Here is a 57671-nt window from a genome sequence, read left to right on the forward strand (position 1 = left end):
TTGCTAAAGCAAGCTGACATTAACTATTTATTCTCTTAAAAAACACCTGATCATCATAATGATTATTAGGCCATCTTTTGGCTAAAACAAAGAAGCTGTCTCAATTAATTATGAGACAGCTTCTTTTTTATGAATTCACTTTTACAGCTGGAGATAAAAACACCGAACCCGCCTGTGACAGCGGGTTCAAGTCAACTAAAACAAACTTTAGCCATTGGGCATCCGGCTATTAGCATACCCAAAAAGTTTCTCCGCAGGAGATAAACTGCGTGGTGGGCAAAGTACGTTCTTTGCTTTTCTCCTGTGGCGCTTTACTAAGGCTGGCAACGGTAATTTTTGTAAGCTTCAGCTTTGAAGTGATTTTCTTTTTCATATTGATACAGATTTAGGTTACTTCAATCTACGATAAGAATCTGTTACCATCAATCACGTAAAAAGGGGATTTATCACTGCTGTGCTCCTTTGCTGATCTTGTTATTAACGATACGGGCGTTGCCGTCGATATCCAGACTACCATTCACTGCTTCGGAAATCACTGCACCTGTATTGCGGGCGGGTGAATTGGGAGCAATGTGCAGGTCAGGTATTGTTGTACTGATAAGTAAAGGATCTGTACCATACACGGAGCTGGCATCGGTGCCGGAAGTGCTTTTCCAGGTATTGAAATCCGTAATGATATTTGTATTGGTACCATTCCAGATCCATTGCGGCGTACCGGTAGTGAAGTAAAGGTTGTTATCGATGACATTACCGGAGCCGGTACCGGTATATTTATGCACAAAGATATCTACCGGCCTCGCATATACGATATTATTACGGATCACGTTATCAAAGCATTGTTCCGTGAGACGGATCTCTCCTTCTATTTCGCCAAAAGCGCCCGGCTCGCGGTCGTTGAACAACAAGGTATTGTTTACCACGTAGCAATTGCGTGTACCGCCGGATGTATAACCGAGGTAGCCGCCGAGATAGATGCCGGTGCGCCAGCAGTTAGACACAAAATTATTCCTGACGATGCAATTGCTGGTGGGATATGCATCATTTTCACTGACGATACCGATGCCGCGGTCGGCTTCATGGATGCGGTTTCTTTCCACGGTAATATTCCGGGCGCCGTCTACATAAATAGCGATAGCGCCGTGACCATGCGTTCCGCCAACGGGGCCGCGTGTCATGTCAATGTTATACAATTCATTTTCGGTGATAAGGCCATTTCTTGCATAGTTCAATGCTGGGTTGGTATTGGCCGCGTAGCCACCGGCTGCATCGATACCAATGTTTTCGGTGTTGTAGATCGTGTTTCTCCTGATCGTAAATCCATCTACATAACCATTGATGGTGAGGTTTTCGCTGTACCCGGTTTTAGTGTCATGAATGATATTATCTTCCACGAGGATGTTCTTCATCACATCGGCGGTGTTGCCGATAATTTCGATGCCATGACCGCTCCTGCCCTGCGATGGTTCCACGTTATGTTCTATGTTATAAATTTTATTTTTCCGGATGATGATATTACTGGCACCTGCGTCTGCTGTAATCCCATTCACATTTGCCCATGCTGCAGTACTTTTCAAATTGCAGATATCAAATCCCTCCAGCACCACATAGCTTGTATTACTGATAGTAACCAGCGCTTCCCTCCCGGTAACGATCATGCCGGTGCCATCAATCACCGCCTTTTCACCGGGATAGGCTTTGAGTGTGATGAGTTTTTCCAGCCGGCCGGCGCGTGGAAAAACCACCCTTTCCCCGTAAGTACCGGCTCTCACCATCACGGTATCGCCGGGAAGCGCCTTTGCCAAAGCGATGTTGATGCTGCGTACCGGTTTGCTGATAGTTCCTGCAGCCGAGTTATCGCCATTAGCGGCAACGTAGTAAGTGTGGGTTTGTGCGGCATCAACGGTAGTAACAGCGGTAGATCCTTTACTACAGGCGCCGGCCAGCATAGCGAATAGAAAAAAATACATGTTCCTGTTTAACATCTTTTTAAAAATAAACGGCGGCAGTAAGTGACCGCCGCCGTGGGTTTGCATATAGTTTATTCTGAAATTATTTTCCTGACCCTGTTATTATTCTTATCCAACACATATACGATCCCATCTTTGTCCACTGCTACGCCCATTGGTGCATTAAACGAGGCGGCAGCGCCGATACCATCTTTAAAACCAGCGCTGTTGCTACCGGCATAGGTAGTCACGTTCCAGGTGTTAGCGGAAATAGCGCGGATACTTTCATCGGCATTAGCGCCGTAACTGCCATTACCAGCCACATATATATTGCCGGTAATGTCTACTGCCAGCCCCCATGGATTTGCGAATCGTGCAGCCGTACCCGTGCCGTTTTCATAACCTGCCACGCCGGTAGCGCCGGCAATAACAGTAGGCTGCCACGTACCCGCTTTAAACTGGATAATAGTATTGCCCGTGTTACTGGATATGTAAAGATTGCCGGCTTTGTCGAAGTCCATACCACCTGGCGCCGTAACGCCATTAATAATAGCCACACTGCTGCCATCCGGCTTCATTTCAAAAACGCCGCCGCCGCCGGTACTGCAATAATATATTTTGCCGGATGTTTTATCTACTGCAACATTCCAGGGTTCCTGTACTGTACCTCCCAGGGTAGTGGTAGTACCATCCGGTGTAATTTTGCGGATGCTCCAGGTGCCCGGATCCGCGGTATACACATTTCCCTGTGCATCCAGTGCCAGGCCGTATGGAATCTGGAAACGCGCCGCAGCACCTTTGCCATCATCGCTTCCGCTGTTACCGGGGCTGCCGGCCAATACAGTCGCATTTCCTTCGCTGTCTATTTTACGGATACAGGCGTTGCCCGGATCTGCCACATATACGTTCCCGTTATCATCCGCACCAATCCCCATCATCCGGTACCAGCTTTGCCCGTTAAAACTAAACAGTGCGTCAGCGCCTTTTCCGTTGGCAAATCCGGCGGTACCGTTGCCGGCAAGTGTGGTCACTGTTCTGGAAAACACATAGGTAAACGGCGTACCGCTCACCACACTGTCTTTTCCAACTTTCACCACGAGGTTGCCGGTGCCGCATTTCTTCGGCACTATTACCATAATCTGTTTCGTATTGGCGTTCACGATAGCACAACGTTTACCATTGATCGTAACAGTGATATCGGATGTATCAGCAGAGAAATTATCACCTGTAATCAGTACTTCCGTGGTACTGCCGCCGGTAGCGGGAATGAAGTCGGTAAGCAGCACCGGTTGCCCTTCCGCGTGTTTCAGATCGTCGTCTTTTGAACATCCCGCCAACAGGGCAGACATCAGTAAACAACCTTTCAGTATATATGAATTCAGTGGCCTGATCATAGCAGTTAGTTAAGATTTAAATAAAGAAAAAATTACCAGCCCGGGTTTTGCACTAATGCGCGGTCTCTTTCCAGGTCCTGTTGCTGGATAGGGAACATATACATCTTATTATCCCAGTATCTTTTCTGGAAAAGTGTGCGGGTATAAAAACCGGTGAAAGAAAATCCCTGGTCATTATCTTTCGCATTTATATTCATGCCGTAAATCGCCTGGTTTTCCGGTTTACTCATCAGCAACCGGCGGATGAGCGTGTAATAACGATCGCCTTCAAAGCAAAATTCTACTTGTCTTTCTCTCAAAATATATTTCCTCATTTCTTCCTGGTTACCTATGGCACCCGGATATACGGTTTCAATGCCCGGCAGGCCTGCGCGTGTTCTTACCTGGTTAAGGTATTTCACGATATCCGGATTAGCCGGATCATACTCATTTAATGCCTCTACATAGTCGAGTAAAATTTCTGAGTAACGGATAAGGATATACGGAGAACGGTAGGCGTCGGTAGACATGCTGCGGAGGTTATCGTTCGGGCTCAGTAATTTAGCGGGAAGGTAGCCGGTGATGATGTTGCTGCCCATTCCCTGCATGCCTGATTTACCACTGTAGTAAAACTCCTGGCGGCCGGTACCATCTTTATTTTTTTCAGAAGAGAAATAGTTTTTATCATCTACTGATACCGCTGCAATCACCGGGCGGCGGTTGTAAGCGATGTAAGCATAGAACCTTGGTTCACGCTTTGCGTACATGTTCCAGTCGCCTTCCTTATTTTCCCAGTAATGCTCACCATCCTGTGCAGCAAAGCCTGTTTCCACATAGTTGGAAGTAGGGTCCGTAATGGTTTTACCATTGTTCATATAAAAGGCATCCACCACGTTTTGTGTAGCGTTGTACAGGTTGTACCCTGCAGGGCCGGGAGAGGAACAGATGGTATATCCCCAGCGTTGCCAGTTCATGGAAGCAAGGATAATTTCATCATTCCAGGAAGTAAGGAATACATCCCTTACAGAAAGAAACGGATCGAAGGTAGTACCGCCGTTATCGAGGTTGGTAAACAGTTTATACTTGTTGGAATCGATGATCGCTTTTGCTGCCTGTGCGGCGATGCGCCATTTATTTACATCGTAGCCGGCGGGCGCCAGTGGTGTACCATCCTGGTTTTTGAACGCAGCAAGAGCGGGATTACCGTTCCACAAGGGGCTTGCCGCCCACTGTGCAACTTTTGCTTTTACAGCGAGACAGGCGCCACGGGTAGCACGGCCATTATTACCTGAGGAGCTCCATACGAAAGGAAGTCCGGCCGCCGCGCCGTCCATCATTTCATTGATGAACTTTACGCAGGTGTCGAAAGGCGCTCTCGGGTATTTGTTCATGTCTTCATCCTGGCTAACAGTACCGGTGAGCTTCACGAATGGTCCGTATTGTCTTAGCAGCATCCAATAAAAGTAACCACGCAGGAAAAGGTTTTCCGACTTGTATTGCGCTTTCAATTCGTTGCTCAACTGATCTCCAGGCACCTTATCAATATTTTGCTCGAAGATGAAAGATTTCCGGATGGCAGTATAGTAGCCGCCCCAGTTGTAGAAGTACCAATCGGACGCGCTCCAGTTGCCGCCCACCATGTACCTTACCGTGGTACCGGGAATGGAAACAGAGAGTTCATCCGCGGCGCCGATGCCGGCATAGTCGCCGCCAGCCTGGCGGGCGCTGTAGATATTACTCAGGTATGCTTCCGCGTTAGCCCTGGTTTGCCAGATCTGATCTTCAGTGAGAAGGTTATCCGGCTTTTTGTCCAGGTACTTGCTGCAGGATACCAGTGTAATGGCAATGATACCGATGAAAAAAAGTAACAGGTATTTATATCTGGTCATAACAATAATCTTTTTGATCTTGATTAAAACTGTGCTCTTACACCCAGGGTAACGGTTTTCGGATAAGGATACCTTGCCGCGAAATTGCCCAGTTCCGGATCCCATAATTTGAACTTCGTGAACGTGAGCATGTTGGTAGCAGTGGTATATACCTGCAGACTGCTGATGCCTTTGCGTTTCATATCCGGTGTGATAAAGGAGTAGCTGAAGGTGGCCTGTTTCAGGCGCATGAAACTACCGTCTTTAATCCACCAGCTGCTACTTAAATAGTTATTGTCGTTGGTATTAGCTACGGTAAGACGTGGATAGCGCACATTCTGACTGGGATTTTCCGGTGTCCACCTGTTCATCATATCTTCCAATACACTGGCGGAATATTGCCCCATGCCGGCGAAAGGAATAACACCTACGCCATCGGCCCCGGCGCCATTACCGGTCACCCCTGAGCCATTGGCCATAATGCCTACATCTGCCACGCCTGCAAAAACAGCAGAGAGTTCAAATTTCTTATAGCCAAAATTAAAGCCGTAACCGTATGACCAGGTAGGGAAACTGGATTTACCTAAATAGGTTTGGTCGTTACCATCGATCCTGCCATCGTTATTGAGATCCGCATACTTTATATCACCGGGATGCACTACCCTGAACTGTTGCGGGCTTTTCTCCACATCATCCTGACTGGTGAATAACCCGAGGCTCTGGTAGCCTTTGAATTCGCCAAACTTATGTCCTTCCTGTTGTGCATAGGCATACAGGGCTATGGGATTATCTGCGTAGATGATCTTGTTTTTGGCGTAGGTAATATTGCCGAATAAACGAATCGAAATATCTTTTCCGATATGACCGGTATACTCCATGCTGCCATCTATTCCTTTATTCACCATTTCACCGATGTTACCATAGATACTGCTGGAGCCGTATCCTGCAATGGGTGAAATGGATTTGCGGGCAACCAGGATCGCACTTCTTTTATCCTGGAATCCATCTATGATAATATTCAGTTTATTCCACAAACCCACTTCCAGGCCGATATCGGTTTTGGCAGATTTTTCCCAGGTGAGGTTTTCTGTACCGATTACATCTGCATTAACGCCCCCATTATAGGAAGGCGTACCGGAGCTGCCGAAAGACACTCCAGGCGCACCGCTATTATAATAAGTGAGATAACCAAAACGGTTCCCGTCGATCTGGTCGTTACCTGTCATCCCGTAAGACCCGCGGATCTTCAGGAGATTGATCACTTTGGTATAAGGCAGGAAAAAGTTTTCTTTGGAAATCACCCAGCCAACGGAACCCGCCGGGAAGTAACCCCATCTTTTTCCCTGTTCAAAGTTTTCAGATCCGGTGGCGCCCATATTCATTTCTGCCAGGTATTTATCCATATAGGAATAAGTGACCCTTGCTGCAGCGCTCTGGTTACGATAAGGAATGGCTCCCTTTACATCTCCGGCAGAACCCACCAGCCTGTTGCGGATGCTACCTACCAGTAATCCACCGAAATTATGTTTACCAAAGCTATGATCATAGGTGAGGTTACCTTCCAGGTACATCATGCGTTCGCCGGTGGAAGAGGCGCCATAGCCCAGGTAAGTACTGCCTATCCTGCTTTGATTATAAAAGAGACTACCATCTTCGTTTCTGCCGGGCGCATAAAACAGGTCATTTACACCGGTTCTGCTGTTATCAAATTCGCTGTAAGTATCAAAAGAAAACCGGGCATTGGCGCTCAGTCCTTCTGTAATTACATCCAGTTTCTGATTAAGGGATAACACGGATTGGATGGAAGGTCTGAATTCTGTGGAGTAGCCAGCGTTTTGCACCAGGTTAAACGGGTTGGCACCACCGTTGTTAACCGGGCCTGCCCATTTACCATCCGGGTAGGATACCGGGAAAGAGATGGGATTGGTAGCGTAAGTGGAATACCAGATAGAACCGGCGGAGTTACCCGGGTAGCGGGTGTTTACCAGCATGGAAGCCAGGTTGAGGGAAAGCAGTGTTGTTTTGGTGACGTTCAGGTCCACGTTACTCCTGAAATCATATCTTTTGAAATTGAGGTTGGGATTGTAGCCGATGTTATTCACTTTGTATTGTCCGTCCTGGTTGTAAAACGACATAGACACATAGTAGCGCATGGCTTCTCCGCCGCCGCTTACATTCACATTGGCGTTTGCCATAGTGGCCCAGTCCTTATAAATAGTTTTGATCCAGTTTACATTTGGATAGATATATGGATCGAGTCCGCTGGCTGTTTTACGGATCAATTCATCAGAGTATACCGGTTCATCGCCGGCATTGGTACGGGCTTCGTTATACAACTTCATATAATTCACGCCGTCCAGCATTTTCGGCATCTGGGTTAGCCCGCTGAAACCCGTTTCTGCTTTAGCGGATACCTTTGGTTTACCGGCCACCCCTCTGCGGGTGGTGATGATCAGTACGCCGTTGGCGCCTTTCGCGCCATACACTGCGGTAGCGGAAGCATCTTTCAGCAGCGAAATACTCTGGATATCTTCCGGATCAATGTTATTAAAAGCGCCGCCGTAGGTGCTGTTTACATCTTCCCTTTGCACGCCATCAACAATGATGAGCGGGGAAACGCTTCCCTGGAAAGTACCGATACCGCGGATGGTGAAGTTGGGATTGTCATAACCCGGTTCCCCTCCGGCGCTCTGCATGGATATTATGCCAGCTACCTTGCCCACCAATGCGTTAGTTAAGGAGCGCACCGGCGTTTGCATATCCGCCATATTTACAGTGGATACAGCGCCCGTTACCGTTACTTTTTTCTGGCTGCCAAAACCTACTACCACCACTTCGTTCAGCTTATCCACCTTTGCGGTTAAGCTTACCTTGAGTGTTTTCTGATTCACCACTTTTACTTCTTCGGGATTCATGCCCATCATCGCCACTTTGATGATGTCATCTTTGTTGGCCGCAATGGAAAATACGCCCATTACATCGGTAACAGTTCCTTTCTTACTGTCTTTTACCGTAATAGTGGCGCCAGGCAGGGGATTTCCATCTACATCCATTACCTGCCCGCGCACCAGCCACTCCGATTGTTTCTCTGCCGCCGCGGTGACCGTGGTTTCCGGCGCCGCTGCTTTCTTGTCGAGTACAATGCGGTTACGCTGCAATACGTAGCTGATATTTTTATCTTTAAAAATAAAAGCCAGTACTTCCTCCAGTTTTGCCTGCTGGAAGTTGAGCGACATTTTTTCCCCATCGTTCAGCAGTTGATTGCTGTACACCAGGGTAAGCCCTGTTTGTTTTTTGATGGCCCGGAAGATCTGCAGGAGGGTTACCTCATTACCGGTAACCGTGACGATTGACTGCAGTGAAGGCGGCGGTGTTTGCGCCTTCACGCTCGAAAAGGAAGTGCATATAAGGGCACAGAGCACCAACATGCGCACTACGTTTCGCATAGCCAGCTGGCAGTGGCGTATACTTTTTCTCATTCGGGAATGTTTACAAGTTAAAATGATGGTACAGCAAATCACCGTAGCAAATGCTTTCATCACAACTACATCGTTTTTCAGAAAACGGGTGACAAGGAGTAGTAAAAATATTTTTTGAGAGAAGAAAAATCTATCTCAGGGTAATTTCATTACCTGATAAATGGTATTCGATATGGGCAGTTGTTTTAAGATCGGATAAGAAATCCTCCAGCCGGTTACGGTCCATCAGGCCCGTTACCACCTGTCCGGCTTCTTTATTTTTGTCCAATACAAAGCGCATTCCATAGAAGCGGGAAGCGGCGGCGATAAGGGTTGTAAGCGGCATGCGGTGGTAATAGTAAACCCCGTTACGCCAGGATAACACTTCTTCTTCATCAAAGTGGCTGGTAACAAATCCCTGTCCGGCGTTGTAATCGGCCTGGATACCTGGTTGCAGGGTTTGGCGTTCGCCCGTTTTCCCTTTGGTGATGACGCTGCCCTGTACGAGGGCTGTTTTTACTGTTCCCGGCTGATAGGTGTTAATATTAAAAGCTGTTCCCAGTACTTGTACGCTGGTAAGTGCTGTGTGTACAATAAAAGGCTTTTCCGCATTGGCGGCCACCTTAAAATAGGCTTCCCCTTCTACATATATTTCTCTTGCCGCCCTGCCGAAATGAAAAGGAAAACGCAGCCTGGTGGCGGCATTCAGCCACACTTCCGTGCCGTCCGACAAGGTAAGTTTGTAGCTTTCGCCGGCAGGAACGTCGAGGGTATTTAATACGGTATCGGCAGAAGTATATTGCAGGGCGCCGTTGCTGGTGTTCAGCGTGGCGTTGCTAAGTGCGATGGTTTTGGCGCTGCTGTCTTTGCTCAGCTCTACTTTTTCGCCGTTACTCAGCAACAGGCGAACCGGTTGCTTCTGTTGCTGCATGGCTACCGATGGCGAAGTTACCGGTGCTGTGCGGGTAAAGAAATAGTACGTACCGCTGCCTGCCAAGAGCAGTATAGCGGCTGCGGCCAGCCCCTTTTTCAGGTGTATGACCGGGCGGCGTGTTGTTCTTTCTTCCTTAATGCGGTGCAGGGCCGCGTCAGAATCAATCTGCTGAAGATACCTGTCTGTATGAAGAGTCATGCTTTCCTGTTCCAGCTGATCCCACTGCGCTTTGAAGCCGGCATCATGCCGCAGCATTTCCTGGACATACTCCTCCTCTTCTGCGGAGAGTGTTCCCGACAAACGTTGTAGATATAATTCAAATATTTTTTCCTGTGCCTGCTCCATTGTTAACAAAACGCGGGCTAATACCCCTTATTAGTAATTGCATGACGTAATACTTTCAGCCCTCTTTTCAGGTGGGTTTTGAAAGAATTGATACTGATGCCCATTTCATCCGCTGCTTCCTGGTACCGTTTTCCCTGGATATACACCATTTGTATAGCCGATCTTTTTTGTACCGCCATATCGTTGATGGCCGTTAATACCTGTTTATAATAATCCGGTGAAACTTCAGTGTTTACCATACAGGTTTCATCCTGTAACTGGGTGAATGCCACTTTATTTTCCAGTTCCGCCTTTTGCTTTTTAAGATACGTGAGGCAACGGTTTTTGACGGCCTGATGCAGGTATCCCTTGATATCACCTGAAAAATGAAGGTATAATTTTTTGTCCCAAATGTCCAGGAAGAAAGTCTGTACAAGATCATTGGCTTCTGCCTCATTCCGCAGGAACCAATAGGCATTGAGGCAAAGCAGCTTGTGATACTTCATAAATAAAGCATCATATGCTGAAGCATCGCCTTCCTTTAACCGCTGCACCAATACTATGTCTGAAGAATGACTCATGTAACCGGAACCTTATTGGTAATTATTCATTACAGGTAGCTTAAACACATAACATATCTGTAACGCTGCCAAGTGGCAACCTTATTACAGTGACTTTGATTAAATGATCCGGAAGAAATTTATTTCTTCCATTGTTCACGTTGATACTAAAGATTTTGGCTAATTGACTATTAAACTGGAATCAAGGTAAATAATAAAATCGGAAAATTATACGGGCGCGGTAAAAAAATTAAAAGCCCCGGTAAAGGATACCGGAGCTTTGTTTTCATGGGGGTTTCAGTAGATAGCCTATAATTTAAAGAAGATCTTCTTTTTAAACAGCCAGTAGCACAGGCCCCATTCCAGCGCCAGTACTGCAAAGGCGGATAATATTTCCCGGATGCTTTCCGGGATTCCGGCCAGCGCGGTAAATCCTTTTACAAAGATGCCGGTGGTGGGATTTACCCATTGAGCGCCTACCGTTTCAAAGAAGAGGTAAATAAAAATGGCGTTCATACCCACTACGGTGGCTATCCAGGCGTAACGCACATTTTGTTTTACATCTATAATCCAATACAGCAGGGCCATTACCAGCATTACCCATCCCCCGGAAGCCAGTGTAAAAGAGGCAGTGGCAATCCGTTTGATGATCGGCGTGATGCCTGCCAGGTCCAGTCCGAAGCCGGTGACAAGCCCTATCAGCCCTGCGATCACCAGGATCTTTATTTTCTGCGCCCGCGGCCGGTCGCTGATCAGTAACTTCCCGGCCAGCGCGCCCCAGATGGTATGCGCGGCGGTGGGGATAAAGTTAATGGTCACCCATCCGTCAGGGTTGATCTTACCCATCAGCACAGTATCCATAAAAGCTCCGAAGTTATGACCTTGTATAAATGGCTCTTCGAAACCGGGCAATAAAACAAACCGGTACATTAAATCAGTTGCCAGCAACAGTAAAAGGCTTATGGCCAGCTGGAAACCAAAGGAACGGCGTATGATAAGGTAAGCGATCAGGGTGGTTACAGATAACTGCGTGAGCACATTCCATAACTCCCATACTAACCTTCCTGCATATACGCAATGGAGGGCAGTACCAAATATAAACAACTTTAAACAACGCAGGGCAATATGCCGGAAATTTTGTGACCAGGTAATACCCTTTTGCGTTTTATAATAGTAAGAGATGAACATCGCAGCACCGGCCATTGTCATAAAAGCAGGTTGCACCAGGTCCCAGGCCCGTAGCCCGTTCCAGGGGTGGTGAAAAAACTGCGTTATCAGACTGCCGGCTACCCCCGTGGGGTGTAAATGTGCTATCGACTCATAGATGCGAGCGCTTTCTCCGGCCAGGAGAATCATAATAAGGCCACGCATCACATCCAGGGAAATCAATCGTTGACTGACATTGGTTGTTTGGCTCATTGTCCTGTTTGTAGGCTTAAATTAATAATTTATTCCGGCATATTTAATAAAAAAGCGGCAGCGCCTTCATCGGGGATGGTGCCCAGCTGTGTGGACCAATCGCTGGAAGTGGCCACCATGCCCAGCCGTATAGCCGTTCCCGTAAAGCCCTTTATTTTTGAGCGGTCCAGTTTTCCTTCAAAACGGATGGTCCCCCCTTCTTCTTTAATGGTGCCCATCGTAAAGAAATCCGTTCCTGATTGTACATCGAAACTGAAGCTGGTTTGCGGTCCGTTATGATAATACATCGCCATCGGGATAGGCGCCGTGTTCTGATTGAGCAGCAGCTGCCCCTCCAGCAATACATCGTAAGCCGCGCCGGTAAACAGGGAAGTGATCAGGCCCGTGGCGTCACTGTTGTCGCTGTCGATATACACGTCGAAAATAGCGCCATCGGCCAGTTTACCGCTCATCTCTCCATAGAAATACATAAACTGTCCGTCGTAATCGAATTTCAGCTTTTTGAAAACGCCGCCTGCCGGACCGGCAGTGATCACATTCTGGCTGATGGTATCCCAGTCGGCCAGGCTGTTATCAGTGAGTTTCACCGGTGAGGTTTTGGAGATCCGGATCACGGTAGACCCTTCCGCGGTAACCCCTGCAGCGGAAGTGGCGTACAGGGTTGGCACATATTTACCCTTACCCTGGTAGGTATGCACCGGGCTTTGCTCGGTGGAATTAGTACCATCGCCGAAGTCCCATTTCCAGGAGGTAGCACCGGTAGTAGTGTTATTAAAAGATACCTGGTTCCCTTCTACTTCAATGGTATATACTACCAGCGGCGCCGGGTTGGTATCGTCTTTTTTACAGGCGGAAGCTGCGCACAGCAGCATAAATATATAGAGCAGTTGCTTTTGCATAATCAGGTGGTTTTAAGGATTCTGTACGCACAGTTTATTGGTTTCTATTTCATCGATGGGGATGTAATAGATGATCTTCGGATTATCAGGCTGCACTACCATGCCGGCATAACCGGAAGGATTTACCGCCAGGTTGATATCCGATTCTTTCAGGCCCGGTAAATGATACCCCCAGTAGGTTCTGTTCATGGGCTTCTTATTGCGGTACACATCATAGGCGCGGTGACCTTCAAAGGCGAGTTCCAGTCTCCTTTCCTTTAGCACCACATCCAGTGCGGTTTTCCCGGCAGGCAACTGTTGATGATACAATGCACCCGACAAGCCGCGGTTGGTGCGGATCATATCCAGGTCGTCGAGCGCCGCGGCTGTTTTGCCCGCTTTGGCTTCGGCTTCCGCCCTGTTCAGGTACATTTCCGCAAGGCGGAAAAGAATGGGTGAGCTCAGCGTAGGACTTCCCCCCTGACCAGAGAATTTGGAGATATAGTAGATATCGATGCCATTCTTTTGCTGCAATACGCCATTGTCATCTTTCAGGGGTATAATATATTTCCAGCGTACATCCTCCGGGTTAGCGGACATGGTATCCCTCAGCGACGCGGACGCAAATTCCTCTCCCCAGCCGGAGTTACCGTTGGAATAGATCATAGAGGCGATAGAACCAAACTTACCGTAGTCGTCCAGTTGCGTAAAGGCCACACAGAAAATGGTTTCAGTACCGGCGGCTGCGTTGGCAAACAGATCGGGATAAGTAGCGGAGGTAGCCAGTGAATAGCGGCCGGATGAAATTACCTGCGATGCGAAGTAAGTGGTGCTGTCGTTGTTCCCTTCATACAGGTATGCCCGGGAAAGCAGTGCCCATGCCGCTTCGCGGGAAGCGTACTGTGATCCCCTGCTTTGCGACATCAGTTCCGCTCCTTTCCTGGCGTCTGCAATGATCTGTGCATATACTTCTCCTACGCTGGCCCGTGCCTTTTGTGCAGGATCGCTGGTAGAAGTACGCAGGATTACACCGGGAGCGCCGGGGTTCTGTGCGTATGGCATGGCGAATAATTTCACCAGGTTAAAATGACTGAAAGCTCGCAGAAAGTAGCATTCACCCAACATCTGTTGCGTGGTAGCATCAGGATTGGCCTGCTTTTCCACCGCTTCAATAACGGTGTTGGCGTCGTTGATAATTTTATAGGAAATATACCAGAAATAGCGTGTATTCGTTTGCGTTGGCGAGTGGCCAAGTGAGAAACTATAAAACAGGGGATCTTCTGTTGTTTGTCCGCATACAATATCATCGCTGGCAAAATCCGACAACTGGAAATACTGCCGCAGGTACATATTGTTATCATCGGTGGTACCATTAAACGGCACGTGATCTTTCAGCAGTGAATATGCTCCGTTCACGGCATTTTTCAGCCCTTCGGGAGAACCTGTAATGGTTTCTGTGGTGAGGGCATCGCTTGGATTCACATCTTTCATACAACCTGTTTGCCATAACAACACAGGCAGTAGTATTAATATTATAATCGCTGATCTCATGACAGGCATTTTAGAATCTGAAATTAATGTTGAACAGGTACTGGCGGTTGTTGGGATACTTGAAATCCGAAACGCCCGGCATCACCTGTGATCCGGGTGTGATGGTAGTTTGCGGATCCTGTCCCAGGAAATTGGTGAACGTATGCACGTTATCGGCGGTGAAGCCAACGGTTACACCATCGAGGCGCCACCTGTTTACCAATGCTTTTGGCAGTTCGTAACTCAGACTGATGTTACGCAATGCCCAGAAACTGCCGTCTTTCAAAAAGCGTGTAGACGTTTGCGTGCTGTTGGCAGAATTCTGCGGACTGGGCTCCGTGGCATTGTCGCCGGGCTTTGCCCAGGTACTGCTGCCTTTGGGCAGGTTCACCTGGTTATAGTAAGGTTCGTTGCCATCATTTTCCACAAAGCGAAGGTTATTACTGTATACTTTGTTGCCGGAAAGGAAATAGATATTTGCGCTTAAAGAGATACCGCTATAGGTAAAGGTGTTGGTCATACCTCCCTGGAACTTCGGCAGCGCGGAGCCTACCTCCTGGTAGGTGGCGCTGGCATAATCCGAGGTTGATGACCTGCTGCCATCTTTATCCACCACTTCCCACAGAGGTGCGCCGGTTTGTTTATCTACCCCTAACCACTTGGGCATATAAAATTCATACAGGTTACCGCCATTGCGGTAGATCTGTGAAATACTCCAGGTAGATTGTGTGTTGATGATACTGGCCGGGAATTTTTGCAGCTTGTTAGTGTTGAAGTTGATATTAAAATCGGTGCTCCATTGGAATTTCCGGCCGCGGATATTCACCGAGCTGATGCCTAGTTCCACACCGTTATTCACCAGCTCCCCTACGTTCTGCCAACGTGTTTCAAAGCCAACCGACAGTGGTTGTGATACCTGCAGCAGCAGGTTTTTGGTGATATTGTTATACACATCCACACTCAGGTCAATACGCTTAAACAACCCGATATCGATACCGCCGTTCCACTGGTATTTGCTTTCCCACGTGAGATCCGGGCTGGGCAGCTGTGATGGTGTTGCCGCTATTTGTCCGTTGTACTGACTAGCCAGTGAAAACAACGCCAGGTAGCGCGATGACCCTATGTCCTGTGTACCGGTAACGCCGTAACTGGCGCGGAGTTTCAGATTAGTGAACACCGCATTATCTTTCAGAAAATCTTCATTACTCATTAACCATGCGGCAGAAACAGATGGGAAAGATGCCCAGCGGTTACCGGATGGGAAATTGGAAGAGCCATCCACACGGAATGATCCTGTGAGGAAATATTTATCCAGGTAACTGTAGTTTACCTGTGAGATGAACGACTGTATAATGGCTTCATTGATACTACCATTCACGATCTGGCTGTTAGCTACTACGTTCAGCACTTTTAACCCGGCGGGCAGTCCTTTCCCGGAGGCGCCCAGCACGTCAGTATTGCTGCCTTCAAACGCTACGCCCGCGAGGCCGCTGATGCGGTGATCGCCCATACGGAAATCTACTTTCAGCAGGTTGTTGGAGATGTATCCATAGTTAAGTGTACTGAATTCACTGAGGTAACCGGTACTATGGTATTGCCCCGCCACATCCGGCGAATACCAGGTTTTATTTTTATTGTATCCCAGCGAAAGCCGGTTAGTACTGGTAAAGGTGAGCCAGTCGGTGATACCGATGTTAAGCCCCATGTCATAATTCACATCAAAATTTTTGTAGGGATGCTCTGAATTATTAATGGTGTGAATAGGATTTACCTTATCGCGTGACCACCATTTGAAGGGCGAGTTACCATCTACATACAATGCTTTACCGGAGCTGTCGTACGGGTTATCCCAGGGCATGTTGAGATAAGCATAATACATATCGTTGTAGTCGTATGTTTTACCAAAGGAGCCGCTGAGGTTGATGTTGTTGGTTAAGCTGATACGTTTAGTGAAGTGGTAGGTAGAATTGGCTCTCAGGTTTACGCGCTGGTAGTTGGTATTCATAAAAGTTCCTTTCTCGTTGTAATAAGAGAGGCCCAGGTAGTAGTCTGATTTTTCCGACTTGCCACTGGCGGAGAGATATATGTTCTGCATGGGTGCGCGTTGGAACATATCGGTTAACCAGTTGTAGTTCTGGTTGCGCAGGTCGAGCGGCCGCTCATTATAAAATTTCAGCAGGTCTATTTTGTAGGAGTTGTTGGAAGCGCCGGGAATATAGTCGCGGTAATATTCTTTCTGGCGTTCATACAATTCGCTGCCGTTCATCATGTCCATGGTGCCAAAGTCGGGTGTGCGGAAGCCGGTGGTTACTTTTGCCTGGAACTGTATTTTACCCGAGGCGGCTCTTTTGGTGGTGATGATGATCACACCTGCGTTGGCCTGCGAGCCGTACATGGCAGTGGCGCCGGCATCTTTAAGCACCGTTACGCTTTCAATATCGTTGGGGTCGTAGTTGCCGCCAATGATACCATCCACTACTACGAGCGGGCTTTGCGACGCGTTGACCGAAGAAATGCCGCGCATGCGGATTTCTGCTGCGGCGCCGGGCACACCGGAACTGCTTACCACCTGGAGGCCGGCTACTTTGCCTTGCAGCATAGTACCTACATCGTTGGTGGTAACGTCTTTCAGTTTTGCGGCGTCTACAACGGTAACGGCGCTGGTTAATTCGCTTTTCTTTTTATCGGAGTAGCCTACTACCACTACCTGGTCCAGCTGACTGTTGGCGGTTCGCAGGGTTACCTGCATGCCGTTGCGGGCGGGCAGTTCCTGTTTATCATAGCCGGTGAAAGTGAATACCAGTATTTCGCCGGCGTTGGCGGCTACAGTGAATTGCCCGCCGGCATTGGTAGCGTTGCCCCTGCTGGTGCCTTTTACGATTACGGTAGCGCCGGGGAGTAGTGTGCCGTCAGGGCCACGTACTATACCGGTAATACGGCCAGTGGTATCCACTGGCAGCGGCGGGGGATCGGACTTTGGGCGGATAACGAATACGCCGTTGTTGATAGAAAACGTTACCGGCTGGTGTTGCAGGCATTGCTCCAATACCGATTGCACGGAGGCGCTGCTTACCTGTAAGGTAACCGGGGTGGTATTTTTGAGGGCGGATTCATTGTATACGATGGTAGCCCCCGATTGCAGGATTATTTCTGCAAATACTTTCTGTAACGGCATATTTTTCACAGAGAGGGTAACCTGTTGTGAAAAACTCCTGGCGCTTACATGTAGGCAGGCGATCAGGATAAGCCAGGTGGTCATTTTCATAACCCGCAAAATTTTGGTTAATAAAAGTCCCTTTGGGAGAAATGGTATCTCCTTAAATTTTAAATGCATACTTTTAATAAGGTTTAGAATTCTTAAATGATCGTCGCTGATCTTACAGGATGCTGAGCTGCTGCCGGGGGTGTGTCACCACCTCCGGCTTTTTTCATTGTTCAATGTGTTACTTCATATGCTTTTTTTACAGGTTTTACGGTAATACCACTACTTTATTTCCATCTGTTTTAAAGTGATTAGTTCCGTTTTCTTCTAACACGCGCAATACGGCTGACAAATTAAGATTCCGGCTGATTCCGCCACCATACAGTTCTTTACCGGGTGGGGACTGATACACAATTTCCACATCATACCAGCGGGCAATTTCCCGCAGTATGGTTGGCAGGTCCATATTATTAAATACAAAGAGTCCGTTTTTCCAGGCCATAATTTTATTGACGTCGGCATCGCGAACGGTGAGCTGGTGGCCTGACAGGGCCAGCACGGCCTGCTGACCGGGATGCAGGATCTTATCCTGTACTTTTATTTTTCCATCCACCAGGGTAGCGTTGATCGTAGGTTCATCGGGGTAGGCCATCATATCGAAGCGGGTGCCCAGCACCAGCACTTCCATTTCATTGGCCTGTACTTTAAAGGGTTGTGCGGCGTCGGCGGCAATTTCAAAGTAGGCTTGTCCCTGCAGGATCACTTTCCGTTCTGCTCCCTGGAAACTTGTAGGGTAACGCAGGGAAGTGGCGGAGTTGAGCCATACCCTGGTACCGTCCGGCAATACCAGCTGGAATTGGCCACCACGGGGCACGGTGAGGGTATTATACACCACTTCGCCGGTGGCATCACCTGCCTGGTAGGCCAGTTGTCCTTTTTCTTTTTTGATGATGTTTGCGCCGCCTTGTTTACCGAGGGCGCCATTGGCTGCGTCATCGAGCGTGATAGTGCTGCCATCGGCCAGGGTAAGCATGGCTTTTTGGTTGGCCGGCGCTTTATCTGTTGCGGTGGCGTTATCCGCCATCATATTTTTTTGTGGAGATGGATACCGGTGCTGCCACCCTATTTTCCCGGCTACTGCTACCAGCGCCAGCAGGGCCGCCGCAGCGGCATAACGCCAGAAGGGGATCTTTTTCACTTTGGGCGCCTGCATCACCGGCTTCAACCTGTTCAGCAGCCGCTGTTCCAGCATCCGTCGGTCTTCCCCTGGCTCCACTGGCAGCTGCACTTCGCTGTCGTCGAAGCTATCATACCACTCGTGAAGCGCTTCCACTTCTTCGGGTGAAGCATTGCCTTTCAGGTAACGTTGGATCAGGTCTTTTAGGTGCTGCATAATAACAGAGTACAGAAATTCTGCTGTTACCCTTAGTTGTTTTTAGATTTTTTTTCAGAAGAAGAAAGAAAGATAGGGATACACGTCTTTCAGGCGAACGCGCAGGTGTTTCAGGGCCTTTGTCAGATGGGCTTCCACCGTTTTTTCCGACAGTTGCAGGGCGGCGGCGATTTCTTTATTGCTGTACTGATCGCGGCGGCTGTATAAAAATACGAGGCGGCATTTTTCGGGGAGGTGGGCGATTTCCTGTCCCAGCCGCTCCTGGAGGCGGCAATAATCCAGGTGGTCCATATCGGGGTTTTGCACCAGTTGCTGCGCCATATCAGCCGTATCCAGCGGATGATCCGGCAATAAACGGCTGATCTGCCGGAACACGGCATACCGGGTAGCTGTAGCCAGGTACCCGGAAAGATGGCGGATATCCAGCTCCCCTTTTCGTACCCACAGGCTGGCCAGTACTTCCTGCACTACATCTTCCGCTGCAGCGCGGGTACGCAGGCGGTTGTATGCAATAGCATACAGTTTCTCCCAATAACGATGAAATATTTCGGTATACGCCGATTCATCGGATTGCCGTAGTCTTTGTAATAGCGCTATGTCACTTTGTTCCTCCACGTGTGGTAATTGGTTGATATCCGGGTGCGCTATAAAAATAAGTAAAATGCGGCGGATTTTGTCTTTATCAGGATTACGCTGATTATACTGATTAGTTTGATTTTTACTTTTGGATTTTTTTTAGATTTTTAGATTAATAACATTAAGGGAGATAAAAGCGAATATATCCGCTTATATCTCCCTTAATCCTTTATAAAATCACAAAAGTAAAAATCAAACTAATCAGTATAATCAGCGTAATCCTGAGAAAGACAACCTCCGCGTGATCGCCGAAGGCGATCCTCGCTAGAGGGCGTGTACGCTCGCTCCCCAGCGGCGATCGGGCGAGCGCCCCATTTCCAGCTCCAGTGTACCGCCCTGCATGAGTTGCTGGTGGGTGAAAAAGGGAGAGGTAAGTACTTCTCCGTTCAGGCGGGCGCTTTGGATATATTTATTGGTATCCGAACAGTGGTTGGCAATAATGGTGAAGCGGCGGTTTTCCGGAAGGGTAATGGTGATCCTGCTGAATATGGGACTGCCGATGGTATAGATGGGGATACCGGGCGTAACGGGGTAAAAGCCCATAGAGGCAAACACTACAAAGGCGCTCATGCCGCCGCCATCTTCGTCGCCGGGGATACCGAATACATTGTCTTTAAACCAGAGGTCCAGTAAAAAGCGGACGCGCTTCTGCGTTTTCCAGGGGGCGCCGGCATAATTATACAGCCAGGGAATGTGAAAGCCGGGTTCGTTGCCCATAGAAAATTGTCCCACGAGGCCAGTGGCATCCGGGAACTTGTGCCATAGTTCATAACGGGGCATGCCGGGATCTTTGCGGAACAGTTCATCCAACCTGGCTTCAAAACGTTTTTCGCCGCCCATTAAACTGATGAGCGCAGGGAGGTTATGTTGCACCTGCCAGAGATAGGTCCAGCCGTTGTTTTCATCGTAATAGTCGCGGCCACCAGGCCCGCCGTCGAAAGCGGGATCTATATTGATCCAGTTGCCGGCAGCATCCTTTGGCATAAAAAAGCCATTGCCCGGGTTCCAGAGGTGGCGGTAATTTTCGCCGCGCGCAGCAAACAGCCGGGCATCGGCATCCTGCTTTAATGCCGCTGCGAATTGCGACAAGGCCCAGTCATCGTAACTATGCCCTAACGTAACGGCTACCGCCTGCCGCTTTTCAAAAGGATGTACGGTGTTGACGGTTTCACTGTCGCCGGGTGATAAAGCAGGATAATATCCGTGGGTGTAATAAAAAGAATCGAGCGGACCATTGGGTCCATTGCGCCAGGGCAGCATGGTAGCCATCAATGCGTTCTTCTTCATCCCGGCGTATGCTGTATCCGGGTCTGTTAACGGAATGCCTTTGCGCAGGGCATCGAGGAAAACAATGGTGCTGTGAAACCCGTTCATACAGGGATGATCGCCATACAACCGGGGAAAGGTCGGCATCCAGCCACTTTGCCGGTACATTTCCGTATAGGACTGCAGCATGTCGGCTTCCTGTTGCGGGTGGAGGATCATGCGAAGGGGATGCAGCGCCTGGTAGGTATCCCAGGTGGCGTCATCTACATAAAACGGGCGGGTAGTATGATTTACTTTTTTATTATACCCGCTGTAGTAAAGCGTATCTTCTGCGATATCCACCATCCGCTCGTGGCAGCGGTACAGGGCTGTATAAAAAGAGCGGCGCTGCGCTGTGGTGCCCCCTTCTACCCTGATCTGATCGGTTATTGCCTTCCATCGCTGCTGAGCATTATTTTGTACTGCGGTGAAATTCCTGTTACCTATCTCCCGTTTAAAACTATTTTCCGCACTCGCCATGCTAACATAAGAAATGGCGTACTTCAGGGTAATGATGTCAGTGGTGGTATCCGGGAAGGAAAGGTATTGCAGTGTATCCGTGAGCGTTATAACGTTAACGGGCGTATTAAATTCTCCATACAAGTATACCGGTACATCATCATGATAAAATGTTTGTGCAGTAAGGGAGGTTCCGTTGGTGTGATACCCGGCGCTATCGAGCAATAAATATTTCCGCATGCCGGCAAGATAGGTAAAACGATAGATCCCTGTTTTACTTCCTGGCGTGAACTCCACAGTGGTATTGCTTTCCAGCAAATCGGCGTGATAATACCAGGGGTGAATAATTTCCCGGTCGTAGGTTTGTTTTTGTTGCCAGGCGGCGGGTGTAAGTTTACCGGTAGCAGGTTGTACAACAAACAAAGGCCCGCTGTTGTGTGCGGCCACCTGCAATGGAAATCCGCTGACCTGATCATCGGTGTGATCTTTCCTCAACGGGTATACGCGGATCATTTGATTGGGCAGCTGCATCACAGGCCTGGTCGGCTGCAATAACGTGGAAATATTGCCGATAGTAGGGTCGATATACTGTTCTGTACTAATTTGCGGGTTGGTGCTGCAACCATATAGAAACAGTAAGGCGATTACCGGCAGGTAACAGAAAGGTGACTGCATAGAATGCCTGTTCATAACACGGGCCCGCATCAGCAGGCCCGTGTTGATAAAAAAGAGGTGATTATTTACGGTATTCCACCGTAGCCATTACGGGGAAGTGATCTGACGGCTCCCTGGCAATATATTTTGACATACGCACTTCTTTGGGGAAGTTGGCGTTTGCCTCAGGAGTGGCGCCCTCCGGGCGTTTGCTGCGATAGGTATCGGTAAGGATACCATAACGGCTCACTTTAAACTGTTTGGTCAGAAAAATATGATCGATACGACTGTCCGTTTTGCTGTCGGTTTTAAAGCTGTTGAAGGTACCGTTCAGCGCGTAGCGGATGGCGGTGGTTTCATATGCGTCTTCCAAAACACCGGAGGTGTGCAGTACTGCATACGAATCACTGGTTTGGTCTACGTTGAAATCGCCGGTAAGGATCACCGGTTTGTTACCGGTCATCTCTTTTATTTTTGCAAGGATCAGTTTTGCACTTTCTGAGCGGGCAACCACACCCACATGATCCATGTGGAGGTTAAAGAAATAAAAGGTAAATCCTGTTTTAATTTCTTTAAACTCGCCCCAGGAGCAAATCCTGGGCAGCACAGCATCCCATCCTTTATTGGGCCGGTCGGTAATGGTGGACATCCAGAAATCACCTTTTTTCAGCAGTTTGAATTTCGATGTTTTATAGAAGATAGCCGAGTATTCTCCTTTTGTTTTGCCATCGTCGCGGCCTATGCCGATATAATCGTAACCGGGCAGGCTGTTTTTCACATCTTCCAGCTGGTGGTATAAACATTCCTGGGTACCAAAAATGTCAAAGTCGTGGAACGCAATCAGCGAGGCGATCACCGGGAACCGCTGTTTCCAGCCATTGCCTGCAATGGAATCGTCTTTGTTGTTATCATTGCGCATATTGTAGGTGGCTACATTAAACTTTTGCGCTTTTACCCCGTAGGAGAAAATGACTACACAGGCCATTACCAGCATTATGCTTTTCTTCATCTGTTGCTATTTATACGGTTATCAATACTACTCTTCCCAGCCTGGATTCTGCAGCAGGTTTGGATTGAGCTGAAGGTCGTTGTAAGGAATGGGATACAGGTACTTGCGTTCCAGCCATTCTTTTGGTACGTTATCCAGCCAATGCAGTTCACCGTAAGTGCCATGCGACAGCTGCTGTGGATTTACTCCGCTACCCAGTTGAGGAGATACGTTGATATAGGTAACTCCCTTTACAGGATTGGCCGGCATCGTTTGATAGAAGCAAACATCCAATACGCCATCGCTGTCGAGATCCATCGGCACATTCAGCGCCGGCACGTACATACCGTTCCAGGAACCAGTGAGCAACGGCGCCTGTCTCCATCTTACCAGGTCATAAAAACGGAAGCCTTCCAGTACCAGCTCTATGCCTCTTTCCCGCCTGATTTCCAGCAGGGAAGGATCGGTAATATCGTTAAAATAATTGCTTTTTAAATAGCTATCAATGACCACCGGTTTACTGGCAATACCACCGGTAATACCGGCACGGGCACGCAGTGCGCCTACGGTTATTTTCCAGTCATCATCGCTGAGCAGCTTCAGTTCTGCGCGGGCCTCCGCATAGTTCAGCAGGATTTCCGCATAGCGCATGAGGCTAATAGCGTTGATGTTGTTGGTACCATTATCGTAATAAGTGTCGTCCAGGCACCATTTAATAGGCATATAACCTGTATAGGTATACGAAAATACCGGCGGTGCAGACACCACAGTTCCGTTGCTGGTGCGCTTGTATCCCGGCGTGCGGATGGTTTGCTGAAGGCGGTTATCGCGGCCCAGTGTTTCTTTATTAAACGGCAGCGTATCATATCCCGGTGTGCTGGTAAAAGGCGTACCATCCACATTGAGATAAGTGTTCACAAATTTGCGGGTGAAACTAAGCCGGGAGCCATAGGTTGCGCTGGTATACCACCAGTTGGCATCGTTAAAGGCGCCGAGACTGGCATTGGCAATATTGGCCAGCATCACTTCAGCGGTAACCGGCGCCGTGCTGGTAAATAATTGCCGATATGAGGCCGTGGCGCCACCGATCTGGTTCAAACTAAACGCCTTACTATCGATCACCGTTTTAGCGGCGGCGGCAGCGGCGGTCAGGAGACTGTCGGCCCCACCCGCCAAGCCCAGCTGCGTCTGGTATTTGCGGAAGGTGCCTTCAAACAGGCATACGCGCGATTTAAATCCGTACACCACATTTTTAGTGATCTGGCTGCAGGTAGGATCATTGGTGAGCGTAATATTGGCAGCGGCGTAGTCCAGGTCGGCGATCACGGAGTCCATGATCTTTGTACGCGGATCACGGCCTGCATATAACGCGGGATCATCTACTTCAAAGGGTTTACCAATCCAGGGTACATTGCCGAAACGTTTTATTTTATCGAAGTAAAAGTATGCCCTGAAAAAACGGGCCAGTCCGAGGTAGTTATTTCTTATTGCTTCCGGTACGCGCTGATCAGTACAGTTGGCGATAAAATAATTGATGTTGCGCAAATTTTTCCAGTCCCATCCCGTAGCAGTCCTGGAAGTATATCCGCCCTGTCGTAAAAAATCTGGAACGGAATTCACGGCACTGTAATCGGCCATTCCGTCTGCTTTATAGATATCATTGATACCGGGTAGTACGTCGTAGAAAGAGTTAGCATAGAGTTTCAGACCATCGGCACTTCCAAACACGGCGTCTTTAGTGGCGGTGGATACCGGCGATTGATCCAGGTTCTTTGCACAACCGGTCATAAACATCCCTGCTGCCAGTATCAGTGCCGCCCTTTTCCGGAGTAATGCAGTTATATATTGTTGCATAGCTTTTCCTTTTTATTTATCAGAGTGTGATGTTGATCCCGATCGTATAGCTTTTCAAAATGGGATAATTATTACCATTACCGGAACTGTTCTGATCCGTTACAGCATCGGAACGGCGGATACTTTCCACATCAAGGTCGCGGGTAACTTTATACAGCGGCGACCACGACCAGAGGTTTTCCGCGGAGAGATAAACGCGTGCGGACGTCATCCTGGCACGCGATACCAGCGAGTGTGGGAGGTTATAACCCAGCTGCAGGTTTTTGAGCCGTATGTATGCCACATTTTGCAGGTATTTTGATTGCGGCGGGTTTAATTCACCCGCGCCGTTTTGCGCCACATACCCGCGATAGCGTGGGAAGTATGCATCCGGGTTGTCTTCCGACCAGATCTTTCCCTGCTGTGATTTAGGCATAAAGTTATAGGGCCTGTTATACTGTCCCCAGAATACATCTGACTCTGATCCCGGCCACCAATCCTGTTGTAATACACCCTGGAAGAAGGCGCCGATAAAGAAGTTATTCCAGTCGGCGCTCAGGTTGATGCCATAGGTATACCGCGGCAGGGTATCACCGATGATGGTAAGATCTCCATGCTGGCTAAGTGTATTTGCACCATTATTAATATTAGGATCGCCGTCCAGGTTTTTAAACCGGATATCGCCTGGCAGCCATTGTCCGCTGTTGGAGGCTTTAAAGAGGGCCTGTGTTTTGGCGGCCTGGGATACGTTATCTTTTGTCCAGTAGCCATCGTTGGTATAACCCCATATTTCACCGAAGCGCTGCCCCACATAATAATCCGTGAGTTTATTATTGGTGTTGTTGTATTTGGTGATGGTGGCTTTATAATCGGCCATAGAAACGCTTACTGCGTAGTGCAGTGGCTTTGCTGCTACATTAAACTGGTCTTTCCACCCCACAGTTACTTCCCATCCTACTGTTTTCAGGTCGGCATAGTTTCCTTTGGGTACATCTGTACCAAATACAGCGGGAAGTGTTTGTCCTACGGTGAACATATTTTTGGTGATTCTCGTATAGGCGTCCCCGCTAATGGTGAGATGGTCATTGATAGCAGAGAGGTCCAGTCCGAGGTCGCGGGTGGTGGAGGTTTCCCAGGTAAGGCCATCCGGCAGCACCACAGGTTGTGATGTTTGTTGCTGCTTTACACCGTTGATCACGCGGGATGATTGTGTGATGGCCAGTTTTTCCTGGTAGGCGTAGGATGCCACATTACCATTACCCAGGGAACCATAGGATCCTCTTATTTTCAGATCGGAAATAATTTTTGGTGATACTTTCCAGAAAGGTTCCTGTGCTACCCGCCAGCCTGCGGATACGGAGGGGAAGAAAGCATAGCGCTGATCGGAAGGAAATTTCGACGAACCGTCGTAGCGGCCGTTCACTTCCACGAGGTAGCGGTCTTTATATGCATAGTTCAACCGGAAGAATTCACCCATGATGGCCCAGCGGTCGTAGCCGCCGGTGGTGTTTACATTGGTGCCGAGCGCGAGACTGAGATCTTTGGCATCGCTGTACACCAGGCCGTTGCGGGTGGTAGCGAATCCTTTGTAGGTCGACTGCTCATAGTTGAACCCAACGAGGGCTTTAAAGTAATGCACATCTCCCCCAAAACGGTTTTCATATTCACCATACAGATTAGAGGCGAGGTAGAGGGTATTGTAATTGCTCATCATAAGATCGTTGTAGGCGTTGCCCACATAAGCAATTACACCTGGCGCTGCGCTGTAAGGTACGGGTACGCGTAAACGTTTCTGGTTATCGGCGGTATTCTGGAAGGTAAAGTCGCCTTTCAGCCTGAATTTATCTTTATAAATATTTGCTATAAAGCCGGTGGTGTTTCTGAATACCTGTTTGTTCCAGTCGAGTCCGTTTTTACCATAATACATATCCCCTACCGTGTAAGCGGCAGAGGCGGTGAGGGTACCATCCGGGTTGAGCAGCATGGAAGAAGGATGCGCTTCATCGGCCATATTGCGCCAGATACCACCCCCTTCGCCTACGTTGAGCGGGTTGTGATAATCCCTGTTGGAAAATTCTGTATTGTTATACACCTGTAAAAAGGGGAACAGCTGGATGTTTCCTTTTGCGCGCAGGTTATACATTTTATAATCGTCGGTGTTAAAGCGGAACAACCCATCCTGGCCATAATAACGACCCGTGAGGTAGTAGCTGGCTTTACCGCTGCTGCCGGAAACGGTGAGATTCTGGTCTGTAGCGGTGGTATGGTTTTTATATAGCAGGCCGTACCAGTCGGTATTGCCATAATACTCATAGTTACCTGCGGCATTCACGATTGTTTTTGGCAGGGAGGGATCATCCTCATGCGCTTTCAGGGCATCCAGGTATGCTTTGGAGAAGGGTTGTGTTTTATTGATGTTTTGCGGCGACTGGGAATAATCATTCCAGGCGCTCCAGGCCTCATTGAAGTTTTTGGCATATTCGTAACCGTTAGTCACCATATCGGGAACGGTAGTAGGCTTTTTAATAGAGTAATTAGAGGAGTAGCTCACACTCAGCCTGTCTTTCACCGGTGTTTTTGTGGTGATGAGTACCACGCCGAATGCGGCTCTTGCGCCATAAATGGCGGCAGAAGATGCATCTTTTAATACAGTGACGCTGGCCACGTCGGCGGGGTTGAGCATAGCCGGATCCCCTTCTACCCCATCGATAAGGATAAGGGCACTTCCTCCCTGTCCGATAGATGTTGTACCGCGGATATTATAGGCGGGCGACTGGATCGGTTTTCCATCGCCGGGTACCAGGTTGAGGTTGGGGATCATGCCCTGTAACCCCTGACTGAGGTTTGGAAGCGGGCGGTTTTCCAGTACTTTACCGGATACCTGTGCAACGGCCCCGGTAAGATTTGCTTTCTTCTGCGTACCGTATCCTACCACTACCACGTCATTGAGGTTGGATATATTATCTTTTAATACTACCTGGATATTAGTTTGATTACCTACGGCGAGGGTATCCGGTTTGTATCCGACAAAACTGAATATGAGGCGGTCGCCGGCAGTAGCATTGATACTGAAATTACCCTTGGTATCGGTGTTGGTACCGGTGCCCGTGCCCGACAGTTTAATAGACACCCCCAGCAACGGCTGGCCGGCGTCGTCGACCACCCTGCCCTTTACCGGGTGCGATTGCGCAGTGCTTCTGAATGCGTAGCCTAGCAGCAGTAGAATGCATAACCATCTCTTCATGGTGATTCTTTGATTTTGTAGATCAGGAATAATAAAATGTCTGCTGCAAATAAGGAAGTGCGGGTTAACGGGCGGGTTAACTGGTGATTAATGGCGTGAATTAACCCAAAATAAATTATGAAATGCGTGTATAATCGCCTAAATTAACACTAGAAAAGTTTCTTAAACTAAAGTTAACTTTCAGATCGGAGATAATACTTATTTAGCGAGTAATTTGCCACGTTATTGAAAGCCGGTGACCCGCTTTTACCATAGGATAATTGAAAAATTCTTACAGCAATAATTGTAAGGCCGCCAATGTACAGATCTACTCTTTTGTTATTAACGTTACTGACTATTACTATCATCAGCAAAGCCCAGGAAGCTTACGGACTGGAGTTTGCGTGCAAGAATATCCCGCAGGAATCGCGCACTTCCCTTGATCTTTTCCCCGGGCAACCTTTGGTTGTGAAAGATAAATATGCCCTTTCGTTTGACCTGTCTTTCCTTCCTTTTTCTTCTTCCTATTTCGGGTATATTTTCCGGATAACCGATGAAAAGAAACAAAATATTGACCTGATATATAATGTACATACGTATGCGTTTAATGTGGTTACCGGTAATGAATTTTCCGGGATTTCTTTTAAGATAGACCGGGATTCCCTGTACCATCAATGGAATAACATCCGGCTGGACATTAACACCCGTGCGCATACGCTGCTCGTTACTGTAAACGGGAAAGCAGTAAAGAGTATCCGTCACCCGGTTATTTCCGGACACCAGCTGAATATTTGCTTCGGCGCCAATTACCGCAAAACATTCAAAACCTTTGATGTAGCGCCCATGCGGCTCAAGGATGTGAAAATTTCCGCCGGGCAGGAGTTGCTGCACCACTGGCCGCTGGACCAGGTAAGCGGTACGGTTGCAAAAGATGGGTTCACCGGGCAAACTGCCACCATTAAAAACCCCATTTGGCTGCGGCCACAATTCACCGAATGGCAGCTGGCCGACTCCTTTTCTATTAACAGCAATGCCAGTGTAGCGATGAACCCCGCTACTGAAAATGTGTATATCACGGGGAGGGATTCCATATATCAATACAGTTGCAGTTCGCACACATTGGCTGCCAGTACGCTCGGGCAGCCACAAGGCACTCCCGCCGGGATCCGGTCGGCATACGACATTGCGCGGCATCAACTGTACAATTTATTTCCCGACAGGCAACAGGTGGCCCGGTTTGATTCGGGTACCGCCAGCTGGAGTCAGTCTATTGATGCGGATGCAGTAACCAACTACTGGCATTCCAATATTTTCTTCTCCTTATACGACAGCGCCATTTATTCACTGGGCGGATATGGCGACTTCCGCTATAAAAATGAGGTACACCGGTATGATCCTGGTCATCAGAACTGGGATACCGTACATGTAACCGGCGACTTTTTCACGCCACGCTACTTAGCCGCCGCCGGCGCCAACAACGCGGGGGATTCTGTTTATATACTGGGTGGCTACGGCAGTATTACCGGTGACCAGCTGCTGAATCCACATGCGCTGTACGACCTCATGCTGTTTGATGTAAAGCGCAGGACCTTCAAAACTATTTATAAGCTGAAGGAACCGGAAGAACCTTTTGCTTTGGCCGGTAACATGATCATCAACAGCGCGCACCAGGAATATTTTGCACTGACATTTCCCAATGACCGCATGAATTCTTCCCTGCAGCTGATCCGGGGTTCGCTGAAAAACCCTACATATGTTAAAATGGCGGCCAGTTTGCCGTACAATTTCTACGATACCAAATCAGCTGCCTACCTGTTCTATTGCCCACAAAATGATAAGCTGGTAGCCATTACCTTCTTCTCTCCAAAAAATAACATTACAAAGGCAAAAATATATACGCTTAGTTTTTCACCTTACGGCCTTGCTGTAAAAGCCCCCGCCAATGAGCGTATACCCGAATACGTTATGAGGCTGCTGCTGGCAATAGCCATTGGGTTTTCCCTGTTTTTGCTGGCGGCTGGAATTTCTGCTGTAAAAATTAATAAAACAGTAAAGGAAGATGATGAGCCGGTAATGCCCACTGAGCCACAGCAGGAAGCGCCAGCGCCGCCGGTACCGGCAACAACTATCCTTCCCGCGCAACCAGCATCGGCTGTTTATTTATTCGGGCATTTCACGGTACTCGACAAAGAAGGCAACGATATCACCCGGTTATTCAGCCCGCTGCTAAAAGAACTGTTCCTGTTATTATTCCTGCATTCCTTACCGGGTAAAACGGGTATATCTTCCGAAAAAATCAATGAAATACTATGGCCGGGGCGCTCTGTGAAAGATGCCAAAAATAACCGCTCTGTAAATATTGTGAAGCTGAAAAGTATTCTCGATAAAACCGGCGCCTATACGCTCGCAAAAGAAAACGATAAATGGATCTTTCATTTTGACGATCCGCAGATACAGGTTGATCTGGCCGAGTACCTGCACTTATTGTCCGTTATTACAATCGATGGAAGCAATATTCACCGGGTTGCAGACATTGTAAAAAGAGGCGCTTTTTTGCAGGAAACAGAATACCCGTGGCTGGACAAATTCAAAGCGGATATTTCCGCGCAGGCAATTCCGCTGCTGATCCACCACCTGGAGGAACATGCAGCGGAGCCGGAAGAGGTGATCAGTATCTGTGATTGTATTCTCACCTTCGATTCGCTGTGTGAAGAAGCGGTGATGCTAAAATGCAAGGCATTGGTAACGCTGCGGCAGCATGCGTCTGCGAAGAAAATATACACTTCATTTATTGCCGAGTATGAAAGGATTTACGGAGAAACGTTTGAGATAGAATATACGAAGGCGATAGAGCAATATTAAATTAAGAAGGTGTACCATCCGATACACCTTCTTCTTACAACCGTTGGCGGATCACTTTCACCGCATCCCCTCTTTCCAGTTCATTATGCTCCTGCCAGCGGTCCTGCTGCTGTTTTACCAGCTCGTCCGTTTGCCAGGCGAGGAACTTTGCTTCCAGCCGTTCCAGGCATAGCTGTTTATTCTGCAGTTGTGAGCGGCTGTCCATTGCCAGCACCTGTAATCCGCTGGGGCGGTGGATACCACGTACGGCGGTTTCCACTTTATTCACATGCTGACCGCCCGGACCCGCGGCCCGGCAGGTTTCCAGCGTTACGTCTTTCGGATTCCACTGCACCTGTTTTTTGATATCGAATACAGATACGCCCACGAACCAGTTTTTACGTTTGTGAAATTTACGGTAGGGACTTTGTGCAATCCACTGCACCGTACCTTCCCACGATCCGCAAAAAGCCATTACATTTTTCCCCTTGAGCAGCAGCGTAGCAGAAAGCAGGGTACCGTTAATATCTCCTTTGATATTTTCCAATACCTGTATGCTGATGCCTGCTGCGCGGCCTTCCTTTATCATTATTTCCTGCACCTTTGCCACTACCCTGCAACATTCTGCAGGGCCGCGGCCCGAGGTGATCTGTATAATCATTTGTTCCATGTTGTTAGTCTTTATTCATTCTTACAATGGCGGGCATAAACCGGCCCTGTATGTCTACTAATTCCTGTTGTGCGCTGATAACATCTTCAATGTCTTTATACGCCAGCGGGTTTTCTTCCACGCTGCCGCCGATGAGGGTAACACCTGCAGCGGCCAGCATTTTTTTCAAACCGGATACGGTCATGCTTTCTTTGGCCCTTTTGCGGCTCATGGCCCTGCCTGCGCCGTGGGAGGCGGAGTATAAAGCATTGTCCACGCCCTTTCCCATTACGAGGTAGGCTGCAGTGCACATGCTGCCGGGAATGATGCCCATTTCGCCGGCATGAGCCGGGGTAGCGCCTTTGCGGTGAATGATCACGGACTGACCGTTTGCCAGAGTATCTTCCCAGGCAAAGTTGTGGTGATTTTCCACTTTTGCGAGCGACTGCAAACCCAGCGCCTTCATGAGGTTGAGGTGAATGCGGTCGTGGCACGCTTTGGCATAATCACCGGCCAGGTTCATGGCCAGCCAGTATTCCTGCCCCGCTTCGCTGTTGAGATCCAGCCAGGCCAGCTGTTGCGCCGACTTTGGCAGCTTGCAGGTGTCCATAGCGATGCGCGTGTAATGCTGCGCGATGTTAGCGCCCAGGCCACGGCTGCCGGAATGCGACAGCAATGCCAGGTACTTTTTGGGTGGCAGCTGCAAGGCATTGTCTTCCTTCAGTTCTATTAAACCGATTTCCACAAAATGGTTGCCGCTGCCGGAAGAACCTAACTGCCGCGCAGCTTTGGCTTGTAATTTCCGCAACAATTCTGTCGACTGGAACGCTGTGCTGTCGAGCACTTCATGTTCTTGTGGAAATTCCAGGCCGCCTTCCATGCCAAAGTGCGTGTATTCTTTCAACGCCACTTTTACCTGGTGGGAGAAGCGTTTTAAAAAGCTTTCACCTTCATCAAAGATGGTGAGCGCCATTCGGCAGCCAATATCCACGCCTACTGCAAACGGCAGCACGGCATTATCTGTAGCCAGTACGCCGCCGATAGGCAGGCCGTAGCCCGTGTGTGCATCCGGCATGAGGGCGCCCTGTATGGTAACAGGCAAAGACATCGCCGTTTCCATTTGTTGCTTGGCGGAGCGTTCTATTTCTTTGGCGCCGTATACTTTCAGCTGGCCTGTTTTTTCCAGCAGGTCGTACGACTGAAAATTGCATTCCACCGGTTCATCCATAAAGGTATCAGCTATTTTTCCCAGTATTTCGTGGGAGCGATAGCTGGCCGGATCAGCTTTGATGGCGGTTAACAGCGCTATAAGATCTGTCTTCGTTTCGTGTTTGAAATGCTTTGATATAATATTGATGACGAGGCTTCTGGCCTGGTCGTTTGTATAACCTATTTTACTAAGTTCTTTTGTTTTTATACTGCCCATAAAAGGTAATGTATGTGCCGTGATGCGGCTTTTAAAGGCACATCACGGCGGCGCCGGTAACCCGGTGCGGTATTAAATATAAATGAATGTAAATGTTGTTCCGTGCTGGAACACACCTTCCGCTGAAAGGAGAGATAAAGCAAACGGAGGCACTAACGTATCCGTATATACGAAATGTATTTATACAAAAAGTATAAGATCCATACAAGTATTATTCCGGCTTATGTAAAAGGTAAGCAGCAACGTTTGCCTGATCAGGCAAGGAGCGAAAGGAGCGATATGTGGGTACGTTCTGTCATGATTCCTTGTATTTTAAAAAGATGAAGAATAAGGAATTCGGGTGCAAAGATATAGCTATTTTATAAATACAGCCGCATTTTTTTCACATAATAATTTTAGCGCAGATAGTCGCAGATTTTAACATTTCTCCAGCCTATAAAAAAGGGTTTATAACTGTGCATGACGTAAATTTGTATGTACCCGCATTTTTAACCTCCGGAACCCGCTCCGGACGGGCTACATCAACATTATAAAACTTTTTCTTATGGACAAACAGCTCATCCGCAACGCCTATAAAGTGTACTGGCTGGAAAACGGCAAAGCGCCCGTTTCTGTTTATGCGCTCTGCAAACTTGTAGACGTTTCTGAAACCGAATTCTATGAACAATACAGTTCACTGGAAGCGGTAGAAAAAGATATCTGGTTAGCTATCTTCCAACAAACATTGGATCAACTGCATGCAGATGAAATTTATCAGCAATATAATGCGCAGGAAAAATTGCTGGCCTTTTATTTCCTCTGGGTGCAGAAGCTGAAGGAAGACCGGAGTTACCTGTTATTGCAGCGCAAACACTTCCGGTTACCGGACCTGTACCGCAACAAACTGGAAACTTTCCGTCACGCGTTTAACAAGTATGTAAGCGACCTGGTAAAAGAAGGTTATCAATCCAGCGAAATCAAGGAAAGGAAATATATCTCCGACCAGTATGTACATGGTTTCTGGTTACAGGCCCTGTTTGTGCTGAAATACTGGCTGGATGATACCAGCAACCAGTTTGAAATGACCGATGCCGCCATTGAAAAAGCGGTTAACCTGAGCTTCCAGCTGATCAAATCCAATACACTGGATAGTTTGCTGGACTTCGGGAAATTTATTTTTACGCGGAAATAAGCATCATGAAAGAACAATCCAATATTCCCACTTCCAAAGTGGAAAGGGCAGGCAAATTCGTTACGACAGGATTTAAGGTAGGTACCAACTATATCAAACACTACACCCGCAAACTGATGGATCCTTCTACCACCAAAGAAGAGCTTCACCAGGACAATGCCGCGGATATTTACGATACGCTGAGTAACCTGAAAGGCAGCGCACTGAAAGTGGCGCAGATGCTGAGTATGGATAAAGGCATGCTGCCGAAAGCCTATACCGAAAAATTCGCCATGTCGCAATACAGCGCTCCCCCGCTGAGCGGCCCGCTGGTAGTAAATACTTTTGTAAAGACATTGGGGAAATCGCCTTCACAGCTGTACGACCAGTTTGACCTGCAGGCTTCTAACGCCGCCTCCATAGGGCAGGTGCATAAAGCCACCAAAGATGGTAAAAAGCTGGCCGTTAAGATCCAGTATCCCGGCGTAGCCAATAGCGTAAAGTCAGACCTCCGTATTGTGAAACCCTTTGCCATCCGCATTGTGGGCATGAATGAGGTAGACATGGACAAATATTTTGACGAAATAGAAAGTAAGCTGCTGGAGGAAACCGACTACAAACTGGAACTCCGCCGTTCTATGGACCTTTCCAGGGAATGCGCGCATATTCCTAACCTGAAATTTCCCGGTTACTACCCTGAAATGTCGTCGGACCGGATCATTACCATGGACTGGCTGGATGGTCAGCACCTGAAAGAATTCCTGCTGACCACCCCCTCGCAGGAAGTGCGGGATAAAATTGGCCAGGCCCTCTGGGACTTTTACCAGTTCCAGGTACACAGCCTGAAACAGGTGCATGCAGACCCGCATCCCGGCAACTTCCTGATGCGCCCGGATGGCACTGTCGGCATCTTTGATTTTGGTTGTGTAAAGGAAATACCGGAAGATTTCTATGAGAATTACTTCCTGCTGGTTGACAAAGAGGTGTTAAAAGACGAGAAACGCCGGCACCAGATCTATACCAACCTGGAAATGATTCATCCGTCGGACAGCCCCAAAGAGGTGGAATTCTTCTCCGGCCTTTTCCAGCATATGATCGATTTGCTGACCCTCCCCTTTACGCTGGACAACTTTGATTTCGGCAACGAAGTTTATTTTAATGAAATATATGCCTACATGGATGAACTCTACAATATGAAAGAGATCCGTGATTCAAAGGTAGCGCGTGGCTCCAGGCATAGTCTTTATATTAACCGTACCTATTTTGGGTTATACTCCATTCTGAGCGACCTGAAAGCGAATGTGATCACCGGCCCCGCCAGGATACAGGAGCTGATGACCGCCAGGAAAATTGCTTAACAGGCTTTCCGGGGAAAATCCCGGAAAGCTTTGTTCTTTTCCATGTTAGTCGTAGAATTATCACAATTGGTCGCAACTCTGCCTTGATAATTACACAAATCCCCTAATTTGCCGCCATGAAACAGGAATGGTACCAGCAGAAATGGGCAATAATAGCGAGGCATGTCCTCGCATGGCTGATATTCTTCTCTCTCCCCTATTTGTTACATCCTACCAACGAAAAGTACGACCGGGACCGCATGGATGAAAAACAGGCGTGGGCCATGTATCTGTATTTCACGTACCTGATATTGGTGGTGTTCTTTTACCTGAATGCCTGGGTGTTTATACCGAAGCTGGTTTATAAAAAGAAGATCGTCGATTATATCCTTTACATCGTAGGGGTATTTATTTTTATGTGCACCATGCGGTATGGTTTTGAAAAGATATTCCTGAAACCACATAACATAGATATTAAACCCGCCATCCTGTTCACTTTCTTCACTTTTTTCTTCGTACTATCGGCCAGTACTGCCTTCCAGATGATTGTAGATAAAATGAAGCTGGAAAGACAAAGCAGTGCACGGGAAAATGAATTGCTGAAAACGGAATTGTCGCTGCTCCGTTCGCAGGTAAGTCCGCATTTTATGTTTAATGTGCTCAACAACATGGTATCTCTGGCGCGTAAAAAGTCGGATGTGCTGGAACCTTCTCTCATCAAGCTTTCGTCGCTGATGCGTTATATGCTGTACGAAGCGGATGAGGACAAAGTTCCGCTGCAAAAGGAAACAGAATACCTGCAAAGTTATATCGACCTGCAGCAGCAACGTTTCGGGAAAAATGTAACTATCCAGGTATCGCTGGAAACGGGCAACACCTGTTATGAAATAGAGCCGATGCTGCTGATTCCCTTTGTGGAAAACGCTTTTAAACATGGTACCGGCATGATCACCGATGCTACGATAGATATCAGGCTATATACGCGGGATGACAAGTTATTTTTCTCTGTGCAGAACCGGTTCAATAAAGATTCTTCCGAAATAAAAGATAAAACCAGTGGTATAGGTCTTACCAATGTAAAAAGGCGTTTGAATTTGTTATATGGAGATAATTATGTTTTGCATATAGATAAAAAAGATGACTGGTTTATAGTATCCTTGCAATTAAATCTCCACTGATGATGAAATGTATCGCCATAGACGATGAACCGTTAGCGCTGGACCTGCTGGAAGACAATATCAGCATGGTTCCGTACCTGCAGCTCACCGGCAAATGCAACAATGCATTTGAGGCGATGGAGATTTTGCGGCATCAGCCGGTGGACCTCATCTTCCTGGACATCCAGATGCCGGGACTTACGGGGTTACAGTTCCTGGAATCGCTGCCCAATAAACCACTGGTGATACTGATTACCGCTTATGAAAAATATGCCTTGCAAGGCTTCAACCTCGCGGTAACGGATTATCTTGTAAAACCGGTGTCCCTGGAGCGTTTTATCAAAGCCTGTAATAAAGCACAGGAGCTTTTCCTGCTCAAAACAGGTGGAAAAACAGCCCGGGAAGAAGCTGATTTCTTTTTTGTAAACGTAGACTACAGCCTGCTGAAAGTAGTATATTCCGATATCCGGTGGATAGAAGGACTAAAAGACTATGTAAAAATCCACCTGAACAGCAACCCCAAACCGGTTATTACACGCATGAGTATCAAAGGATTAGAGGAGCAGTTACCCGGCTCCAGGTTTGTGCGTGTGCACAAGTCGTATATCGTTTCCATTGCCGCCATCACTGCTATCCGGAAAAACAGTGTATTCCTCGACACGCTGGAATTCCCGGTGGGCGACACCTATCGTGATGCAGTATATGCTATTGCCGGAAAGGCCGGTCAGTGATCCGACAGTTCGTAGCAGTTTTTTCCCCACTCATCTCATTTAATTTATTTTATCCATCTGGCGGGTATACTTTTGCATGATCTGAATTTATATAAAATGCAAAAGATTTATTTGTTTATCACCCTGTTTTTGCTTTCAATGAGTGCTGTAGCTCAGCCTCCCGCAGGCGCCAAAATGCCGATGGGTATGGGAATGAGCGGCCATGTATATGGCAAAATTATTGACCCCGATGGTAAAGCCGTTCCTTATGCTTCCGTAATTATCCTGCAGAACCGTATGGATAGCGCCACAAAAAAAATGAAGGAAAAACTGCTGAAAGGCGTGCTGACCAAAGGCAATGGTGAGTTCAGCCTGGAGGATCTGCCCGGCAGGGGCCCGCTGAAACTGCGGATCACTGCCACCGGGTACAAAACTGTGGAACAAGCGGTGACCTTTCCTCCTTTTGAAAAGGATCTCGGCAATATTAAGCTGGCGGTAAGCACCACCCAGCTGCAAGGCGTTACTGTAGCCGGCACCAAGCCGCTGATGCAGATGGATATCGATAAAAAGGTATTTAACGTGGAGAAAAACATCGTCAGCGCCGGTGGTACCGCGCTGGATGTAATGAAAAACGTGCCTTCTGTAAATGTGGATATCGACGGTAATGTAACCTTGCGTAACAGCGCCCCGCAGCTGTATATCGACGGGCGCCCGACCACCCTCACCCTGGAACAGATTCCGGCGGATGCGATTGAAAACGTAGAAGTGATCACCAATCCTTCTGCCAAATACGATGCGTCCGGGGGTAGTGCCGGTATCCTGAACATTGTGCTGAAAAAGAACCGCAAAACGGGTTACAATGGTAACCTGCGTGCCGGTGTTGATAAACGCGGCGCTGTAAACGGTGGAGCGGACTTTAACCTGCGCCAGGATAAGGTAAATATTTCCGCCAGCGTAATGGGCAACCAGATGAAAGGCCGTACCAATGGTACCACCGAGCGTAACAACTTTGCAGATGAACCGGCCACCAACATCAACCAATATAACGCCAACAAAACAGATGGCGGTTTCGTTTTTGGTAAACTTGGACTCGATTGGTTTGTTACCAACCGTACCACCTTGTCTGTGGCCGGGATCAAGGTGCATGGCTCCATGAATCCTTCTGAAAGGATCGATATTAATACCGACACCCTGAATAAAGCCGGCGATATAAGGTCCTTCAGTCAGCGTAACTCCAGTTCCCATAACAAGTTCAACGCTAACGGCGTGGTATTGGGCATGAAACACCTGTTCCCTAAAGAAGGGGAAGAACTGACCGCCGACTTCAATTATTTTGGCGGAAAGAGCGATAATAACTCCGACTACCGGACCGACCGTTATGCCGGCAGCAACATCAGCGGCAGCGATATACAACAGATCCTGGGTAATGGCGCCATGAGCTTTATGACCATCCAAACGGATTATGTAAAGCCCTTCAATGGTAAATTAAAGCTGGAAACCGGGTTGAGAGCCTCTGTCCGTAAAATTAAGAGCAACTTCAACAACTATATGCTGGACCCGGAAACAAAGGAATATGTACTGATACCTGCCGCCTCCAATAATTATAAAAACAGTGATAATGTATACGCCGCTTATGTAAGCGTATCCAACACCATTGGTAATTTTGGTTATAAAGTAGGTGTACGTGCAGAAAGTTCCAACTACACGGGTGATCTGCTCAACAACGGACAGCATTTCTCCAACAACTACCCGGTAAGCCTGTTCCCATCCCTGTTTTTAAGCCAGAAGCTGAAACACGACCAGGAACTGCAGGTGAGCTACACCCGTCGTATTAACCGGCCTAACTTCTTCCAGCTGATTCCGTTCACCGACTCTACCGATAAGCTGAACATCACAAAAGGTAACCCGGGGCTGGTGCCGGAGTTCACTACTTCACTGGAAATGTCGTACCTGAAAACGCTGAAGGGAAACAATACCATATTGGCATCTCTCTACTACAGGCATACCAACAACCTGATCACCCGTTACCTCACAAAGGAAACCGATCCGGTAAATGGCCAGGAACTGCTGGTGAACACTTATATCAATGCGAATTCCAGCTATTCTGCCGGTGCGGAAGTGACTGCCATGTATAATTTCACCAAATGGTGGAGCGCTACCGCGAATGTGAATCTCTACAATTCGAAGATCAATACAGATAATGTAACGCAATCGCAGGATGCGCTCTGGAGCTGGTTTGGTAAGCTCAACAGCACCTTTAAGCTGCCGGCAAATTTTGAAGTGCAGCTCACAGGCACTTACCAGTCGAAAACCAATCTGCCGGTGAATGACAACAAGAACGTGCAGGCCGGTCCGCCTATGCAGCAGTCGCAGAATGCTTCACAGGGCTACATCGCCTCTTTTTATGGTGTAGATGCCGCCATCAAAAAGAGCTTCCTGAAAAACAATGCGGCTTCGGTGACCTTTAGCATAAATGATATCTTCAGGACACGCTGGTCTGACCAATATTCACAAAGCGATTATTTCACACAGTATTACAGCCGCCTGCGCGACCCGCAGATGATGCGCCTGACATTTGCTTACCGGTTTGGTAAAATTGACGCCAGCTTGTTTAAGAGAAAGAACATGGGTGCAGGCATGCAGGGAATGCAGGAAGTGATTCAGTAAGAAGTTGCTTTAAAGTTTAAAGCACCGGAATGCGAGGGCATTCCGGTGCTTTTTTTTATGGATTCCGGCCGTTCTCCCCCGGATATAGCAAATACACGGCATCACTTTGCCACACTTCCTTCGTATCCACATTCATGGCGGATATTTTGCCTTTGAAGGCCGCGCCGGTGTCGATGTTATGCACATTGCAGGCGATCATGGGGAGTTCCTCACCGTAATTAAGACTAGGGGTATGACCGATATAGATTTCTTTGAACTGCAGCAGTCGTTTTGGATAAAACATAGAGTTCTTCGGAATGCTGCGGTCCATTGCCAGGGCGAGTTCCCACAGGCTTCGGTCCCAATAGAGCATGGGTTCAAACCTTTCATGGGCGGGGCCGTGGGTGGAAGTGAACCCTGCGTGTATATACAACCTGTTTTGGTCATCGATGTAATACATGCGCATGCGGTTCAGAAATTCCTTGTGGCCTTCCAGCGCTGCGGGCGATAATTTATTGAAGCTGTCTACCGTAGCTTTGCCGCCGTTGCGTTGCCATGAGGCTTCGGGCATTATGCCATTCAGCCAGGATTCGCACCAGGCGTCGTGGTTTCCTTTTATAAAAATACAGGTGTGTTGTGATGCCAGTTCCATGAGCCAGGTGATGGTTTCGGCAGACTCAGACCATCCATCTACATAATCACCTAAAAAAATCAGTGTATCGGTTGTTTTCGGCGCGATACGCTCTACCAGCTGTTTGAGGGCTTTCAGCGCACCGTGTATATCACCTATTACGTAGGTTGCGGGCATGTTTTGTTTTATTTGTACATAATGTCTGTTCGCAGCACATATTTCACACCGGCGGTAAGCAATGCACCTTCATGCCGCAGCGGGTGATGAAATATCAGGGCGGTACCTGTTTCCGGGCGGATAATTTCGCCGGAAGCAAAAATGGTTTCCCCGCCGGTATATGCTTCGTTCAGATAGATCATAAAAGTATACTGGCTGGCTTCAAACCTGTTCCGCTCAAAGCTGCCGTCCTTGTGCATTTTGAAGCGTTGTCCCGGGCTGTATTTATAGAACCGGAACAACTCATTCACACCGGAGGCCGTTCTGTTTTCTTTTCCTTCCGGAGCAAAATTTTTCAGCCGTTCCCAGATAAAGGTAGCATAAGCCAGGTCTTTATACAAGACCCGTTCATTATTTCGTACACCTTTTATCATCCGTTGTACACCGCCGCCTACGTCTACGGTGGCTTCCTCGTAGCCCATTGCTTCACTTTTTTCTATGAGCTGGGCGCATTCTTCCGTGCTGAGGAAATTTTTGACGGTAAAAATTTCGGAGGTGTAAGTGATTTTTTCCATAACATCAGGTTTCAGTGGGAATATTGATCTGGAAACTATTTTTCTTCAGTTGTTTATTGAACTTGTACAGTTCAGGATGCCTGTTCTTCAACCCTTCGCGTTTCAGGCCGGTGTTGATCACGTAGGCGGCGTCCAATATTTTGCGGCGGAAGTTGCGCCGGTCGATGGTTGTTTGCAGGATACACTCATACAGTTCATGCAACTCCGTAATGGTAAACAGTTCATCCAGCAATTCAAATCCTACGGGGTAATACTGGATCTTTGACCGGAGCCTTTGCAGCGCCTGTTTAAAAATATGTTTATGGTCGAAGCCCAGGGCAGGCATTTTCCTGACATTGAACCATTTTACATCATTGGCCATACTACCAGCCACCACATCGAATTTAGCGGGGTTAATGAGTGCGTAATATCCCACAGCTATTACGCGGCCACGCGGATCCCTGCCGGGTGCGTCAAAGGAATAAAGCTGTTCGAGAAATACTTCCTTCATGCCCAGCTTCGTTTGCAGGATGCGGGAACAGGTGTCCAGGAAGGTCTCTTCCATTTGCAGGAAGCCGCCCGGTAAGGTCCAGCAGTCTTTGAACGGCTCCTCCTTACGGTTCAGCAGCAATACCGACAAGGTATTGTTGTGGTAACCAAATACCACCAGGTCTACCGCCAGGGAGGGGTTCTTATACTCGTGGAAAGACTTCATACTCTGTTTGCGTCATTTTAACGTGAAGTAAAGATTTTTTAGGGAGATAACCTAAAAATGAGGGGATTTTATCTGTAAACAAAAAGGCGGCGCCGAAGCACCGCCTTTTTTATTTGGACCCGGGATAGGATTATTCCAGTCATCTCATAACCTACAACTGTTACACTGTTAAAGTAACAAGATGCAAATATACACCCCGGTATCTATATAAAGTAGACCGCTATCCCGAAGGTTACCAGTATTTATGGATGATGGGCCAAAGTCAGGATATCTTTTACTTCCAGCACTGGTTTCTTATAGCCAAAACGGGTAACATTGATCATTGCCTGCCCTACTTCTGCCAGCGTGGACACCCACTGTGGAAAAACCCGCCGGAAGAACGGATAAGCCCAGGTCATATACTTGTAGTATTTCTGGGTATACCTCAGTCCATCGGTAGGCAGCATGAACCCCGGCCTGAACATATACGCCGCCTTGAACGGCTGCTTCAGCAGGTCGTTCTCGGTTTTGCCCTTTACCCGCGCCCACATGCTGCGCCCTTTCCCCGAGCTGTCGGTGCCCGCACCGGAAACATAGCAAAAGGTCATATCTGAATTGAGCGCGGCCAGTGTTTTAGCCACTTCCATGGTAAGATCATAGGTGACCCGCTTATACCGGTCCTCCTTCATTCCCACAGAAGAAACACCCAGGCAGAAGTAGCAAGCATTATATCCATGCAGCTTTGTAGCGATAGGCAGCATGTCATAAAAATTTTCATGAATGATTTCCTTTAGCTTGGGATGCTGCACGCCGCAGGGCCTGCGGTTAATCACCAACACCTCCTTTACATCCGGATGAAGTAAACATTCGTGCAGCACCCCTTCTCCTACCATCCCGGTACTTCCTGTAATAATGGCTCTTATCTCCATAGGAATATTTTAATTTCAGATATCCCTGAATTTAAACCTTTCATTTAACTTAATAAAATATCTATGCCGGGATACTGTCATTGACTTCTCTTTCCCAGAAACGATGCTGTGCAATGGCGTTTATAAAGTCATCACTACTTTTGTTCAGTAACAGACCAGGTTCATTATTTTCTGTTTGCAGATAGGTTTTCTTCAGCACTTCTACGCCTTCACCACTTACCGCAATCGCCTTGCAATGTTTATAGGCTTCGTTGATAAAATGCAGCGCTGCCGGCTCTTTGGCTAACACGGATGCACTGGCCTTGCCTCCTGGTACATATACCGCATCAAACAATACAGATGCCGCCATAAGAAAGCTCTGATCGGCTTCGAGGTCTGCGCCGCCATCTACCTTTATGATACCCAGCTTTGGCGCAATCAACTGCACCTGCGCTTCTGCGGCCTCCAGATCTGCTTTCATCTGAGCGATGTCTTTGCCGGAAACGCCGTCTGCTACCAGGAAAGCCACCTGCCTCGACTTCACCGTATTTTTCACGGTATTGGCCATGCTCAACGCCGGAGAAGTATCTACCTGCTGTTTTACGGTTCTCGGCTCGTAACTTTCCACATCCGCATCCGCAGGCCGTATGTGGTTAACAGGATACTCCGGTTTCTCCGGGACTGGTAATCCCAGGCCTTCAGCCACCTGCGCGGCAAGTGACCGGTCGACCTGTGTCAAGACCCCGACCATCCGCTCGCGTATATCCGTACGGGTTACTTTGCCAAGTTCAAAACGCAGGGCGTTGATCAAATGCCTTTTCTCTGCTTCCGACTGGCTGTTATAAAATAAAGCAGCCTGGCTGAAATGATCAAAGAAACTTTCGCTGCGGCCACGGATCTTTTTAGCATCTATTCTTTCTTCATAAGAAGTAAAACCGCCGTCTTTCATTTTTGCCTGGAAAGGACATCCATTGCTGATCGTATTAGGTTCATAAGCGGTTTCACCTCGGTTGATGGTTTGCCGCATGTGACCATCGCGCTGATTATTATGCACAGGCGCTATCGGGCGGTTGATGGGGATTTCGTGGAAATTGGGACTGCCCAGTCTCGACAACTGCGTATCCGTATAGGAAAATAACCTTCCCTGCAACAGCGGATCATTGGTGAAGTCTATCCCCGGCACGAGGTGCCCGGGGTGAAAGGCCACCTGCTCTGTTTCCGCAAAAAAATTATCCGGGTTACGGTTCAATACCATTTTACCGACACGCATCACCGGTACTACTTCTTCAGGAATTATTTTGGTAGGATCCAGCAGGTCGAAGGGAAATTTATGTTCATCCTCCTCCGCCACTATCTGCACGCCTAATTCCCATTCGGGATAAGCTCCGGATTCAATGGCATTCCACAGATCGCGGCGATGAAAGTCCGGGTCCTTACCGGAGATCTTCTGCGCTTCATCCCATGCCACGGAATGAACGCCCAGCAAAGGCTTCCAGTGGAATTTCACAAAACTGCCCTCACCTGCCGCATTGATAAAACGGAAAGTATGTACGCCAAATCCTTCTATCATACGCAAGCTACGGGGAATAGCTCGATCGCTCATCACCCACATGATCATATGCATGCTTTCCGGTGCGAGAGATATAAAATCCCAGAAGGTATCATGCGCGGAAGCAGCCTGGGGCATTTCGTTGTGTGGTTCCGGTTTAACGGCGTGCACAAAATCCGGGAACTTCATCGCATCCTGGATAAAAAACACCGGCATGTTATTACCTACAAGATCATAATTCCCTTCATCTGTATAAAATTTTACCGCAAAGCCGCGCACATCGCGGGCTAAGTCAGTAGAGCCGCGTGAGCCCGCTACTGTGGAAAAGCGGACAAATACCGGTGTTTGTTTCGACGGATCCTGCAGGAAACCGGCCTTTGTATACTTCGCCATAGACTCATACACCTGGAAATAGCCGTGAGCGGCCTCTCCCCGTGCATGCACAATTCTTTCCGGAATGCGTTCGTGGTCAAAGTGTGTAATTTTCTCCCTTAAAATAAAATCTTCCAGTAACGACGCACCACGTTCGCCCGCTTTCAGCGAGTTCTGGTTATCATTAATGCGCACTCCCTGGTTAGTTGTCAGGAATTGGTCCACCCCTTCTTCTGTATGCGGGGTAAGACTATCCACTTTCCTGTTTGACGTTCCGATAATAGGATTTTTTTTCTTTGCCATGGTTTTGGTGATTTTAATGATGAGGCAGGACCCAATCATTCACACAAACCATACCTATTCAAAACGCATTTTCATCTCCCTTAATCGTATTCCTGATCGTTAAAAATATAATACGGAGATCGAGATATACGGACCAGTTTTCCATATACCAGATATCATGTTCAATCCTTTTGCGCAGATGCGATTCTTCCGTAATTTCTCCACGCAGGCCGCAAACCTGCGCCCATCCGGTAATACCGGGTTTCAGAAAATGACGGATCATGTATTGCTGGATTACCCGGGAAAATTCTTCGGTATGACGAAGCATATGTGGCCGGGGACCTACAATAGACATATCACCCATAAAAACATTGAGGAACTGCGGCATTTCATCCAGGTTTGTTTTACGCAGGATACGACCGATCCGCGTAAACCGGCTATCATGCCGCGTAGCTTGCTTCGCGTTCGCTTCGTTATTCACATACATACTCCGCAGTTTCAAACATGGAAAATTCAGGTTATTACGGCCTGTACGATATTGAATAAAGAACACCGGTCCACGCGATTCCAGCTTGATTAGCAGCGCCAGCAAAGGGATCAGCCAGGTAAGAATAAAAACAATTACAAGACTGCTGAAGATGATATCAAACACCCGTTTACGGATGCGGTTGGCAATATCATCCAACGGTTCAGAACGCAATGAAATAATGGGAATGTTATTAAAGTAATCCACAAAGATCTGCCTGTTTACAAACAACTTGAAATCGGGCACAAAGCGGAAATGAATCAGGTTTAATTCTGCTTCCCTTGCCAAAGTATACAGGTAAGGAAATTTTTCGGGAGATAATGTGGAATATATTTCACGGATATTGTTAGACTGTGCATAAGGCACGCAAGCTTCCAGGTTGCCTATCACCGGGTAGTAAGACAACTCATGCACGTTGCTGTATTCTTCAAAATAACCTTCAAACTTGAGATTGCTGTTATCTCCTATCAACTGATCCGCCAGTTGTTTGGAAAGATCATTATACCCGAGGATTACCACTTTCTTTTCCACGCCGCTGCGATGCAGGATATGCCGGGTTACCTTGTAAAAAAGCCACCGGCCCAGCAATACCATGCACAGGAAGCTGGAGCAATAGCTCAGGATAAACAACCGGGAATATAACTGCTTGGTCAGAAACAAGGACAACAACAACAGCAACAGGTACAACAATATGCTCTGTATGGTTTTGCGGGCGATTCGGTCAAACGACAACTGCTGACTGAGGAAATAAATACCGGTAGTGTATAAAGCAACCAGCCAGGAGAGATTTGATACCACGAGGAAAATATCCACATTAATATCCTGCATGCGGTCGTACCGCTGCAACCAGGAGCTGGTTAAAAAAAACAATACATTCAGCCAGATAAAATCCAGCACAATCAACTGGATACTGCAAATTTTGAGATACCGGTTCAGCATAAAATAGAATATGGTTGATCAATAAAAGAAAGCGCTACGCCACCTGTTCTTTAAAGCGCGTCATCACACCCGAAATGGAAAGGTGGCTGGCTGCAAATTCACGGGCATTCCTTGCAATGTCGGCAGTATTTTCCCATACGGCCCTGCCTATTCCTGTTTGAAGGGCTTCCTGGTTTTCCGCCTCTACGAGGATGCCCATCTGATGCCGGCTTACCAGCTCATGCAGGCCGGTACCCTCATTGGCCGTAATCAGTGCAATGCCGCCCACTGCAAGTATGGTCGTTAGTTTGGATGGCATCACGAGATCGCTGGCATGTGATTTTTGTATGACCAGGTGTACGTCTGCCATGTTCAAAAAGTTATTAAACTGTGCAAGCGGTTGCAATGGAAAAAAGATCGTGTTCTTTAACTGCAGTTGCGATGCTACCTGTTCCAGCTTGGCTTTATATGGGCCGGAACCACAGATCAGGAATTTCATTTCTTCCCGGTGCTGCCAGGACGCAGCAGCATGCAGCAGGGCTTCCAGCCCTTGTTTTTCACCGATGGCGCCGGAGTACAATATAATTTTATCAGTGGGCAAAAAACCGAACGACTGCTTTAATATAGCCTTATCCGTTAGCGGATGAAATTGTGTTACATCCACCCAGTTTGGAAAATAAAATACTTCCCTGCCCGCCTTGTCACTTATTTTACGGATCATCCCGTCTGCTATGCTGCTTACATGATCCGCCTGCCGGAGAATCATCTTTTCCAGTTTCAGCAGCGTGTTAATCAGCCGCGGGGAGCGGATCATCTGTAAATCGCGCGCGGCCTCTATTTGCAGATCCTGCACATGATACACGAAGCTGGCGCCTCGTAGTTTTTTATAGAGAACAGCCAGCAACCCCAGGTGAAACGGCGGCGCCACTGTAATTACTATATCATATTTCTTTTTCCATACCAGCTGCATCACTTTTACGAATGCAGCGGCTGCAAAAGAAAAATCCTGCAACATTCTTTTCTTGCCGGAAGGCTCTGCAGGCACATATTGCGGGCAACGGTACACCGTTAATTTTCCCTTTCCCTGCGGATGTACTTCTTTTTTAAACCAGTTCTTGGAGCGTTCATAGGGCGATTGCACCTGCCATTGCGGATAATAAGGATAAGTAGTTATTACCGTGCAGTCGTACCCGTTATCTGCCAGCCAACTGATCATTTCTCCGTTGTACTTTCCTATTCCCGTTGGCTCGGGTGAAAAATTGCCGCCTATCAGTAATATTCGTTTACCCATATACGTTATATTTAAATATTATTTCCGCCAACTCCACAATACCCCTAACATAAATCCCACGTTATCGGAGAGCTGTCCCTGGTCCACTGCTATGGATGCTTTCAGGGCAAGTCCTTTCGACGACACCTGGTACTGGAACTCCTGTAGTGTATACCATTGCCGTTTCATTGGTTTGAAAAGGGCGGTATTGGTGTAGGTACCATAATTCTGTGTGTAGGTAATTAATGTTCTGCCGGTAATTTTTTTCGGGAGATGATAAAGTGCGCCGATATGCACTCCCATTACACGATTGTTAATAATATTCCCTCCTTTTGCTCTCAGCGAATCCTTGGGATCATTCCAATTGAATGGCTTCATGCTGGGGAAGTAATACTGTCCGCGATCCCGGTCGATGAACAACGGCGTGCCGATCACGCGCTCATGATAATCCCAGCCGGTAAGGTATACGCCGTTGTTGTAGTAGCTTTCGCGCTGGTGCAACGGGAAGAAATCATTCATCTGTTTCGTATAAAGAAACTCTGCTGTAATCTTCTCCAGCCAGCTGCCGGCTTGCTTATTGGTATACACAATGCCCAGGAGCCGGTCGATGTTCCGGATATCAATGCCCTGCCCGGATTCAAAAGGAGTTTGATTATACAGGCGCAGCGACAACTGGTCGTTTTCCCACTCAATCCCCCCTTCTATAATACCGCGGTGATCGCCGGGACGGTTAGGCTGTATATCGGTGGTGCCAACGGTTCCATCATCCTTCGTTTTTACAAGCAGCACATCCATAAACCCCTGCCAGTCAGCGGTGATCTTTGGCAGATCTTTCCGGTTACCACCCCATACCGCATAATGCTGTATGCCGCCAAATAACTTTAGTTTTCTTTTCCCTATGCGGAGGTAGAAATTTTTCTCATGCAGCCAGGCGTTCTTGATGTACTGATCGTTTCCCATCCAGCCATGGCTGATGAGCCCTTTGAACTGCAGCCAGCCATTCGTATAAGGAATATCGGTATACTGCGTTACCGCGATCCCTATTTTCGGGATGGGGAGCGCATTGCCGCTGATTCCCATAGAGCCGCTGCTGAGGTCCTTGTCTGTTTCCCCGACGATTTCCTCATACCGTCCAGCCCTGATTTCCCAGTGCTTGTAACCGGCTTTCACATATCCCTGCTCTATAAATGTTTGATGAAACTGGTCGTTATTGTATACATCCAGCCCATACCTGACGTAATAATCCTCCCTCCATACATGCCCGTTGCTGAAGCCTACATGGGTAGACACATCTCCTTTACGATCGCTGATAGTGCCAAAATGATTCGCCATGAGCCAGAGCGGCTGGTAGTCTTTCGAAGCAACAGTTCCTACTGCACCGGCATGCACCTCCAGCGAATCCGTAAAGTGAACCTGCGCCACTGCCGTGGCAGGGCCCATTATTAACGCGATATGTAAGCACCATTTCTTCATATAGCCGCTGTATTTAGCAGGGTTACTGTATGTCCCTTCATTTCCCGTTTGCGAACTGCCACTGCAGGATTCCCGGAATAAATCAGCCAGGGTTCCATCTCTTTTGATGCCACACTATTCACCGTAAGTACCGCATGGCTGCCACAGGTAACACCTGCACACACCACCGCCATAGCGCCTATCCAGGCCCCATTTTCAATATGAATAGGACCAAGCCGGTAAGGAAAATCCGGTTGCTTATAGTCGTGGTTGCCGGTAAGCAACAAGGCGCCCTGTGAGAGACAAACATGATCTCCCAGCGTTACCGCAGCCAGGTTGTCGATCCACACCGATTCCCCTATCCAGCAATGATCGCCGATGGTCAGCAACCATGGATACTTGATACGAACTTTTGTTTTTATGACAAGTCCCTTCCCAACACGGGCGCCAAACAGCTTCAACAGCTTACTTTTGAACCCATAAGGCCAGGGGAAAGCACTGTTGAAAATATAGTAGTTACAGAAGTACCATAACAGCACTTTCCACTTAGGGCCGGCATAATAACTGCCTGTATTAAATGCAGCAAGATTAGTGGTCATGTGATATCAGATATGAATGTTATAATCCTGTTTTAGCAACGCCATAATATCTTCCCGGCTTTCGTTTCCATCGAGCTTTTGCTGAAATTCCTGCACATTAACGTCTACGAGCAAACGATACCAGTACCCCTGCATGAAATGGAACAGAAAGCCTTTGTAGCCGTCAAGGAAACCGTAACGCAGTATATAGCGGAACAGGAAATACAGCGAGGCCCGCATTCCCGGCGACATAGAAGCGTACACCTTCTCTTTCAGGAATCGCTTGCGTTTGGCCTGCGTTCCACTCTCCCGCAGCAGCCTTTCATCGGTTTGCCAGAAGCCATAGCGGATATTCAGCAGGTCTACCATTTCGCGGATGGCGTAGTTGTTATGCTTGTTTACCCACCAGTGAATGGAGTTCAGGTTATCGTCTACAATATGTTCTTTAAACAGCATCGTAGCGCCGTCGGACAATACAATATGTTCATCCATCCAGCGCTGTTCGATGCTGCCTACCCCATTGCGCCATATCCGCAACAGGGTATGCGGGTAGAAACCGCCGAAGCGGATCCATTTACCTTTGAATAACACCTTGCGGCGTATATATATGCCTGTTATACCGTCCGGCACTTTATCCATCCGTTGCCGGATTTCTTTTACCAGTCCGGGTTCCAGGTATTCATCTGCATCCATGCGCATGATCCAGGGTGTTTCAATGCCGCAATGGTCCAATGCCCACTGAAACTGGTTGGCATAATTCACCCATTTACGCTGAAAAACCTTTGCGCCATATCTTTCCGCTATCGCTACAGTATCATCTGTTGAAAAAGCATCTATTACGTACAGCTCATCCGTTATTTGCCGGAGATTCTCCAGGCAGCGTGCCAGGTGCAACGATTCATTAAATGTGAGTATAACTACCGCGATCTTCATCTAGCTACATTTTTCATACAGTTCTACATAAGACGATGCCAGCGTGGCATCATTGAAATCATTACGGATCTGTAAAGGGGCAGACCGTGTAATCCTTTGCCGTTGCCCCTTTTCCTGGTAAGCAGCAGTGAGCTGCGCTGTAATCATCTCCACGCTATCGATTCCGGTAATCCAGCCCAGGTCATGCTGCTGCACATAGGTTGCCAGTCCCACCTGATCGCTGATCAGCACCGGGGTACCGGCATACAGCGATTCAATCACTACAATGGCAAAGTTTTCATTACGGGAGGTCAGCGCAAAAAGGTCGGTGGCAGCGAGGAAATGAAATTTATCCTCACTGCCTTTCCAACCTACCCATTCGACGCTATTATCCATATCGAGCGACGCAATTAAATCCTTTAATACTGCTATATACTGCGCATCACCACTGCCGGCAATCTGCAGCCGGTAGGGAAATGTTACCTTCGCTAATGCACGGATCAGCAGATCCAATCCCTTCTTGGGATCTACCCGGGAAAGAAAGCTGATGGTAAATACCTCGTTCTCTTTCCGCACAAAACTCCCCTCCGGTAAATCCACGAGGTTAAACACCTGTCCGCCCTCCCAGTGAGTATTCACCTGCCGGCATTCCTTCCACTCCAGTTCCGACGATACATGCAGGTAAGTATTCTTTAGCAAACGTTTACCCATCACCGTGTGCAGCAGTTTCTTCTTCCGGTTGTTCCGCGCCGTCAGCACATAGTCGCAAAACATGCCATGCGGAGACAACAGTGGTTTTAGCTTTCTCCATTTACAGATAAAGGAAGCGCCCATTACCAGGAAATTCCACCAGGAGTGGATATGTACTTTATCAAACTGTTTTGCATTAGACCAAACTGCTTTCCACAATGCCGGCGACACATGCGTGTGATCACCGGTGATTCTTTTGAAATAGGTTACCTTCACCCCATCCATGATCACCGTGGTATTAGCCGCTATATCCAGTTCCCTGGCGCCGTTGGCCGTGGTAGTATATACTTCCACCTGGTGCCCCATTAACACCAGTTGCTCTGCCAGCCGCGCTATCACTACAATAGGACCTCCGTACACGTAGGCCGGTTTGTAGGACGGAACAATAAAAAGTATCTTCATAAACAAGGGTTATTTATTCATTGAATCCAGCGAGTGAAAAGCATTATCCACCATAGCCGTCATGGTTAGATTTTCTCCCACAAATTGTTTGGCATGTTGCCCCAGCCTGGTGATCTCTTCATCTGACAACTGATCCAGCACATACAAACACTCGTCCATGCTATCGAAGATCAGCCCGTTGTAGCCATCGCGGACATAACTATATTCCACGCACTGCAGTACTTCCTCGCTGCGCTTAAAAGTGCATACCGGCTTGCCATAAGCCATTGCTTCCACCGCCGACAGTCCCACCCATCCCGGCTGAAAATACAGGTCGGCGATACCAAACAGCTCCTGTTTTATAATCGGATCATACACCGCCCCAAAGTCATGTACATGTGGATAACTACTGAAGTCGGGCTTGTATTTACCTGCCCCAATGATGATAAATCCATACTGCTCCGGATCAGTTTCCTGCATCAGCTTCTCCAGCAAATCAATACGACGGCCGGTTTCATTAAAGCGGGCGCAATAGATCAGTATCCGTTTTGAGCGGATATTATACTTTTCACGGAGCGCTGCTTTATCGGGCGCCTCCCGTTGCATAATCTTTTCCACTTCAGAAATCGTATTGTTCAAAGCCACTGCCTTTAACCCCGGCATTTCCTGTTGCCAGAGCGCCATCTCTTTTGGTGTGTAAAACCAGGTAGCATCGGCCAGTTGTATCATCCATTTCAACAGGCGGCTGGGTCGTTGTTCTTCCTGCACATATCTCTTCACCGAAATACCATGTCCCCAAAGGATAACTTTTTGTTTCAGCAAGGGTTTCAGCAACAGGATCATCCAGGTAGACAGATGCGCGAAATTGAGCATCAACACCAGTACCTTATAGTCTTTATTAAAAAAACGTAACGGGTTATATAACACAAACGGGCCTATGCTCCAGGCAGGCAATTGCTTCACTGCAGTATTGCCGGCAGACAGGTTTTGCTGTTTGATAGCATCTGCCTGATCATAACAATACAGATCGAAAGGCGCCTGCTCATTGAGCCGGTTAAAAAAATGTTCGCGGTAATGCGGCACCAGTGGCTGCAGAATGGCAATCATACCAGTACATTTTTATGTGCATGAATAATACTGCTCACATCATAACCATAGATCATGCGGCGGCCTTCGTGGATGGAGTCGAACGCCACCACGTTACCATCACGCTTCCAGCGTGGGTGTAAATCGCAGTGGAGACCGCTGCGTGTAAAGGCCATCTGTTCCAGCGAAAACGCTTTTAACACCCCTTCTTCCACGCCGGCCAGTAAAGGGTGCGCCTGCTTCAGATCAGGTTTATCGTCAATCATACGGTAAGTACCCAACGTCACTTTCTTTTGTGTGCTGTACTGGAAAAGGAACAGCGTCCGGATTCCCTGTTGATTGGGATAAGTATCACAAATCATCCAGTCGCGGTCAGCCGGGCAAAACATCGGATGCCCGTCTTCTGTAATAATATCTTTTGCCAGCATAGCCGGCGCCCCGTTATCCACATCCTCCAGTAACAACCAGTTGAAAGGCGCTACCGCTTTTGCACCTTTCTCTTTTGTATACAATAATTTCTTCAGCACTTTCTTTCCCCCGGAAATCAATCCGGAAGGCATCATCTTATACAACAGGGAACCACGCAGTTTTTCGATGTTACTGCCTGTTCTGCCCCAGATAGCGATGTGTGAATCATCTTTCCAGTCGAAATGACTGAGAAAGCCTGTAGCCAGGCATTTCAGGTCGCTGCCATCCACACCGATCGTCATGAGCCGCGTGGTTTCACCTCCGTCTTTTAACTTATAGCGGTGCAGGAAGGCCAGCCGTTGCTGCGAGGGATTCAGCAGCAGGTGCGTGATATAATGATGTTGTCCCAAAGCGGGATTGATTTTATAATTAGCGGCAGCAGCAATAGACAGCAATAATGTTTGCTCACCGGTATATACATTGTGTTTTACAATACCGGAGTTATCAGGTACGTGAACGTGCGCATACTTATCAGCAATACCGGTGTATCCATATCCTCCTACACGATACAGCCTTGCGTAGTCGATACCAAAGGCAACGCCTTCATCTGTGATCACATGGGCGGGCTGATGCAACACACTCACACATTTGCCGGCATTTGTATCATATATCCGGGAACCCCATACATCATCAACCCGGTCATTCACGATAAAAGTATCTGTATCGCCGATCCATTGCTGGCGGGCGCCCTGTGGATAATTATAAGCGTAGGTGTCTCCCATCCGGCGGAATTGCTGTGCTGCATCGAAATAGCCAATGCCGCAGGGAATGCGCGGATCCGGGGGAACAGTAATGTCGGGTGTTTGTAATGCAAGCAATTTATCACCTGCAGCATTCCAAGCTACCAGGTCATGAAAACCAAAAAAGAAATGTCCTGTTCCTGCTGATAAAATAAATTCCTGCTGCATATATTAATGTGTTGTGATGAAAGATGATTTATCCATGCACTTTTCTTTTCTCAACAAAAAAGTCTGATCATGAATCTTATTATCAATACGTCTGATAACATCTTCTTCAGATAAATAAAAACCGTTCACACCCTGCAGTGTTTTCAACAGATCTGTTTTTACAATATCCCTGGCCATAAATTCTGCGCTGATGCGATTGCCGGAGAGGGTTTTAATTTTCTGGTGAAGAAATGATTTGCGATAAAGTTTTACCGGTGTAGCATTGATATTATATAGTTGAATAGCAGCCTGCCAGTCCATCCATTTAAACTCAGCCACACCACTGCCCTCCGTATGTGGCGTGGATAATATAAAGCGGTGCCAGGGCACGCGTAGCGCATCGGCGAGGATGGCGCCGTGCATGGCTTCCGCAATCACATACTCCGATGCGGCGATTTCCTGCAACGTATGTTCTACGCCTTGCTCCGACCGTGGTGAGATATAATTATAACCCAGTTTATTACAGAGTGCTTCCCAATCGAAAAACGGCACTGATTTAAAATAAGGAATCACGCTCACCTTGTGCTTTTTCTTCATCTTCAGGAATTTATCAAACTCCGGCAGCTGGCGGATAGCGTAGGCAGCATCAGCGATGTACGGGAACTGGTTATTAAACGCGTAGGCCGACAATGGGCCCCGCAGGAAACGGATATCCCAGCTGCTGTTAAGACTGAAGGTTTGATGAGAAGGCCTTACGCCTGTGCCGAAAACAATCTTGCACTTGTCCGGTATATCCCTGAATAGCGGAGAGCCGTCGAACAGGATGGAACCAATGCCCAGGAATGCTTCCGGATCATTGATATTTCCTTCGCCAAATAACTTGGGCCAGAGCCACCCGTTCAGGTCATCACCAAAATTGCCTTTGGGATCTTTATAATAAACATAATCCACGTTGTAGTCATTTACAGGTTAGCAATACGTAATACTTTTACTGCATCGTTACTGTTGATCCATGCCGTAAAGTCAACTGCCCGTCGTTCCCAGCTGTGGGCTTCGCTATTCACCGTTGCCGGCGCCAGCTTGCCATTAGCCAGTTTGCTGATCAATACCGCCAGTGATGCCGGCGCATTGTTGTTGAAATAATATCCCTGGTGCCCGAATATTTCCAATGGCTCGCCAATAGCACAGGTAAACACCGGCTTGTCAAATGGCAGGTACATGTAAATCTTACTGGGACAACGCGCCCAGTCCTGCACAGTATCATTCAGCGGGGAAATAAATGCATCGGCCGCGGTGAACCAGGAACTGAGATCTTCTTCGGGTGCGTAGCCCAGGAATTCAACCTGCGCATCCAGCTGCTTTTCCTTGACAAAAGCTTTTGCTTCCGCCATGTGCCGGCCCTGTCCCAATAACATTAATACCACATCACTTCTTTCCTTGCTTACCATTTCCATTGCCTGCAACATGGTAAAGAGGCCATAGTTGCGGGTAAGCGTGCCCATATAGATCAGTATCGTTTTGCCTTTATAAGCATCCTGCAATTCATCCAGGCGGATCCGCGGCGACGCTATCACATCATTATTGAATGCATAAGGCGAGTACAACACCGGAAGTTGTTTACGGAACAGCTGCGCCGCCCTTTTCGTATATACGTTACAGAGATACTTGCTGGCGCACAGCAATCCATCGGCATACAACACCGACCAATACTCCAGCGCCAGCATAGCCAGCTTACGGATGCCTTTATTGTCGGGGATACCGGAAGGCAGCTCCGAATGTTCGATAAGTATTTTGGGTTTTACGTTGAGCTTACCTTTGGAAATACGGTTACGGAAACTGAAAGAACAGAATAACACATAGTCTGGTGCAATCTGGTTTACCAGCTCTGTTTTAACCCTGACTTCTTCTCCTGCGGAGCCAGGCTGATAGTAATATACCTTCACTGCCTCACTACACTCCATGGCTATACGTTTCCGGTTCTCTTCACTGTCCTGCGCAATGATAGACACTTCCCAGCCTAGCGACAGCAGCGGTCCGGCCATGCCTATCGCCCGTTTCATGGTGGCAATGAATTTAATATCCCCTAGTGTAATGAAGCATATTTTCATAGCTGATGTTTTTTTACCGTTTATATTTTCCCTTCGGGAGATAGCATATCGATCGTTTCATTTATTTGTACGGGTACTTCCTCCGTGGCAGATTCTTCCATAAAATCATAGTAGGCGCGCAACAGTACTGCACCAATGGCAGGTATGTTAAACCTTAGTTGCTGGATGGGGGAAAAAAGAAAAGTCCATATTACCCCAATCGTCATCAGTACCAGTACCGGGTACAATGCTGTATCCGCAGCGTTGCGAATGAGGTAAAATCCCATTCTCAGCAGGAATATGAATATCAGCAGTACCGCAATAAATCCACCCAGCCCGCAGTTTACCCAGGCCCCCAACAGGATCGAGTGACTGGGGATCAGGTGGTCTGTTGAGGTAGCCAGTTGTTCATTCATTTCTTCATTCTGGTACAGCAACAGGATCCGGTAATATTGCAGGTTGTCGTCTTTTGCCCAGGAACCATGACCGAACAGCGGTGCATCGGCAATGGCTGCCATTGCAGCAAAGGTTTCGCCCCTGCCTGTCATCAGTAATGACAACGGATTATAAGGATTATCGAGCCGGTCGATTTGCTCGGAAGCATGATCTCCTCCTATTTCATGATTCATCACTGCATTTACATAACATACATAGGCAAACTGGAACAGGATAGCGCCTGCAATCCCAAACACCAGCAACCGGTCGCGGGTGAGATACATACCACTGTTAAAGCAGTAGATGATAATGGCGCCCAGGAAAAAGACCATGCCTGTTGAGCGCGAGTCGCGGGCAAAACATAACAGGCTGTAGCCTAATAGCAGCGCCAGCACTGCCTTCCATTGTCCTCTGCGATATAAAAGGAAAGAACAGATATAAACAGCGTACGACAGGATAGGTACCATCTTAAATTTGAAGTACGACATATCCGTATCGGCATTATCATCTGTCCAGATAATATTTTTGATAAGGGTCATGCAAAGGAAGAAGAAGATGGCCTGGTCATCTTCCAAAGTTTTAAACAGGAAAATAAAAGAGAGGATAGACATAATGATGGCCGCCCAGCCCCGCATGAAATTCTCTGAAGAGCTATGTACAATAAACAGATCAGTAATAGCCTGGAACACAAAGAGCGCTACCAATGCAAAGATGATCTTGCGGAACATGGGGTATGCTTTAAAGTCCCGCAGGTCAAATACAAAGGGGGTAGACAGCAGCACCATGATCTCATTGAGCTTCAACTGGCCTACCAGTGCTACATTCACGCCACTCAACAAAGTGTACATGGCTATTTTGATCCGGTTAAACATAGGC

Annotated in this window: 42 protein-coding genes (1 of these 42 running past the window's edge); 6 read left to right on the plus strand and 36 right to left on the minus strand. The window is 47.9% G+C overall.

What is annotated here, in order from left to right:
- Positions 1–229: 229 nt before the first annotated feature.
- The 17 genes from ACLHR0_RS12440 to ACLHR0_RS12520 all read right to left on the minus strand — a co-directional run bounded on the left by ACLHR0_RS12440 (position 230) and on the right by ACLHR0_RS12520 (position 28004).
- Positions 230–373, minus strand: coding sequence for a hypothetical protein (locus ACLHR0_RS12440; RefSeq protein WP_370908241.1), 144 nt, complete (start codon positions 371–373; stop codon positions 230–232).
- Between the two features lie 73 nt (positions 374–446).
- Positions 447–1967: a hypothetical protein gene (locus ACLHR0_RS12445; RefSeq protein ID WP_429050664.1), complete on the minus strand. Its 1521-nt coding sequence runs from the start codon at positions 1965–1967 to the stop codon at positions 447–449.
- A gap of 71 nt (positions 1968–2038) precedes the next feature.
- On the minus strand, positions 2039–3340 hold the full coding sequence (locus ACLHR0_RS12450) for an IPT/TIG domain-containing protein (protein ID WP_436486964.1): 1302 nt from the start codon (positions 3338–3340) through the stop codon (positions 2039–2041).
- A gap of 32 nt (positions 3341–3372) precedes the next feature.
- The gene (locus ACLHR0_RS12455; RefSeq protein ID WP_436486966.1) at positions 3373–5208 is read right to left on the minus strand and encodes a RagB/SusD family nutrient uptake outer membrane protein; all 1836 of its coding nucleotides are present in this window, start codon (positions 5206–5208) and stop codon (positions 3373–3375) included.
- Between the two features lie 23 nt (positions 5209–5231).
- The gene (locus tag ACLHR0_RS12460; RefSeq protein WP_436486967.1) at positions 5232–8666 is read right to left on the minus strand and encodes a TonB-dependent receptor; all 3435 of its coding nucleotides are present in this window, start codon (positions 8664–8666) and stop codon (positions 5232–5234) included.
- Positions 8667–8796: 130 nt separating this feature from the next.
- Positions 8797–9924, minus strand: coding sequence for a FecR family protein (locus ACLHR0_RS12465; RefSeq protein ID WP_436486969.1), 1128 nt, complete (start codon positions 9922–9924; stop codon positions 8797–8799).
- Between the two features lie 17 nt (positions 9925–9941).
- Complete coding sequence (locus ACLHR0_RS12470) at positions 9942–10484, minus strand: RNA polymerase sigma factor (protein WP_370908247.1); 543 nt, start codon at positions 10482–10484, stop codon at positions 9942–9944.
- Between the two features lie 288 nt (positions 10485–10772).
- A complete protein-coding gene (locus tag ACLHR0_RS12475; RefSeq protein WP_436486972.1) occupies positions 10773–11882 on the minus strand; it encodes an acyltransferase family protein in 1110 nt (369 codons plus the stop codon).
- A gap of 29 nt (positions 11883–11911) precedes the next feature.
- Positions 11912–12781, minus strand: coding sequence for a PKD domain-containing protein (locus tag ACLHR0_RS12480; RefSeq protein ID WP_370908249.1), 870 nt, complete (start codon positions 12779–12781; stop codon positions 11912–11914).
- A 12-nt stretch (positions 12782–12793) separates the two neighbouring features.
- Positions 12794–14311: a RagB/SusD family nutrient uptake outer membrane protein gene (locus ACLHR0_RS12485; RefSeq protein ID WP_436486974.1), complete on the minus strand. Its 1518-nt coding sequence runs from the start codon at positions 14309–14311 to the stop codon at positions 12794–12796.
- A gap of 10 nt (positions 14312–14321) precedes the next feature.
- Positions 14322–17555 (minus strand): TonB-dependent receptor, encoded by a 3234-nt coding sequence (locus ACLHR0_RS12490; protein ID WP_436486976.1) that lies wholly within the window; start codon positions 17553–17555, stop codon positions 14322–14324.
- Positions 17556–17760: 205 nt separating this feature from the next.
- Positions 17761–18885, minus strand: coding sequence for a FecR family protein (locus ACLHR0_RS12495; protein ID WP_436486978.1), 1125 nt, complete (start codon positions 18883–18885; stop codon positions 17761–17763).
- Positions 18886–18939: 54 nt separating this feature from the next.
- Positions 18940–19500 (minus strand): RNA polymerase sigma factor, encoded by a 561-nt coding sequence (locus tag ACLHR0_RS12500; RefSeq protein WP_429050674.1) that lies wholly within the window; start codon positions 19498–19500, stop codon positions 18940–18942.
- Positions 19501–19785: 285 nt separating this feature from the next.
- Positions 19786–21960 carry a GH92 family glycosyl hydrolase gene (locus ACLHR0_RS12505; RefSeq protein ID WP_436486980.1) on the minus strand — a complete coding sequence of 725 codons (2175 nt, stop codon included), beginning with the start codon at positions 21958–21960 and terminating at the stop codon, positions 19786–19788.
- A 61-nt stretch (positions 21961–22021) separates the two neighbouring features.
- Complete coding sequence (locus ACLHR0_RS12510) at positions 22022–22948, minus strand: endonuclease/exonuclease/phosphatase family protein (RefSeq protein WP_436486982.1); 927 nt, start codon at positions 22946–22948, stop codon at positions 22022–22024.
- A 27-nt stretch (positions 22949–22975) separates the two neighbouring features.
- Complete coding sequence (locus tag ACLHR0_RS12515; protein ID WP_436486984.1) at positions 22976–24781, minus strand: RagB/SusD family nutrient uptake outer membrane protein; 1806 nt, start codon at positions 24779–24781, stop codon at positions 22976–22978.
- Between the two features lie 19 nt (positions 24782–24800).
- A complete protein-coding gene (locus ACLHR0_RS12520; protein WP_436486986.1) occupies positions 24801–28004 on the minus strand; it encodes a SusC/RagA family TonB-linked outer membrane protein in 3204 nt (1067 codons plus the stop codon).
- A gap of 297 nt (positions 28005–28301) precedes the next feature.
- Here ACLHR0_RS12520 and ACLHR0_RS12525 point away from each other — a divergent pair, with 297 nt between their 5' ends.
- The gene (locus tag ACLHR0_RS12525; protein ID WP_436486988.1) at positions 28302–30845 is read left to right on the plus strand and encodes a hypothetical protein; all 2544 of its coding nucleotides are present in this window, start codon (positions 28302–28304) and stop codon (positions 30843–30845) included.
- A gap of 34 nt (positions 30846–30879) precedes the next feature.
- Here the strand turns inward: ACLHR0_RS12525 and prfH are convergent, their stop codons facing one another.
- Positions 30880–31494, minus strand: coding sequence for a peptide chain release factor H (prfH, locus tag ACLHR0_RS12530; protein WP_436486990.1), 615 nt, complete (start codon positions 31492–31494; stop codon positions 30880–30882).
- A 4-nt stretch (positions 31495–31498) separates the two neighbouring features.
- Entirely contained in the window at positions 31499–32899 is a 1401-nt protein-coding gene (locus ACLHR0_RS12535) for an RtcB family protein (protein ID WP_436486992.1), read from the minus strand.
- A gap of 544 nt (positions 32900–33443) precedes the next feature.
- Here ACLHR0_RS12535 and ACLHR0_RS12540 point away from each other — a divergent pair.
- From ACLHR0_RS12540 to ACLHR0_RS12560, 5 genes are all read left to right on the plus strand, one after another.
- Positions 33444–34070, plus strand: a complete 627-nt coding sequence (locus ACLHR0_RS12540; RefSeq protein WP_079470266.1) for a TetR/AcrR family transcriptional regulator — start codon at positions 33444–33446, stop codon at positions 34068–34070.
- Between the two features lie 5 nt (positions 34071–34075).
- A complete protein-coding gene (locus ACLHR0_RS12545) occupies positions 34076–35407 on the plus strand; it encodes an ABC1 kinase family protein (RefSeq protein ID WP_436486994.1) in 1332 nt (443 codons plus the stop codon).
- Between the two features lie 116 nt (positions 35408–35523).
- A complete protein-coding gene (locus tag ACLHR0_RS12550) occupies positions 35524–36564 on the plus strand; it encodes a sensor histidine kinase (protein WP_436486995.1) in 1041 nt (346 codons plus the stop codon).
- Positions 36564–37274, plus strand: a complete 711-nt coding sequence (locus ACLHR0_RS12555; protein ID WP_436486997.1) for a LytR/AlgR family response regulator transcription factor — start codon at positions 36564–36566, stop codon at positions 37272–37274. Before ACLHR0_RS12550 ends, ACLHR0_RS12555 begins: the two co-directional genes overlap by 1 nt.
- Before the next feature lie 96 nt (positions 37275–37370).
- Positions 37371–39920, plus strand: coding sequence for an outer membrane beta-barrel protein (locus ACLHR0_RS12560; RefSeq protein ID WP_370908264.1), 2550 nt, complete (start codon positions 37371–37373; stop codon positions 39918–39920).
- A 55-nt stretch (positions 39921–39975) separates the two neighbouring features.
- Here the strand turns inward: ACLHR0_RS12560 and ACLHR0_RS12565 are convergent, their stop codons facing one another.
- The 17 genes from ACLHR0_RS12565 to ACLHR0_RS12645 form a co-directional block, all read right to left on the minus strand.
- Positions 39976–40707, minus strand: a complete 732-nt coding sequence (locus ACLHR0_RS12565) for a metallophosphoesterase family protein (RefSeq protein ID WP_429050687.1) — start codon at positions 40705–40707, stop codon at positions 39976–39978.
- An 8-nt stretch (positions 40708–40715) separates the two neighbouring features.
- The gene (locus ACLHR0_RS12570) at positions 40716–41261 is read right to left on the minus strand and encodes a 2OG-Fe(II) oxygenase (protein WP_436487000.1); all 546 of its coding nucleotides are present in this window, start codon (positions 41259–41261) and stop codon (positions 40716–40718) included.
- A 4-nt stretch (positions 41262–41265) separates the two neighbouring features.
- Positions 41266–41955, minus strand: a complete 690-nt coding sequence (locus ACLHR0_RS12575) for an NUDIX hydrolase (protein ID WP_436487002.1) — start codon at positions 41953–41955, stop codon at positions 41266–41268.
- Between the two features lie 242 nt (positions 41956–42197).
- Positions 42198–42863 carry an epimerase gene (locus ACLHR0_RS12580; RefSeq protein ID WP_429050689.1) on the minus strand — a complete coding sequence of 222 codons (666 nt, stop codon included), beginning with the start codon at positions 42861–42863 and terminating at the stop codon, positions 42198–42200.
- Positions 42864–42924: 61 nt separating this feature from the next.
- Positions 42925–45066 (minus strand): catalase HPII, encoded by a 2142-nt coding sequence (katE, locus tag ACLHR0_RS12585; protein WP_436487005.1) that lies wholly within the window; start codon positions 45064–45066, stop codon positions 42925–42927.
- Positions 45067–45124: 58 nt separating this feature from the next.
- Positions 45125–46510 (minus strand): undecaprenyl-phosphate glucose phosphotransferase, encoded by a 1386-nt coding sequence (locus tag ACLHR0_RS12590; RefSeq protein ID WP_370908270.1) that lies wholly within the window; start codon positions 46508–46510, stop codon positions 45125–45127.
- Between the two features lie 34 nt (positions 46511–46544).
- A complete protein-coding gene (locus ACLHR0_RS12595) occupies positions 46545–47780 on the minus strand; it encodes a WcaI family glycosyltransferase (RefSeq protein ID WP_436487007.1) in 1236 nt (411 codons plus the stop codon).
- 18 nt (positions 47781–47798) lie between these two features.
- A complete protein-coding gene (locus ACLHR0_RS12600; protein WP_436487009.1) occupies positions 47799–49232 on the minus strand; it encodes a capsule assembly Wzi family protein in 1434 nt (477 codons plus the stop codon).
- Positions 49229–49810, minus strand: a complete 582-nt coding sequence (locus ACLHR0_RS12605; RefSeq protein WP_429050693.1) for a WcaF family extracellular polysaccharide biosynthesis acetyltransferase — start codon at positions 49808–49810, stop codon at positions 49229–49231. Before ACLHR0_RS12605 ends, ACLHR0_RS12600 begins: the two co-directional genes overlap by 4 nt.
- 6 nt (positions 49811–49816) lie before the next feature.
- The gene (locus ACLHR0_RS12610) at positions 49817–50722 is read right to left on the minus strand and encodes a glycosyltransferase family 2 protein (RefSeq protein WP_436487011.1); all 906 of its coding nucleotides are present in this window, start codon (positions 50720–50722) and stop codon (positions 49817–49819) included.
- A complete protein-coding gene (locus ACLHR0_RS12615) occupies positions 50723–51853 on the minus strand; it encodes an XrtY-associated glycosyltransferase XYAG1 (RefSeq protein WP_436487013.1) in 1131 nt (376 codons plus the stop codon). It abuts the gene before it with no gap.
- A gap of 9 nt (positions 51854–51862) precedes the next feature.
- Entirely contained in the window at positions 51863–52939 is a 1077-nt protein-coding gene (locus ACLHR0_RS12620) for a glycosyltransferase (RefSeq protein WP_436487015.1), read from the minus strand.
- Positions 52936–54294, minus strand: a complete 1359-nt coding sequence (locus ACLHR0_RS12625; RefSeq protein ID WP_436487017.1) for a hypothetical protein — start codon at positions 54292–54294, stop codon at positions 52936–52938. Before ACLHR0_RS12625 ends, ACLHR0_RS12620 begins: the two co-directional genes overlap by 4 nt.
- A gap of 3 nt (positions 54295–54297) precedes the next feature.
- Positions 54298–55224 carry a polysaccharide pyruvyl transferase family protein gene (locus tag ACLHR0_RS12630; RefSeq protein WP_436487019.1) on the minus strand — a complete coding sequence of 309 codons (927 nt, stop codon included), beginning with the start codon at positions 55222–55224 and terminating at the stop codon, positions 54298–54300.
- Positions 55225–55235: 11 nt separating this feature from the next.
- On the minus strand, positions 55236–56381 hold the full coding sequence (locus ACLHR0_RS12635) for a glycosyltransferase family 4 protein (protein ID WP_436487021.1): 1146 nt from the start codon (positions 56379–56381) through the stop codon (positions 55236–55238).
- A 20-nt stretch (positions 56382–56401) separates the two neighbouring features.
- Entirely contained in the window at positions 56402–57667 is a 1266-nt protein-coding gene (locus ACLHR0_RS12640) for a hypothetical protein (protein ID WP_429050699.1), read from the minus strand.
- On the minus strand, positions 57660–57671 hold the 3' portion of the coding sequence (locus ACLHR0_RS12645; RefSeq protein WP_436487023.1) for a glycosyltransferase family 4 protein. Its footprint extends 1143 nt past the window's final position; the window shows 12 of its 1155 coding nt (coding positions 1144–1155); its start codon lies beyond the right edge, outside the window; it ends in the stop codon at positions 57660–57662. Before ACLHR0_RS12645 ends, ACLHR0_RS12640 begins: the two co-directional genes overlap by 8 nt.

Source organism: Chitinophaga sp. ARDCPP14 (assembly GCF_051362515.1).
Classification (GTDB): domain Bacteria; phylum Bacteroidota; class Bacteroidia; order Chitinophagales; family Chitinophagaceae; genus Chitinophaga.

What these genes read in the sequence shown, in the direction of transcription:
- ACLHR0_RS12440 (WP_370908241.1), bottom strand. Translation starts at nt 373, where the DNA reads ATGAAAAAGAAAATCACTTCAAAGCTGAAGCTTACAAAAATTACCGTT.
- ACLHR0_RS12445 (WP_429050664.1), bottom strand. Translation starts at nt 1,967, where the DNA reads ATGTATTTTTTTCTATTCGCTATGCTGGCCGGCGCCTGTAGTAAAGGA.
- ACLHR0_RS12450 (WP_436486964.1), bottom strand. Translation starts at nt 3,340, where the DNA reads ATGATCAGGCCACTGAATTCATATATACTGAAAGGTTGTTTACTGATG.
- ACLHR0_RS12455 (WP_436486966.1), bottom strand. Translation starts at nt 5,208, where the DNA reads ATGACCAGATATAAATACCTGTTACTTTTTTTCATCGGTATCATTGCC.
- ACLHR0_RS12460 (WP_436486967.1), bottom strand. Translation starts at nt 8,666, where the DNA reads ATGAGAAAAAGTATACGCCACTGCCAGCTGGCTATGCGAAACGTAGTG.
- ACLHR0_RS12465 (WP_436486969.1), bottom strand. Translation starts at nt 9,924, where the DNA reads ATGGAGCAGGCACAGGAAAAAATATTTGAATTATATCTACAACGTTTG.
- ACLHR0_RS12470 (WP_370908247.1), bottom strand. Translation starts at nt 10,484, where the DNA reads ATGAGTCATTCTTCAGACATAGTATTGGTGCAGCGGTTAAAGGAAGGC.
- ACLHR0_RS12475 (WP_436486972.1), bottom strand. Translation starts at nt 11,882, where the DNA reads ATGAGCCAAACAACCAATGTCAGTCAACGATTGATTTCCCTGGATGTG.
- ACLHR0_RS12480 (WP_370908249.1), bottom strand. Translation starts at nt 12,781, where the DNA reads ATGCAAAAGCAACTGCTCTATATATTTATGCTGCTGTGCGCAGCTTCC.
- ACLHR0_RS12485 (WP_436486974.1), bottom strand. Translation starts at nt 14,311, where the DNA reads ATGAGATCAGCGATTATAATATTAATACTACTGCCTGTGTTGTTATGG.
- ACLHR0_RS12490 (WP_436486976.1), bottom strand. Translation starts at nt 17,555, where the DNA reads ATGAAAATGACCACCTGGCTTATCCTGATCGCCTGCCTACATGTAAGC.
- ACLHR0_RS12495 (WP_436486978.1), bottom strand. Translation starts at nt 18,885, where the DNA reads ATGCAGCACCTAAAAGACCTGATCCAACGTTACCTGAAAGGCAATGCT.
- ACLHR0_RS12505 (WP_436486980.1), bottom strand. Translation starts at nt 21,960, where the DNA reads ATGCAGTCACCTTTCTGTTACCTGCCGGTAATCGCCTTACTGTTTCTA.
- ACLHR0_RS12510 (WP_436486982.1), bottom strand. Translation starts at nt 22,948, where the DNA reads ATGAAGAAAAGCATAATGCTGGTAATGGCCTGTGTAGTCATTTTCTCC.
- ACLHR0_RS12515 (WP_436486984.1), bottom strand. Translation starts at nt 24,781, where the DNA reads ATGCAACAATATATAACTGCATTACTCCGGAAAAGGGCGGCACTGATA.
- ACLHR0_RS12520 (WP_436486986.1), bottom strand. Translation starts at nt 28,004, where the DNA reads ATGAAGAGATGGTTATGCATTCTACTGCTGCTAGGCTACGCATTCAGA.
- ACLHR0_RS12525 (WP_436486988.1), top strand. Translation starts at nt 28,302, where the DNA reads ATGTACAGATCTACTCTTTTGTTATTAACGTTACTGACTATTACTATC.
- prfH (WP_436486990.1), bottom strand. Translation starts at nt 31,494, where the DNA reads ATGGAACAAATGATTATACAGATCACCTCGGGCCGCGGCCCTGCAGAA.
- ACLHR0_RS12535 (WP_436486992.1), bottom strand. Translation starts at nt 32,899, where the DNA reads ATGGGCAGTATAAAAACAAAAGAACTTAGTAAAATAGGTTATACAAAC.
- ACLHR0_RS12540 (WP_079470266.1), top strand. Translation starts at nt 33,444, where the DNA reads ATGGACAAACAGCTCATCCGCAACGCCTATAAAGTGTACTGGCTGGAA.
- ACLHR0_RS12545 (WP_436486994.1), top strand. Translation starts at nt 34,076, where the DNA reads ATGAAAGAACAATCCAATATTCCCACTTCCAAAGTGGAAAGGGCAGGC.
- ACLHR0_RS12550 (WP_436486995.1), top strand. Translation starts at nt 35,524, where the DNA reads ATGAAACAGGAATGGTACCAGCAGAAATGGGCAATAATAGCGAGGCAT.
- ACLHR0_RS12555 (WP_436486997.1), top strand. Translation starts at nt 36,564, where the DNA reads ATGATGAAATGTATCGCCATAGACGATGAACCGTTAGCGCTGGACCTG.
- ACLHR0_RS12560 (WP_370908264.1), top strand. Translation starts at nt 37,371, where the DNA reads ATGCAAAAGATTTATTTGTTTATCACCCTGTTTTTGCTTTCAATGAGT.
- ACLHR0_RS12565 (WP_429050687.1), bottom strand. Translation starts at nt 40,707, where the DNA reads ATGCCCGCAACCTACGTAATAGGTGATATACACGGTGCGCTGAAAGCC.
- ACLHR0_RS12570 (WP_436487000.1), bottom strand. Translation starts at nt 41,261, where the DNA reads ATGGAAAAAATCACTTACACCTCCGAAATTTTTACCGTCAAAAATTTC.
- ACLHR0_RS12575 (WP_436487002.1), bottom strand. Translation starts at nt 41,955, where the DNA reads ATGAAGTCTTTCCACGAGTATAAGAACCCCTCCCTGGCGGTAGACCTG.
- ACLHR0_RS12580 (WP_429050689.1), bottom strand. Translation starts at nt 42,863, where the DNA reads ATGGAGATAAGAGCCATTATTACAGGAAGTACCGGGATGGTAGGAGAA.
- katE (WP_436487005.1), bottom strand. Translation starts at nt 45,066, where the DNA reads ATGGCAAAGAAAAAAAATCCTATTATCGGAACGTCAAACAGGAAAGTG.
- ACLHR0_RS12590 (WP_370908270.1), bottom strand. Translation starts at nt 46,510, where the DNA reads ATGCTGAACCGGTATCTCAAAATTTGCAGTATCCAGTTGATTGTGCTG.
- ACLHR0_RS12595 (WP_436487007.1), bottom strand. Translation starts at nt 47,780, where the DNA reads ATGGGTAAACGAATATTACTGATAGGCGGCAATTTTTCACCCGAGCCA.
- ACLHR0_RS12600 (WP_436487009.1), bottom strand. Translation starts at nt 49,232, where the DNA reads ATGAAGAAATGGTGCTTACATATCGCGTTAATAATGGGCCCTGCCACG.
- ACLHR0_RS12605 (WP_429050693.1), bottom strand. Translation starts at nt 49,810, where the DNA reads ATGACCACTAATCTTGCTGCATTTAATACAGGCAGTTATTATGCCGGC.
- ACLHR0_RS12610 (WP_436487011.1), bottom strand. Translation starts at nt 50,722, where the DNA reads ATGAAGATCGCGGTAGTTATACTCACATTTAATGAATCGTTGCACCTG.
- ACLHR0_RS12615 (WP_436487013.1), bottom strand. Translation starts at nt 51,853, where the DNA reads ATGAAGATACTTTTTATTGTTCCGTCCTACAAACCGGCCTACGTGTAC.
- ACLHR0_RS12620 (WP_436487015.1), bottom strand. Translation starts at nt 52,939, where the DNA reads ATGATTGCCATTCTGCAGCCACTGGTGCCGCATTACCGCGAACATTTT.
- ACLHR0_RS12625 (WP_436487017.1), bottom strand. Translation starts at nt 54,294, where the DNA reads ATGCAGCAGGAATTTATTTTATCAGCAGGAACAGGACATTTCTTTTTT.
- ACLHR0_RS12635 (WP_436487021.1), bottom strand. Translation starts at nt 56,381, where the DNA reads ATGAAAATATGCTTCATTACACTAGGGGATATTAAATTCATTGCCACC.
- ACLHR0_RS12640 (WP_429050699.1), bottom strand. Translation starts at nt 57,667, where the DNA reads ATGTTTAACCGGATCAAAATAGCCATGTACACTTTGTTGAGTGGCGTG.